The following is a 44382-nucleotide window of genomic DNA, read 5'->3' as shown; positions in this document are numbered from 1 at the left end:
AAAAAACCCCGGTCTTTCGACCAGGGTCTTTGCTATCGGATCAAAGTAGCCAGAGGCTTGCTTTGTGCTTCAAGGCGTTCAGTGGGCCTTGAGGCAGATATGGCGCAGCGGACGGGACTCGAACCCGCGACCCCCGGCGTGACAGGCCGGTATTCTAACCGACTGAACTACCGCTGCGTATCGCTTGACTGATTGAGTGAAAACCCTCAACCGTCTTTAAACATCTGATCGATCAACCATGGTTGTTCAATCTCAAGCCCGACGAATCAGACCTGGAAAATATGGCGCAGCGGACGGGACTCGAACCCGCGACCCCCGGCGTGACAGGCCGGTATTCTAACCGACTGAACTACCGCTGCGCGTCGGTGCAACCTTTAACGTTGCGTCTTGCCCTGGGGCAAAACTCTCAAGAAGTGGTGGGTGATGACGGGATCGAACCGCCGACCCTCTGCTTGTAAGGCAGATGCTCTCCCAGCTGAGCTAATCACCCTTTGCTTCGTTGAGGCCGCGAAATTTACGCAGGTAGCGGACCTAAGTCAATAGCCTGCTTGAAGTTTTTCTGAAAAAGACAAAATTGCTTCAAGACGGCTACCCGCCCTACTCGCTGTAAATCATCTTCTTGCTCATGCCACCGTCCACGACAAACTCTTGCCCGGTGACAAACCCTGCCTGGCGCGACAGCAGCCACGCCACCATCGCCGCCACGTCTTCTACAGTACCTACCCTGCCCGCCGGATGCTGCGCATGATCAGCATCACTCAACGGCTCGGCCCGACGCGCAGCCGGATCACGCGCATCGATCCAGCCAGGGCTGACTGCATTGACCCGTACTTCCGGCCCCAGGCTCATCGCCAAGGCATGCGTGAGGGCCAGCAGACCACCTTTGCTCGCCGCATAGGCTTCGGTGTCCGGTTCCGACTGGCGGGCGCGGGTCGAGGCCAAATTGACGATGGCACCGCCATGGGCACGCAGGTAAGGCGCACAGTGCTTGGCCAGCAACATCGGCCCACTGAGGTTCACAGCAAGCACCCGATTCCAGTACGCCAGGTCGAGGCTTTCCAGGGTGATATTGTGCGGGTCAGCCACCGCCGCATTGCAGACCAACGCGTCCAGGCGCCCAAACTGCCCCAATACCTCGGCAACACCTTGGGCCACTTGCTTCTCGTCGGCCACGTCCATGCTGATGAACCAGGCGTTTTCACCCAGCACCTTGGACACCTTGGAGCCGCGCTCGCGGTCCAGGTCAGTCAACACCACCTGCCAGCCTTCGCTGATCAGCCATGCGGCAATCCCGAGACCAATGCCTCGCGCCGCACCTGTGACCAGCGCAACGCGCCCGTTAGTGGCAGCCGCCGCTTCCATGGACCACTCGATCACAAGGCCGCCAGCCCGCGAGCCAGGTCAGCTTGCAAGTCAGCCACGTCTTCCAGGCCAACCGCAATGCGGATCAGGCTGTCACGGATACCCGCCGCTTCACGCTCCTGCGGCGCCAGGCGCCCGTGGGAAGTGGTACTCGGGTGGGTAATGGTGGTCTTGCTGTCACCCAGGTTGGCGGTGATGGAAATCAGGCGAGTCGCATCGATAAAGCGCCAGGCGCCCTCTTTGCCGCCCTTCACCTCAAAGCTCACCACAGCGCCGAAACCACGCTGCTGGCGCTGGGCCAATTCGTGTTGCGGGTGGCTCTTGAGGCCGGCGTAGTGCACCTTCTCGATACCGTCCTGCTGTTCCAGCCACTCAGCCAAAGCCTGGGCGTTGGCGCAGTGGGCCTTCATCCGCAGGTTAAGGGTCTCAAGCCCCTTGAGGAAGATCCAGGCGTTGAACGGGCTCAAGGTCGGGCCAGCCGTGCGCAGGAAGCCGACGATTTCTTTCATCTGCTCGCTGCGACCTGCAACCACACCGCCCATGCAACGGCCCTGGCCGTCGATGAACTTGGTCGCCGAGTGCACGACGATGTCCGCCCCCAGCTTCAACGGCTGTTGCAGCGCCGGGGTGCAGAAGCAGTTGTCCACTACCAGCATGGCACCTTTGGCATGCGCCACTTCAGACAACGCAGCGATGTCCACCAGCTCAGCCAATGGGTTGGACGGCGATTCGACGAACAGCAACTTGGTGTTGGCCTTGATCGCCGCATCCCAGCCGGAAAGATCCGCCAAGGGCACGTAGTCCACTTCGATACCGAAGCGCTTGAAATACTTCTCGAACAGGCTGATGGTCGAACCAAACACACTGCGCGACACCAACACATGGTCGCCAGCACTGCACAGGCTCATCACCACCGCCAGGATCGCCGCCATGCCAGTGGCCGTCGCTACTGCCTGCTCAGCACCTTCCAGTGCCGCAATACGCTCTTCGAACGCGCGTACTGTCGGGTTGGTATAACGCGAATACACGTTGCCCGGCACTTCGCCAGCAAAGCGCGCAGCGGCATCGGCGGCGGTGCGGAACACATAGCTGGAAGTGAAGAACATCGGGTCACCGTGCTCACCTTCCGGGGTGCGGTGCTGGCCGGCGCGCACAGCCAGGGTATCGAAAGCTACGCCATCGAGGTCGCTGTCCAACCGACCGGCATCCCATTCCTGACTCATGCTGCGACTCCTTACTCAATTCTTTATTTAAGATACAAAACCGGCCCCTCAGGGCCGGTTGTCACTCAGTTGTTGTACAGGTCAATGATCGCGCTGACCGCCTGGGTCTTGATCTTCGACGAGTCGTTACGCGCCTGCTCGATCTTGTTCAGGTAGGCCTCATCGACATCACCGGTCACATACTTGCCGTCAAACACGGCGCAGTCGAACTGGTCGATCTTGATCTTGCCACCACCGACCGCCTCGATCAGATCAGGCAGGTCCTGGTAGATCAGCCAATCAGCACCGATCAGGTCGGCCACGTCCTGGGTCGAACGGTTGTGAGCGATCAGCTCATGGGCGCTCGGCATGTCGATGCCGTAGACGTTCGGGTAACGCACCGCTGGGGCTGCAGAACAGAAGTACACGTTCTTCGCACCAGCTTCGCGGGCCATCTGGATGATCTGCTTGCAGGTAGTACCCCGCACGATGGAGTCATCCACCAGCATCACGTTCTTGCCGCGGAACTCCAACTCGATGGCGTTGAGCTTCTGGCGCACCGACTTCTTGCGCGCAGCCTGGCCCGGCATAATGAAGGTACGGCCGATGTAGCGGTTCTTCACAAAGCCTTCGCGGAACTTGACGCCCAAGTGGTTGGCCAACTCCAGCGCAGCGGTGCGGCTGGTGTCCGGGATCGGGATCACTACATCGATGTCGTGTTCAGGACGCTCGCGCAGGATCTTCTCGGCCAGCTTCTCGCCCATGCGCAGACGCGCCTTGTAAACCGAAACACCATCAATGATCGAATCCGGACGCGCCAGGTAGACGTGTTCGAAGATGCACGGGGTGAGTTTCGGCGCCACGGCGCACTGACGGGTGTGCAACTTGCCGTCTTCGGTGATGTACACCGCTTCGCCCGGCGCGAGGTCGCGAATCAGGGTGAAACCCAGCACGTCCAGGGACACGCTTTCGGAAGCGATCATGTATTCGACGCCTTCGTCAGTGTGACGTTGGCCGAACACGATCGGACGGATGCCATGCGGGTCACGGAAACCGACGATGCCATAACCGGTGACCATGGCCACAACGGCGTAACCACCGACGCAACGATTGTGCACGTCAGTGACGGCGGCGAACACGTCTTCTTCGGTCGGTTGCAGCTTGCCGCGCTGGGCCAGCTCGTGGGCGAACACATTGAGCAGCACTTCCGAGTCGGAACTGGTGTTGACGTGGCGCAGGTCAGATTCGTAAATCTCCTTGGCCAGCTGTTCAACGTTGGTCAGGTTACCGTTATGCGCCAGGGTGATGCCGTAAGGCGAGTTGACGTAAAACGGTTGAGCTTCAGCCGACGTCGAGCTACCGGCGGTCGGGTAACGCACATGGCCAATGCCCATGTGCCCGACCAGGCGCTGCATGTGACGCTGATGGAACACGTCACGCACCAGACCATTGTCCTTGCGCAGGAATAACCGGCCGTCGTGGCTGGTCACAATACCGGCAGCGTCCTGGCCGCGGTGCTGGAGGACGGTTAGCGCGTCATACAGCGCCTGATTGACGTTCGACTTACCGACGATACCGACGATGCCACACATGCGACGCAACCCCTACTTAATGAATCTTGACTGAACACAGCTTACTGAGGCGTTTTGGCCGGTAAGAGGTGTTCCTTGAACGGTATATCAGCGGGTACGCTGATTCCGCTGGCCAGCCACTGACTGCTCCACCCCAATATGAGGTTCTTGGACCAATCTGCAACCAATAGAAATTTTGGCACGAGCACAGACTCCTGCCACCACGAATCCTGCTGTACCGGCCCCAGGCTCAACAGCCCGACCGCCACGACCACCAGCAACGCGCCACGCGCGGCGCCGAAGGCCATGCCGAGGAATCGATCGGTACCGGAGAGGCCGGTGACACGTATCAACTCGCCAATAAGATAATTGACCATTGCTCCCACCAGCAGCGTGGCGATGAACATGATGGCGCAGCCCGCGATGACGCGAGCCGAAGGTGTCTCGATGTATCCGGCCAGGTAGACCGACAAAGAACCGCCGAACATCCAGGCTACGACTCCTGCGATGATCCAAGTCAGCAACGACAGTGCTTCTTTTACGAAGCCGCGGCTTAGACTGATCAAAGCGGAGATGGCGACGATTGCAACAATCGCCCAGTCAACCCAGGTAAATGGCACGTTTGAGCCTACGGACAGATAAGGCGGCGCATTTTAGCAGAGCGTCGGGCTATCGGTAAGCTGTGATTACGGCTGCTTTGCAAATCAATAGTTTGGGGCGAGCGAATCCGACTTCAAGCGCACCCCGGAACAACTGTGGGAGCTGGCTTGCCTGCGATGGGGCCGGCCCATTCAACATCACTGTTGACTGACCCACCACTGTCGCAGGCAAGCCAGCTCCCACATTTGGCTTGCATTCCAACCAGAGACTGGCGGTATTAGCCGCGCTCAGGCTGGAAACGGGTCACAAAACCCTTGAGGTTCTGCTGGCGATCCAACAAGTCCCGCAGGCGATCCGCTTCGGCGCGCTCGATCAGCGGCCCGATAAACACGCGGTTTTTGCCGTCGGCGCTGCGGATATACGCGTTATAGCCTTGGCTACGCAGCTTCTTCTGCAAAGCATCAGCGCCTTCGCGGTTGCCCAGACTGGCCACTTGAATCGACCAACTGATCGGCAGGCCATTCGGATCAATACGGCTCTGGCCCACATCCGGCTTGCCCGGTGCAGCAGGTTGCGGCGCTACCGGCTTCGGTGCGGGTGCAGGCGCGGCAGGCTTGGCCGCTACGGTCGGTGCAGGCGCAGGCTTGACCACCGGCACGCTCGGCTGAACCGGCATCGACGGCGCTTGCTGGGCCGCAACCTCAGCATCGCTCGGCACCGGCTCTTCTTCCGGCAAGGCCTGGGGCTCAGGCACCACCACCGGTTCAACCTGTACTTGCGGCACCGACGGCGCCTGCGGGGCAGCCGGCGCTTCGACGACTACTTGACGCTCCTCGTCCTGACGCGAAAACAACATCGGCAGGAAAATCACCGCCAACGCCACCAGAACCAGGGCTCCGACCATTCGCTGCTTGTATGCGCTATCCAGTAATGCCATGTGCAGCTTCCTCCGTGGAGCGCCGGGCCAACCACTCGAGCGCCTCGGCAACACAATAAAATGACCCGAACAACAGAATCTCATCATCGGGGGTGGCAAGGGCGCACTGTGCTTCAAGGGCAGCGGTCACGCTTGCATACGACGCCACCGGCGCACCAAGGTTCTGCAAGGCCACTTCCAGCTCGGCGGCCGGACGGCTGCGCGAGGTATCCAGTGGCGCTACGGCCCACGCCTGGACATTGCCCAGCAAGGGTGCAACCACACCGCCCAGGTCCTTATCGGCCAGCAAGCCAAAGACTGCAAGGCGACGACCGACCGGCGGCGTACGCGACAGGCGTTGTGCCAGGTACTCGGCCGCATGGGGGTTATGCCCCACGTCCAGCAACAGGTTCAGGCGCTTGCCTTGCCATTGGAACGCACGACGATCCAATCGCCCGACCACACGGGTCGATAGCAAGGTGGCGGCAATCTGCTCGGCATTCCACGGCAGGTCCAGCAACAGGTAGGCCTGCAGCGCGAGCGCGGCGTTTTCCATTGGCAGGTTCAGCAGCGGCAAGTCACGCAGCTCTACTGCCTGGCCGCGAGCATCGTGCCCACGCCATTGCCAGTGTTGCGCACCAATTTCGAGATTGAAGTCGCGACCGCGCAGGAAAAACGGGCAATCCAGCTCGCGCACCTTGTCGAGCAAGGTGTGCGGCGGATCCAGGTCGCCGCACAGCGCAGGCTTGCCCTGGCGGAAGATCCCGGCTTTTTCATAGGCCACGGATTCGCGGGTATTGCCCAGGTAGTCGGCGTGGTCCACACCAATACTGGTGACCAACGCCAGGTCGGCATCTACCACGTTGACCGTGTCCAGACGCCCGCCCAGGCCGACCTCCAGCACCACCACATCCAGTCGCGCACGCTCGAACAGCCAGAACGCCGCCAGGGTGCCCATCTCGAAGTAAGTCAGGGAAATCTCGCCCCGACCGGCATCGAGCGCAGCGAAGGCTTCGCAGAGTTGCTCATCGGTGGCTTCGACACCATTGAGCTGCACCCGCTCGTTGTAACGCAGCAGGTGCGGGGAATTGTAGACGCCAACTTTCAGCCCTTGGGCCTGCAGCAGCGCCGCGACAAAGGCACAGGTAGAGCCCTTGCCGTTGGTGCCGGTCACCGTGATCACGCGTGGTGCCGGCCGGCCCAACCCGAGGCGGGCCGCTACCTGTTGCGAGCGCTCCAGGCCCATGTCGATGGCGGACGGATGCAACTGCTCAAGGTAGGCGAGCCATTCGCCCAGGGTACGTTGGGTCATAGGTTTGCAGGCACCGGCGGCACGACAATCGGTTCAACTTTAGGCGCGACGTACACAGGCGTCGGCAGGCCCATCATTTGTGCCAGCAGGTTGCCCAGGCGTGGACGCAGTTCACCGCGCGGAATGATCAAGTCGATCGCACCGTGCTCCAGCAAGAATTCGCTACGCTGGAAACCTTCCGGCAGTTTTTCACGTACGGTCTGCTCGATCACACGCGGGCCGGCAAAGCCGATCAGGGCCTTTGGCTCGCCGACGATCACATCACCCAGCATTGCAAGGCTGGCGGAAACGCCGCCGTAGACCGGGTCGGTCAGCACGGAGATGAACGGGATGCCTTCTTCGCGCAGACGCGCCAGTACCGCAGAGGTCTTGGCCATTTGCATCAGGGAGATCAGGGCTTCCTGCATGCGCGCACCACCGGAGGCGGCGAAGCAGATCATCGGGCAACGGTTTTCCAGGGCGTAGTTGGCGGCGCGAACAAAGCGCTCACCGACGATGGCACCCATGGAGCCGCCCATGAAGGAGAACTCGAACGCCGACACCACGACAGGCATACCGAGCAGTTTGCCGCTGACGGAAATCAGCGCGTCCTTCTCGCCTGTCTGCTTCTGCGCGCCGACCAGACGGTCCTTGTACTTCTTGCTGTCGCGGAACTTGAGACGGTCAACCGGCTCCAGGTCTGCGCCCAGCTCGTTGCGGCCTTCGGCGTCCAGGAAGATGTCAATGCGGGCGCGAGCGCCGATACGCATGTGGTGGTTGCACTTGGGGCAAACGTCCAGGGTCTTTTCCAGCTCCGGACGGTACAGCACCGCGTCGCAGGATGGGCACTTGTGCCACAGACCTTCAGGAACCGAGCTTTTCTTCACCTCGGAACGCATGATCGAAGGGATCAGTTTGTCTACTAACCAGTTGCTCATGCTTTCTTTCTCCAGTACCGGTGGCTTGAACACAGCCCCGCGTATGCCCTTGAGCTAAATTCATATGTGGCGATGACACATGCTGGACGGGGTCAGACGTTCGACCGGCCTTTTCCCGCATGCCTCCTCAGCCTTCCAGACAACCTGCCAGCGCAGGGTTGCCACTTCGTTTCCAGGCCACCCTCAGGCGGCACCGGGCTGTTTTACACAGTGGTAGTTATGGACGGCGGCAGACTGCCAGCCGTCACATCCGGTCACTGCTGTTGCGCACGGCCTGCATGAATGCGCGAATCTTGCTGTGATCCTTGATGCCCTTGCCCTGCTCCACGCCGCCGCTGACATCCACGGCATAGGGTCGCACCTGCTCTATCGCCGACCCGACATTGCCGGGGTTGAGCCCGCCGGCCAGGATGATCGGCTTGCTCAAGCCAGCAGGAATCAGCGACCAATCAAACGCTTCACCGGTGCCGCCGGGCACGCCTTCGACATAGGTATCGAGCAGAATCCCACGCGCCCCAACATAGGCGGCACACGCTACCGCGATGTCATCCCCGGCCTTCACGCGCAACGCCTTGATGTACGGACGCTGGTAGCTCTCACATTCGTCCGGGGTTTCGTCGCCGTGGAACTGCAGCATATCCAGCGGTAAGGCATCCAGGGTTTCGTTGAGTTCGCAGCGACTGGCGTTGACGAACAACCCCACGGTGGTCACGAACGGCGGCAAGGCGGCGATGATCGCCCGCGCCTGCAACACATTCACCGCCCGCGGGCTCTTGGCATAGAACACAAAACCGATGGCATCCGCCCCCGCCTCGACCGCCGCCAGCGCGTCTTCTATGCGGGTAATCCCGCAAATCTTGCTGCGAACGGCTGACATGTCGTGGAAACCCCAGGGATTGGACCGAGAAAGTCCCGGATGGTAACAAAAGCTTTTCCGGGCGTCAGCCGCCAAGTTCGCTGAAACCTGTGAGGAAGTGCGGCCCGATGAAACGTTCCGGCAATTCGAACTCGTCGCGGTACTCCACATCCACCAGGTACAGGCCGAACGGATGCGCCGTGACCCCGCCCGTACGGCGGACACGGCTTTCCAGCACTTCCTTGGCCCACTCCACCGGGCGCTCGCCGGTGCCGATGGTCATCAGCACCCCGGCAATGTTTCGAACCATATGGTGCAGGAACGCACCGGCACGGATATCCAGCACGATCATCTTGCCGTGACGGGTCACCCGCAAATGATGGACCTCCTTGATCGGCGACTTGGCCTGGCACTGGCCGGCACGGAAGGCGCTGAAATCATGCACACCCACCAGATGCTGCGCGGCCTCGGCCATGCGCTCGGCGTCGAGCGGGCGGTGGTTCCAGGTGATTTCTTCGTTGAGGTGCGCAGGGCGGATCTGGTCGTTGTAGATCACATAGCGATAACGCCGGGCGATGGCCTTGAAGCGCGCATGAAAATGCGCCGGCATGAGCTTGGCCCAACTGACGCTAACGTCGTGGGGCAAATTGATATTAGCGCCCATCACCCAGGCCTTCATGGACCGCTCAGCCTGGGTGTCGAAGTGCACCACCTGGCCACAGGCGTGCACGCCTGCATCGGTGCGCCCGGCGCACATCAGCGACACTGGCGAATCAGCGACTTTCGACAGTGCTTTCTCCAGGGTTTCCTGCACCGTCAGTACGCCGGACGCCTGACGCTGCCAGCCGCGATAGCGCGAGCCTTTGTATTCCACGCCCAGGGCGATGCGGTAAAAGCCTGCGGCCGCCATTTCGGCGGCCGCGTTATCTATATTTGCCAAGAACTGAGAGCCTGATGAGTTGCGCAAAGACGGCCATTATGCCGATTTGTGCGGGTGCCCACAAAAGCAAAACGGCGACCCGAAGGTCGCCGCTGCGTTGACGATTGGCGGTCAGGCCAGTCGACCGAGCATTTCCTTGGCCTCGCCGCGCTGAGTCTCGTCGCCTTCAGTCAGCACTTCGGTGAGGATGTCCCGCGCACCGTCCGCATCGCCCATGTCGATATACGCCTGGGCCAGGTCGAGCTTGGTGGCCACCTCGTCTGTGCCGGAGAGGAAGTCGAATTCCGGCTCATCGTCGCCCTTCGCCGCATCTTCTGCGGTGAAGGAAGGCTCGATGGGCGGATGCTCCAGGCTCTGGGACAAACGGTCCAGCTCGGCGTTGACATCGTCCAATTCGGACGCAAATGCATCAGGCTTGGCCGTTACTTCCGGCTCATCGGCCAGGGACAGGTCGAAATCTTCCGGCAGGTCGAAGTCATCCAGCGCCGCCGGAGTCAGGGTGGGCGGCTCGACGGCCGGCACATCCTTCATCTGCTCTTCCAGGCCAGAGAGGAAGTCGTCATCGGATTGCGTCGACGCCGGAGCATCCAACTGCAGGTCCAGATCGAAGTCCGACAGGTCATCCGGCGCAGCCTGGGCTTCAGTCTGCTGCTGCAGGAGCGATTCGAAGGTCTGCTGGTCGTCCTTGACCACCGCTGGAGAGGCTTCTTCCAGATCGTCCAGGCTCAGGTCGAAATCGGTGTCGAACGCCTCGGGCTCCGAAGGCGCAGGCGCTGGCTTGTCTTCCAGCAAATCCTTGACGTATTGAGCGTCCAAGGCAGCTGCGGCCACTGCCGCACTGACACCCGCCGCCAGCACGGCCATGGCCGGGAAGCGACTCTTGAGCTGCTCGACCTGGGCATGGTTGTCACCATTGGCCACCAATTGGCGCTCCTGGGTCACGAAGCCGTCCTTGTCGTTTTGCAGACCGTAGACTTCCATCAGCTTCAAACGCAGGTCGCTGCGTTTGGGCTCCTGCTTGATCGCCTGCTCCAGCACGTCGGCAGCCTGGTTCAGGTGACCACGGTCGACGAGAGACTGGGCTTGGGCCAGCGCATCGCTGGAGTTCGCCGGGGCCACGGCAACCGCCAGAGGCGCCAGCACGGAAGCGACGGTCGGCACGGCAACTGCTGGCTCAACCGCAGGGGCTGGCACCGGGGCGGCGGCCAGCTTGACGTTTGGCGGCGGCACTTCCAGGCCTTCGAAGCTGTCTGGCGGCAAGTCCTGGTCGATGTTCGAGGTGAATACTGGCTCTTCCGCCAGGGCCCGCGCCATGCGCAGGTGTTTTTCCTCTTCGCGACGGGCGTTGCGATGGCGTATCCCCAGCAGCAGGAGCAAAAACGCCAACAACGCTGCAGCGCCGCCGATCACCCAGAGAACGATAGGGTTGGTCAGCAGGTCGTTGAATTTGCCCTCGTTGGCGGCAGGCGTTGCATCCGCCTTGACCGGCTCAGGCACTGGCGCGGCCGGTGCAGGGATCGCTGCGGCTACGTCGGGCGCTGCCGCTGCGGCCGCAGGCTCACCCGCCAACTGCGCAGGCATTGCCGCCGTGGCCGGAGCTGTCGGGGCGCCCTTCTCAGCCTGCAGACGCGCGAGCTGATCGTTTTTCAGTTGAATCAGTTTCTGCAACTTGTCCAACTGGCTTTGCAGGTCTGCTGCGCGGCTTTTGAGTTCTTCGTTGTCGCGACGGGTGGTGTCCAGTTGCTCCTGGGTCATCGCCAGTTTGTCGCTCAACCCCGCACTATCGCCCGCCTTGCCCTTGGCCCCCTTCTTGGCCGCTTCGGCAGAAACCAGGCTCAAGTTGTCCTTGGCGTTAGTGCTCGCCGGGGCATTGCCGGCCTGGGTGCGCTTGGTCGCGTCCAGTTGCTGCTTGCCCGCCGTCGGGTTGGTGGCGGCGCGTCGGCCTTGGCGCCAGGCGGCATTCTGCGCACTGACTTCGGCGATCGCCTGGGGTTGCGGCAGCGCGGTGCTTTGTACGGGATCAGGCAGGCGCAGGACCTGGCCGGTCTTCAAACGGTTGATGTTGCCGTCGATAAACGCGTCAGGATTCAGCGCCTGGATCGCCAGCATGGTCTGCTGTACCGAGCCGCCATTGCGGTTCTTCGCGGCAATTTCCCACAAGGTGTCGCGGGAGGTGGTGGTGTGCTGCGCCGGCTTGCTCGCGGCCGGCGCGCTGCTGGCCGGTGCCGCCAGGCGCGGGGCTGGCGCGGCGGTCGTCGGAGCAGGCTGGTCGAATTTGGCCGGGTCGAGCAACACGCTGTAGTCGCGCATCAAACGGCCATTGGGCCATTGCACTTGCAGCAGGAAACGTACGTAGGAATCGGGCAACGGCTTGCTGGAGGTGACACGCACCACACTGCGGCCATTAGGATTGATCACCGGGGTAAACGTCAGGTCATCGAGGAACGCCTGGCGATCAACGCCGGCATCCACAAAGGCTTGGGACGAAGCGAGGCTCGGCGTGATCTCGGAAGCCGTGAGGCCACCGACATCGAGCAATTCGATTTCCACCGCCAACGGCTGGTTCAACTTCGACTTGAGGGTCATCTCCCCCAGCTGCAGCGCCTGCGCCATACCGGAGGACAGCGCCGAGGCGGCCGCTATTGCTAACACCAGTTTGCGAACTTGAACCATAGCCTCATCCTTTGTTTGAACACTCCCCGGCCTGCGAGAAGGTTGGTAACCGCTGCCATAAGGCATGGCGAGCCGATAGGTCACCGACGCGCAACTTTTCCTGCCTGGGGCCAAGCATAGCGCTTGGATAGAATCAATCTACAAATTGCCGCCAAGTATCTTTTACGCAAGGCCTTTTATCAACAACTGCGCCAGCTGCACGGCGTTCAGTGCGGCGCCTTTGCGTACGTTATCTGACGTCAGCCACAGATTTAGTTCCGCCGGGTCATCCACACCTGCGCGAACCCGTCCTACATAGATCACGTCCTGGCCTACCGCGTCGCCCACCGCCGTTGGGTAGTCCCCCTCCTCCACAAGCTCTATTCCTGTCGCTGCGTCGAGCAGGCGGTTCACGGCGGCGAGGTCGACCGGTGCGCCCAGTTGCAGAGACACAGTCAGGCTATCGCCAAAAAACACAGGGGCTTGAACACAGGTTGCGGAAATCTTTAGCAATGGAGTTTCCAGCACTGCACGCAATTCGTGTATCAGCCTTTTCTCCAGATCAGTATGACCTTGGGCGTCCGGCTTGCCGACTTGTGCCAAAAGATTGAAAGCAACCTGCCGATCAAAGAACGTGGGCTCCAGCGGGCGCATATTCAGCAACTCGGCGGTTTGCCGGGCCAGTTCGCTGACGGCTTCACGCCCCTGGGACGACATCGCCAGGTTGGCGGTAACGCTCACGCGCTGGATATCCAACAGACTGCGCAATGGCGCCAGGACTACCGCCAAATGGGTCGCCGACGGGCTTGGGCTGCCGAGCCGGAAGGGTTTTTCCAAGCCGTCGAGCACATGGGCATTGGCTTCCGGCACCACGCGCGGTGCCTGTTCGGCCGACAACGCGCCGGACAAGTCGATCACCGAGCAGCCCGCCGCCGTGGCACGCGGCGCGAAACTCAAGGTCACCGCCGGCCCCGCTGCAAAGAACGCCAGCTGTGCTTTGCCGAAGTCAAACTCATCGACTTCCCTCACCCGCACGTTCTTGCCACGAAACGGCACCGACGCGCCGGCGGAATTACTGCCCGCCAGCAGATGCAGGGTACCCACCGGGAAGTCCAGTTCTTCGAGGATCTGCACCAGGGTTTCACCCACGGTGCCGGTGGCGCCAATTACGGCGATATCAAAGGTCTGGGTCATGGAGGCTGCCTCGGGCATTGCGGGGGGAGCGGCACTTTACCGGGTGGCTGGGGGTGAGGCCAATAAAAAACCCGCGCCTGTCACCAGAGCGCGGGTTTCTTCAACACATCAAAGCGATCAACGCTCCAGCAAGATCCGCAGCATCCGGCGCAGCGGTTCGGCCGCGCCCCACAGCAGTTGGTCGCCTACGGTGAACGCACCGAGGAACTGGCTGCCCATGTTCAGCTTGCGCAGGCGGCCCACCGGTACATTCAGGGTGCCGGTGACCTTGGTCGGGCTCAGCTCCTGCATGCTGATGTCGCGGTTGTTCGGCACCAGCTTGACCCAAGGGTTGTGCTGGCTGATCAAGGCTTCGATATCACTGATCGGTACGTCTTTGTTCAGCTTGATGGTCAGCGCCTGGCTGTGGCAGCGCATCGCGCCGATACGCACACAGATGCCATCCACCGGGATCGGGCTCTTGAAGCGACCGAGGATCTTGTTGGTCTCGGCCTGGGCCTTCCACTCTTCACGGCTCTGGCCGTTCGGCAGCTCTTTGTCGATCCACGGGATCAGGCTGCCAGCCAATGGCACGCCGAAGTTCTCGGTCGGGTAGGCGTCGCTGCGCATAGCTTCGGCCACACGGCGGTCGATGTCGAGGATCGCGCTGGCCGGGTCGGCCAGTTGATCGGCGACAGCGGCGTGGGTTGCGCCCATCTGTTTGATCAGCTCACGCATGTTCTGCGCGCCGGCACCGGAGGCCGCCTGATAGGTCATGGCGCTCATCCACTCGACCAGGCCGGCTTCGAACAGGCCACCCAGGCCCATCAGCATCAGGCTGACGGTGCAGTTGCCGCCGACGTAGTTCTTGGTGCCCGCGTCCAACTGCTGGTCGATGACCTTGCGGTTCACCGGGTCGAGGATGATCACGGCATCGTCCTGCATACGCAGGCTCGACGCGGCGTCGATCCAGTAACCCTGCCAGCCGGCTTCACGCAGCTTCGGGAAGACTTCGCTGGTGTAGTCGCCACCCTGACAGGTCAGAATCACGTCGAGGGTTTTCAGCTCTTCAATGTTGTAGGCGTCCTTGAGCGGGGCAATATCCTTACCCACGGACGGCCCTTGGCCACCAACGTTCGAAGTGGTGAAAAACACCGGCTCAATAAGATCGAAATCCTGCTCTTCCAGCATCCGCTGCATGAGCACGGAACCGACCATACCGCGCCAACCGATCAGACCTACACGTTTCATCGCAACTACACCTTGTTAAAAAGTGGGCCGCCTTGCAGCAACAACTGCAAGCGGGCCCGAGAGATTACAGATTCCGCAGCGCGGCGACTACTGCGTCGCCCATTTCTTGCGTACCGACCTTGGTGCAACCCTGCGACCAGATGTCGCCGGTGCGCAAGCCCTGGTCCAGAACCAGGCTCACGGCCTTCTCGATCGCGTCCGCCGCGTCCGCCAGGTTGAAGCTGTAACGCAGCATCATCGAGACCGACAAAATCGTCGCCAACGGGTTGGCAATGCCCTGGCCCGCGATGTCCGGCGCCGAACCATGGCAAGGCTCGTACATGCCCTTGTTGTTGGTGTCCAGGGACGCCGACGGCAGCATGCCGATGGAACCCGTGAGCATCGACGCCTGGTCGGACAGGATGTCGCCGAACAGGTTGTCGGTGACGATCACGTCAAACTGCTTGGGTGCACGCACCAGTTGCATGGCCGCGTTATCGACGTACATGTGGCTCAATTCGACGTCCGGGTAGTCCTTGGCCACTTCTTCGACGATTTCACGCCACAGCTGGCTGGAAGCCAAGACGTTGGCCTTGTCCACCGAGCAGACCTTCTTGCCACGCACACGGGCCATGTCGAAGCCGACACGGGCGATACGGCGGATTTCGCTCTCGCTGTACGGCAGGGTGTCGTAGGCCTGGCGCTCGCCATTTTCCAGCTCACGCACGCCACGTGGCGAGCCGAAGTAGATACCACCGGTCAGCTCGCGCACGATGAGGATATCCAGGCCCGCTACTACTTCCGGCTTGAGGCTCGACGCATCGGCCAGTTGCGGGTAGAGGATCGCCGGGCGCAGGTTGCCGAACAGGCCCAGTTGGGCACGGATTTTCAGCAGGCCGCGCTCAGGGCGGATGTCACGTTCGATCTTGTCCCACTTCGGGCCGCCCACGGCGCCGAGCAGTACGGCGTCGGCCGCACGCGCACGGTCCAGGGTCTCATCGGCCAGCGGTACGCCATGCTTATCGATGGCGGCGCCGCCGATCACGTCGTGGCTCAGCTCGAAACCCAGGCTGTACTTGCTGTTGGCGAGTTCCAGCACCTTGACCGCTTCGGCCATGATTTCCGGACCAATACCGTCGCCAGGGAGAATCAGAATCTGCTTGCTCATGCGTTCCTCATTTCATCAAGCGACCCGCCCGTGGGCAGGTCGGGAAAAATCAATCAGCGTTCAGCGAAGACCACCAGCACGTCGGTGCTGAAGGTGCCGTCGGCCTGAATTTCGTAATAATCGCGCACTTCCTGGCCCATCGCCTTTTGCAGCTCAAGGATGGCAGCGCGCAGTACTTCTGGCGTGCGCATGCGCTCGACCCACGAGGTGTATTCCAGGCGCAGACGCTGGCGACTGCTGGTGCGCACATGCAAGCCGGATTCGCTGAGCTGCTGCATCCATTCGGCGGCGGCGTAATCGCGCACGTGGCTGGTGTCGCGCAGCACTTCGACGGTTTGCAGGTAAGTGTCCAACAGCGGGCTGCCCGGTGACAAGACGTCGACGAACGCGGCCACACCACCCGGTTTGAGCACGCGGCGCACTTCACGCAGGGCCAGGCCGAGGTCGCTCCAATGATGGGCCGAGTAACGGCTGAACACGAAGTCGAACTCGCCATCGGCGAACGGCAGGCGCTCAGCGGCGCCGTGGACGGTGCGGATGTTACCCAGACCCCGATCTGTCGCCGCAGCGGCGACTACGTCGAGCATCTGCTGCGACAGGTCGTAGGCGACGACTTCTTTGACCAGTGGCGCCACATGGAAACTGACATGACCGGCGCCGCAGCCCAGATCCAGCAGTCGTGCAGCGCCCTGCCCGGCCAGTTCGGCCTGGAGCAGCGCGAATTCGGTGCCTTGGGCGTGCACGGCACTGCTCAGGTAGGCGGAGGCTTGCTCGCCGAATTGTTTTTGCACGACTTGGGTGTGGGCGGTGGTGGTCATGGTGGTTTCCTTGGGTTTTGGGGTGGCTGTACGGGCGCTATCGCAGGCAAGCCAGCTCCCACAGTTGGACTGCAGTCCAATGTGGGAGTCGGGCTTGCCCGCGCTGGGGCCCGCACGGTTACCGCCAATCAGGCATCGCGAAACAACCAAGGCTGGCTCGCCCGGTGCTTGGCTTCAAACGCGGCAATCGCATCGCCGTCCTGCAAGGTCAGGCCGATGTCGTCCAGGCCGTTGATCAGGCAGTGCTTACGGAACGCATCCACTTCAAAGTGATACACCTTGCCGTCTGGACGGGTCACGGTTTGCGCGGCCAGGTCGACGGTCAGCTGGTAGCCCTCTTCGGCTTCCACCTGCTTGAACAGCTCGTCGACTTCCTCGTCGGTCAAGATGATCGGCAACAGGCCGTTCTTGAAGCTGTTGTTGAAGAAGATGTCGGCGTAGCTCGGCGCGATGATGCTGCGAAAACCATATTCTTCCAGGGCCCACGGCGCGTGTTCACGGCTGGAACCGCAACCGAAGTTCTCGCGAGCCAGCAATACGCTCGCGCCTTGGTAACGGTCGGCGTTGAGCACGAAGTCCTTGTTCAGCGGGCGCTTGGAGTTGTCCTGGTAGGCGTAGCCCACGTCCAGGTAGCGCCACTCGTCGAACAGGTTCGGGCCGAAGCCGGTGCGCTTGATCGACTTCAAGAACTGCTTGGGGATGATCTGGTCGGTGTCGACGTTGGCGCGATCCAAAGGGGCGACAAGGCCGGTGTGTTGAGTAAAAGCACGCATCGGGTATTCCTCAGATCAATTCGCGAACGTCGATGAAACGACCGTTGACGGCCGCCGCAGCGGCCATGGCCGGGCTGACCAAGTGGGTACGCCCACCCGCGCCCTGACGCCCTTCGAAGTTACGGTTGGAGGTGGACGCGCAATGCTCGCCCGATTCCAAACGGTCCGGGTTCATCGCCAGGCACATCGAGCAGCCTGGCTCACGCCATTCAAAACCGGCTTCAAGGAAGATCTTGTCGAGGCCTTCGGCTTCGGCTTGCGCTTTGACCAGGCCAGAACCCGGCACCACGATGGCTTGCTTGATGGTCGACGCCACTTTGCGGCCCTTGGCGATCACCGCCGCAGCACGCAGGTCTTCGATCCGCGAGTTGGTGCAGGAACCAATGAACACGCGATCCAACTGGATATCGGTGATCGCCTGGTTGGCCTGCAAACCCATGTACTTCAAGGCGCGCTCGATGGAACCACGCTTGACCAGGTCGGCCTCTTTGGCCGGGTCCGGCACGTTCTGGTCAACGGCCAGGACCATTTCCGGCGAAGTGCCCCAGCTGACTTGTGGCTTGATCTGAGCAGCGTCGAGTTCGACCACGGTGTCGAACACCGCATCGGCGTCGGAGACCAGGTCTTTCCAGGCTTCTACCGCAGCGTCCCAATCCGCGCCTGCCGGAGCGAAAGGACGACCCTTGACGTATTCAACGGTCTTTTCGTCCGCCGCCACCATGCCGACGCGGGCACCGGCTTCGATGGACATGTTGCAGATGGTCATGCGGCCTTCGATGGACAGGTCGCGAATGGCGCTGCCGGCGAACTCGATGGCATGGCCGTTACCGCCGGCGGTGCCGATCTTGCCGATCACGGCGAGGACGATGTCTTTAGCGGTCACACCGAACGGCAATTTGCCCTCAACGCGAACCAGCATGTTCTTCATCTTCTTGGCGACCAGGCACTGGGTGGCGAACACATGTTCCACCTCGGACGTGCCGATGCCATGGGCCAAGGCGCCAAAGGCACCGTGGGTGGAGGTGTGCGAATCACCGCAGACCACGGTCATGCCCGGCAAGGTGGCGCCCTGCTCCGGGCCGATCACGTGCACGATGCCTTGACGTACGTCATTCATCTTGAACTCGGTAATGCCATATTCGTCGCAGTAGTCGTCGAGGGTCTGTACCTGCAAACGCGACACCTGGTCGGCAATGGCTTCGATGCCGCCCTTGCGCTCAGGGGTGGTGGGCACGTTGTGGTCAGGAGTGGCGATGATGGAGTCGACGCGCCAGGGCTTGCGCCCGGCCAGACGCAGGCCTTCGAACGCTTGGGGCGAGGTCACTTCATGGATGATGTGACGGTCGATATAGATCAGCGACGAGCCATCGTCGCGCCGTTTCACTTCATGGGAATCCCAAAGCTTGTCGTAAAGCGTTTTGCCGGCCATCAGTCGGTCCTCATCAGCGGTGTTCTCTATGCCGGGCTTTTCAATAACCCTTTGGCTTGTGAGGCTGATGGTATGGCGCTACATTAAATAACTCAAATTCATATTTTTTATGCTTTGGATTACCAACTGGAATACCACAATGGACTTGGCCAACCTCAACGCCTTTATTGCCATCGCCGAGACCGGCAGCTTCTCCGGCGCCGGTGAACGCCTGCACCTGACCCAACCGGCCATCAGCAAGCGTATTGCCGGCCTGGAGCAACAATTGAAGGTGCGCTTGTTCGATCGCCTGGGTCGGGAAGTCGGTCTGACCGAGGCTGGACGGGCCTTGCTGCCACGCGCTTATCAGATTCTCAACGTGCTGGACGACACGCGTCGCGCCCTGACCAACCTGACCGGCGAAGTCAGCGGCCGCCTGACCCTGGCCACCAGCCACCACATCGGCCTGCATCGCTTGCCGCCGGTGCTGCGCACTTTTACCCGGGAATACCCGAATGTGGCGCTGGATATTCAGTTCCTCGATTCGGAAGTGGCCTACGAAGAAATCCTCCATGGCCGCGCCGAAGTGGCGGTGATCACGCTGGCGCCCGATCCTCACAACCTGGTGCGCGCCACCCCAGTCTGGGACGACCCGCTGGATTTCGTGGTGGCGCCGGAGCACAGCCTGATCAGCAACGGACGCATCAGCCTGGCCGATATTGCCGGCCACCCGGCGGTTTTCCCCGGTGGCAACACCTTTACCCACCATATCGTCAGCCGGTTGTTCGAGGCCCAGGGCCTCACGCCGAACATCGCGATGAGCACTAACTACCTGGAAACCATCAAGATGATGGTGTCCATCGGCCTGGCCTGGAGCGTGTTGCCACGCACCATGCTCGATGATCAGGTGGCAAGTATCTCTTTGCCGGGCATACAGCTCAGTCGCCAGCTAGGCTATATCGTGCACACCGAAAGGACGCTGTCGAATGCTGCGCGGGCTTTCATGAGCCTATTGGATGCACAAGTCGATCTGCCAGGGACCCCGGCATGAAACTGTGCGGCCTCAAGGTCTGAACTGAACCGCGCCTTACGCCCATTGAGCCAAGGCCCTTTGATAATGCGCAACCCCGTCGATTCCGTGCCACCCTTGCCCCGCATCTACGCCCTTGACCCTCAAGCGGCGGAACAAAGCTGGGACAACGCTCCGCAATTGCTGGCAGCGCTCAATGCTGCCCGGCTGGGTGCGTGGAGTTGGGAGATCGACACCGGCAGAATAAGCTGGTCGCGCGGCACCCAGGCACTGTTCGGTTTTGATCCGCGCCAGCCGCTGCCCAAGGATCTGGATTACCTCGACCTGCTCGCGCCAGAGGATCGCGCCCGTGTGGTGCGGGCCTTTCATGCCGTACTGGCGGGCGAGCCGTTCGAACAGGCCATGCATCACCACATCCAGTGGCCGGACGGCACTCACCACTGGCTGGAGATCAATGGCAGCCTGGCACCCGACAAAGCCGGCCGGCGCCGCATGATCGGAGTGATCCGCGAGACCACCCGCCAGCGCGAACGGGAGTACGCCCTCAGTCACTCCGAAAAACGCTTCGCCACGTTGTTCCACCTGTGCCCGAACATGGTCCTGCTGACCCGCCAGGCCGACGGGCTGATCAGCGAGGCCAACCAATACTTCGAAATGCTGTTCGGCTGGCCGCTCGCCGACGCCATCGGCCGCACCACCCTGGACCTGGGTCTGTGGCGTCACCCGGAGCAACGTGCGCAGTTGGTGAAGGCTACGCAGCGCATGGGCGAGCCCATCACCATGGAGGTGCAGTTTTGCGCCAGCAACGGCCAGATCCACGACGGCACCCTCAGCGCGCAAAAGGTCGAGCTGGAGGGCGAGGCCTACCTGATCAGCACGTTTCTGGACACCACCGAGCGCAAAAACGCCGAGCAAGCCCTCAAGGACAGCCAGGAACGCCTCGACCTGGCGTTGGACTCGGCGCAACTGGGCACCTGGGACTGGCACATCCCCACCGGCATGCTCTATGGCTCGGCCCGCGCCGCCCAATTGCACGGCCTGCCGCCGGAACCCTTCCATGAATCCTTCGACGCTTTCTTCGAAGGCATGCCCGATGACGAGCGCGAAAGCATGCGCAACGCCTACCGCACTCTGCGTGAGGGCCCGGCCGGCAACTACCAACTGACTTACCGCGTGCCCATGGAAGACGGCAGCTCACGCTACCTCGAAAGCCGCGCGCGCCTGTACCGCGATGAACACGGCGCGCCGCTGCGCATGGCCGGCACCTTGCTCGACATCACCGACCAGGTCGAACGCGAACAACGCCTGACCGCCTCCGAAGAGAAATTCGCCAGCCTGTTCCAGGCCAGCCCCGATCCGATCTGCGTCACCAGCCTGGACAGCGGCGCGTTTATCGAGATCAACCCCGCGTTTACCCAGACTTTTGGCTGGACGGCCGCCGAAGTGATCGACAAGAGCGCCGAGCAGATCGGCCTGTGGGACGAATCCAGCAAGCGCCTGCAGCGAATCGAGCGGGTGATCCGCGAGCAGGCGCTGAGCAATGTGGCGATCGTGGTGCATCACAAGAATGGTCAGGCACTGACCTGCGTGATTTCCAGCAGGCTGATCAAAGTGGGGGACCAGCCGTGTATCGTCACCACCTTGCGCGACATCACTCAGCAACAACGCTCGGAAGCCGCGCTCAAGGCCAGCGAAGAGAAATTCGCCAAGGCCTTCCATTCCAGCCCTGACGCGATCTCCATCACCGAGCGCGACACTGGCCGCTATGTGGAGGTCAACGACGGCTTCTGCCGCCTGACCGGTTATCGCGCCGAGGAAGCCATCGGCCTGACCCTTTACCAGATCGGCATCTGGGCCGACGAGAACCAGCGTGCCGCGCTACTGGCCGAATTGCAGATCAAGGGCCGCATCCATCACCTTGAAATGCTCTGGCACAACAAACGCGGTGAGTTGCTGGCGGTGGAAGTCTCGGTCGAGCCCATCACCCTCAACGAAACCCCGTGCCTGCTGCTGACCGCACGGGACGTGAGCCTGCTGAAAAACGCCCAGGCGCAGATCCGTCACCTGGCCTACCACGACCCACTGACCAACCTGCCCAACCGCGCCTTGTTGATGGACCGCCTGAGCCAGCAGATCGCCCTGCTCAAGCGGCATAACCTGCGCGGCGCGCTGCTGTTCCTCGACCTCGACCACTTCAAGCATATCAACGACTCCCTCGGCCATCCGGTCGGCGACACGGTGCTGAAGATCGTCACCGCACGCCTGGAAGCCAGCGTACGCATGGAAGACACGGTGGCGCGCCTGGGTGGCGATGAGTTCGTGGTGCTGCTCAGCGGCCTGGATGGCACCCGCCTGGAAGTCAGCAATCAGGTACAGGAACTGGCTGACACCTTGCGCGAGCTGCTTTCGGAACCGATGTTCTTGGATGGCCATCGCCTGCAGGTGACGCCCAGTATTGGCGTGGCGCTGATTCCCGACCACGGCACCACGCCGGCGGACTTGCTCAAGCGGGCCGATATCGCCCTGTACCGCGCCAAGGATTCCGGGCGCAACACCACGCAGATGTTCCACAACAGCATGCAGAAAACCGCCAGCGAACGCCTGCGCATGGAGACCGACCTGCGCCTGGCCCTGTCGCGTGGCGAGTTCAGTGTGCATTACCAACCGCAGGTGGATGCACGCGGCAACCGCATCGTCGGCGCCGAGGCCCTGGTGCGCTGGCAGCATCCGCAACTGGGGGCGCAGTCGCCTTCCGAATTCATCAAGGTGCTGGAGGACAGCGGCCTGATCCTTGAAGTCGGCACTTGGATCTTGGATGAAGCCTGTGCGGCCTTCCAACAGTTGATCGGGGAAGGCCTGGTCGACCCGCTGAATTTCAGCCTGTGCGTGAACATCAGCCCTCGGCAGTTCCGCCAGAACGACTTCGTGGAGCGGGTGGAGCGCAGCCTCAAGCAGCACGAATTGCCATTCAGCCTGTTGAAACTGGAAATCACCGAGGGCATCGTGATCCAGAACCTGGACGACACCATCAGCAAAATGCGCCGCCTGAAAAAACTCGGCGTGAGCTTTGCGATGGATGACTTCGGCACCGGCTATTCATCGCTCACCTACCTCAAACGTCTGCCGGTGGATGCGCTGAAGATTGATCAATCCTTCGTGCGTGACGCCACCCATGATCCCAACGATGCCGAGATCATCCGCGCCATTGTCGCCATGGCCCGCAGCCTGAACCTGGAGGTGATTGCCGAAGGCGTGGAAACCCAGGACCAACTCGCGTTCCTGCAGGGCCTGGGTTGCCATTTGTACCAAGGGTATTTGCACAGCCGGCCACTGCCTATGATCGGATTCCGGGAGCGTTTGCTCGCAGGAGATGGCCGGGGTTAAACCAGTTTCAAGGCGTTACAGTCCTGTTGCATCCAGTGCGAACCAGACAACTCGCGCTTGATGCCATATTCATCAACGACCCCCTCCACCACTACCACCGAATGCCCGAAGTTCGCCAAGGTGCCTGGCACGCCTGATGCCAGTTCCTGCACGCTACTGGAGCGGATAAAGGCGTACAGGCCGAGGCGGCGTAACGCATCACCCGGAACCTCACCGTCGTTCAGCGTTTTCAGGGCGGCGTCGAAACCGGCGCCCGCGCGAAATTCGTGATTTTCCAGCTGGGCACGCTTGGCACTCGCCGCGTAGAGGAAGACAGCATCGTCAACCAGGCCTTTATCCTCGCCATGAAAGTTGGCGGCCGCTCGCGCCCTTTCCAACTCGGCGTGAGTGAGACTCACCGTGCAACCATCACGCATGGTGAGGGTGAAACCCTCGGGCGTTTCGGTGACACGCTTGAAGATCCCCAGAGGGTGTTGCCCGTACTTCATCATCGCTGCCTTGATGGCCGACACCGTGACGCAGTTACCCTCAACACCTTGATAGAAACCGCTCCAGATATTGTCGGGCTTGACGCCGACAGGTGCAGCCGGGAACTGCGCAGGCCTAGCGCTGTGGTTGACAGGCAAGTCCGCAGCCAGCTGGTAGCCGTAGCTTTTACCGACGGACTCCTTCTTGTTACCGCTATGTTTGATGCCATTCACTACCAATGCACCTGCATAGCTATGGGTATCGGTGACGCCGACGCTGTAAGGTTCGAGCAGTTTGTCGGGTGACACCATCCGCAAAAAGCCGATCACCCCCATCCCCTTCAAGAGGCCGTAAACGTGTGCTCCCTGCAAGGAGCTCGATAACGCCGTATCAAACGGGACATTACTATTAACTTGTTTGCGCTTGACATAGGCTGCCAGCATGAAATTGGCATCGGCGACCATTTGCGCGTCAGGGCCGGTAAACCGGGAGGCTTCGGCAGTGCGCCGCAACTCCTCCTTTGACAACTTCACTTCAAAACCATCTTTCATAGTGACGCTGTACCCATTCTCAACGACCTCGACCTTTTCAAACATGTCGGAGGGCGAACGACCGAACCTGAGCATCATCATCTTGATCACAGAGACATAGCTGCTCATCTCAGATACGTCACCGAAATTTCGCTCGGTCGCGGTGAAACCCTGCAATACCTCGGAAACTTCGGGGTGCACTTTTTTATCGGGGGGGGCTACGTCGGGGAGGACTGTCGGCAGCTCGGGAGCAGGGGCAATGCGGGGCTTTGGCGCACGGTCGCTCACCAACGTGTACATGTAACTTCGATCGGGAGAACGCTCCCGACCAAATTGATGCGCCTTGCCTGCGTGAATCAGCGATGACCCTGCGTCATAGCTATCCGCAACCCCCGATCGTCTTTGGGCAACAACTGTTGCAGTGGGCACGTACTGGAGATGGCCGGACAAGCCCATGCCTTTGAGCATGTTGTAGGTCGTCTCACCCTGCAGCGATTGATTCAAGGCAGCCTCGAAACTTGGCGGGGCAGCCGTATTGCCACTGCTCAGTTGTTTGCGCTTGATGAACGCAGCCAACGCGAAATGGGCACTGTTCAGTACATCATTTTCATTGCCGGAAAAACGCGATGCAGCAGCCGCCTGCTGCAACTCCTGCCCGGAAAGATGCAATCGATAGCCATCTTTCATGGTCACGTCATAACCCTCGCGGTTGCCCCTTACATCATTGAATAAATCAGTAGGATGCGGGCCAAACGTGAGCATCATCAACTTGATGACCGCGCTGTGCGAGCTCGCGTTGAAATGCTCGCCGAAACTCCGCTCCGGCGCGTCAAACGCCGGGATGCGAGAGGTGTCCAAGTTGTTCGACACCTGAGCTGCCGAGGGATTTGAGCGCGCGAAAGATCCAATTGCAAACGTATTCATACTGTTCACTCTTTTATTGAAAAGTTGGACGAATCCGCTAGAAATGCCTGATCAAACTTTGCGGTCAATCAAAGCAATGGCGTCCCCACCTGTGGGCCGGCCGCTTTTGCGCCCATAGAATTCTTCACGCCCATCCACGACAGCCACTGAGTGCCCGCGCCGGTTGACCATGCCAATCAAAGAGTTGTCAGCGGCAAAGTCACGCACCGATACGCGCTTCATATGATCCTTTAGCCCCAGACGTTTGAAGCCCTCTCCCGGCCCCCACTCATCCTCACCATCGTTGAGGCTTCTTATGGCGGCTTCAAAACTTCTACCTGCCCACCCGTCGTTATTCTCGTTTTGCGCTCGTTTGGCAGAACATGCAAATAGGAAGTGCGCATCCTTGAGCATTCCAGGATCACCCAATCCGACAAAGTTTGAACCGCGAATGGCACGCTCCAACTCCGCTTTGCTGAGTTTTACAGTCACGTCATCACGCATCACGACCTTAAATCCATTGGCGGTTTTCTCGACAGACTTGTAAATATCCTTAGGGCTTTGGCCAAACTTTTCCATCGCCGCCTTGATTGCGGAGATCGTTACGCAGTTACCATTCTTGCCCTGACGAAAACCGCTGAAGACATTAGTGGGCTTAGAACCTTTAGGTTTATTGGAAAGCTCGGGAATGGGTTCGCCTTGTTTATCGGTGGGTTTCGTATCGGGAGTGGGTTGCACACGTCGCGGCCGTACAGGTACATCATTATTTTTAGGCTCAACCGGACGCACGTCGCCACGCAGGAGGCTTTGCAATTGGGTGAAAAACTGCTTGAACAGTTCTCCCAGCATGTTGAATAAGGTGGAAGTGTCCGCGTTATCACTGAAACTATTGGACTTCACCTCTGAGTGAGGAACAGGTATTGCAGTCCGAATATTTTCTCTTGGTGCAGAATCAAGCGATGCACGAACTGAAAGGTCTGGTGCCCGGCAAGTTTCATTAGTTGGCGGTGCAACACGGTTATGGCTTATCGATATCATGGCTTAACTCTCATTGAGTGCCCCCCTGGCCGTCACGACCAGGGAGCCAGCGTTTATGTTTAACGCATCAAGATAACGGGCTCAAAAACGTGAGCGGAGGCTGGGCCTGTTAGCTCGATGGTTGTCGAAACGCGTTTGGGAGTGGCCGCTGAAATCATCAATCAAGTCATCAGGTGCGGGGCAAGTAAGGTCTGGAGTGGGTGGAGTGACCGGAGGCTGTGGCGACGGGTTCGTATCAAGCCCCGGCGTTACTGGCGGTTGTGGCGATGGCTGCTTATCAAGCGCCGGTATTAGTGGCGGTTGTGGCGATGGCTTCGTATCAAGCGCCGGCGTTATTGGCGGTTGTGGCGTAACTTTCTCACCTGTATGCGGGCAATGACAGTTCTGGACCTGCACCGTCACGTTCACATCAGACGACAGCTTGTTCTTATCATCCACTCGGATGAGAGAAGGCCTTGCCGGCTGGGCATCGAGCTTGCCGTCATGCGACGTGGTCATCTGGGTACGACCATCGGGCATGACCTTAACCTCCAGACCCGGCTTCACTAGTGTCTTGGTATCCGCTTCGGGAGCAACCTTGTGCTCCGCCTTCGCATCCGGAACGACCTTGGCATCGGTGCCTGGCAGCACGGTCGTCTTGGTATCCGTCCCCGGCGCAACTTTGTGCTCTGCCTTCGCATCCGGAACGACCTTGGCATCAGTACCAGGCAGCACGTTCGTCTTGGTATCCGTCCTCGGCGCAACTTTGTGTTCCGCCTTCGCATCCGGAACGACCTTGGCATCGGTGCCAGGCAGCACGGTCGTCTTGGTATCCAAACCAGGCTTCACTTGGGGCTGGGCATCAAGTTCACCGGGCTGGCGGGTCAACACCCCCATTCCCGCGAGCATGCTACGCATCGCATTGACCACGAACTCAAACATGGCAAACAACTTTTCCAGGGACTCCTTATTCATCGGCACACTGTTTGCTTTTGGTGCCGGACCACTGTCCTTAAGAAACTTATTCATACTGTCCATAGACGGAGACACTTCGAGCGACTTATCAGCTTGCACGGAAGACTGATTAAGCTGTGCATAATGTGTATTCATCGGCAGGATTTGTTTGTTCGAGACATTAGACATTTTTTTATTCCTAAAACTGCGCCCACCCCCGCACTGGCAGGAGAGAGACAATTATTGATATTAAGTGTGGAACAACAGTGAGCTCAACGAACTCGCAAGATTCGTGGGGCGTAACGGAGATGAGTTCCGAACAATCGAGACTTATATAAGGAAACCAAATAACCACCAGAGACTTTTGCCTATGGACGTCCGTAGGAAAATCCAGGCTGTACGCGCCTCACACCCCCCAAGAGTGGAAACGTAAAGAAACACCCCATGAACAAAGCAACTTAAAGAAAACAACAAAGCTATATAAAAAACAAAAAGCATGTTAATCAGCGCGCACGCAGGTACCTAACCATCCCCCCAAGAACATTAAAAATTAAAAATTAGTATCAACCGAGGCAAACATTCATACGTCCTTGCATATATCTCGCAACAACACGAATAAAACACCCAAAACAAATAAACACATCAGGCCGGCCCAGGCAGTGCGTGGTGATGCCAAACGCATTTTTCAGACAAAAAAAAGGCACCTTTCGGCGCCCCTTGCAACTACAGATGAAACACCTATATATGTAAACCTAATCTTGCAGTGCAGCCGGCTGTTCACGCTGTGCGGGCATGCCCAGCAAACGCCCGACCTGCTCCAGATCGGTTTCCCTACGCATCAGCGTAAACAACTCCACCGCCTCCGGATAATTGCGGGTGAGCATCGCCAGCCATTGCTTCAAACGCCCCGGCGCCTGACGCTCGGTCAATTGCGCCACCGATTGGGTCCAGAAATCCTGAAGCATGGGTTGCATGTCTGCCCAGGTCATCTCAACGACTTCCTCACCCGCCCGCGCCGCGGCGATCTGACGCGCCAGGTCTGGCCGCGCTACCAGGCCACGGCCCAGCATGATGTCTTCGGCGCCACTCACTTCGCGACAGCGCTTCCAGTCTTCAACGCTCCAAATATCACCATTGGCGAAGACTGGCACCTTGACCACATCCTGTACGCGCGGGATCCACTCCCAGTGGGCGGGCGGCTTGTAGCCATCGGTCTTGGTGCGCGCATGCACCACGATATGCGCCGCGCCACCCTCGGCCAGCGCCGTAGCACAGACCAGGGCGCCATCCGGACTGTCGAAGCCCAGGCGCATCTTGGCGGTGACCGGAATGTGGGCCGGCACGGCGCGGCGCACGTGTTCGACGATCTGGTTGAGCAGCTCGGGCTCCTTGAGCAGCACCGCACCGCCACGGGACTTATTGACGGTCTTGGCCGGGCAGCCGAAGTTCAGGTCGATGACCTGCGAGCCGAGTTCACAGGCCAATGCCGCATTTTCCGCCAGGCACACCGGGTCGGAGCCGAGCAATTGCACGCGCAGCGGCACGCCGGCAGCAGTGTGGGCGCCGTGCAGCAGTTCCGGGGCGAGCTTGTGGAAATACGCGGGGGTGAGCAGGCGGTCGTTGACGCGGATGAACTCGGTCACGCACCAGTCAATACCGCCGACACGGGTCAGCACGTCCCGCAGGATGTTGTCGACCAACCCCTCCATGGGCGCCAAAGCAATTTGCATGGAAAACACTCAACAAAAATCGTGGCGCAGTTTACTGGGTTTCCCACAGCAACCGTTAACCCCCTGTCAGGGCGGGGCCATAACCGTCGAGAAACTCAGCGGGCATACGCTTGGGCTTGCCGGTGGAGAGTTCGATGCAGACAAAGGTGGTTTGCGCACGCAGCAGGGTGGTGCCATCACGCGGGCGGACCAGCTGGAACCGCCGGGTCATCTTCAGGCGCTGGTCCCAGTCGACGATCCAGGTGGCCAGTTGCAGTTCATCGCCCTCGTAGCCGGCGGCCAGGTAGTCGATCTCATGGCGCACCACCGCCATGGCGCGGTCCAGGCGGCGGTATTCGGTCAGGTCCAGGCCCAAGCGCTGGGAATGGCGCCAGGCACAGCGCTCCAGCCAGGACACGTACACCGCGTTGTTGGCGTGCCCCAGGCCGTCGATGTCTTCAGGGGCGACCTGCAGATCGATGATAAACGGCGTTGCCAAATCCCAGCCCATGCCTTGCTCCCAGTCGATTAACTTAACCGGGCCAGTGTATCAGGCGGTTTGCCGCTCCTGTAGACGACGGCCGGCGAGCAACGCCAGCACAGCGTCGATTACGCGAGGGTCGGCCAGCACTTTCTGATGCCCACCCTGATCCAGGCGCAACAGGCGGCTGTCGAACCAGGCTTCGTGAATGGCCTGAGAGGCCTTGACCGGGACAAAAGTATCGTCTTCGGCATGCACGATCAGGCCAGGGAGATTCATCTGGTAGTGGGCCACATCCAAGTGCTTGAGCGGCATGCCGAACGTTTGCTCGACTTCCTGGATGAAGGCTGAGCGCGCCCGCGCCGGCAATCCGACCATCTTGGTGAAGCCGCGCAGCACATCCAGGAAGCGAGACGGCGCAGCGATGCTTACCAACGCCTCGGTCCGCAAACCCAACTGCACCGCCAGCATCGCACTGGCGCCGCCCATGGAATGGCCAATCACCGCGTGCAGTGGCGGCAACTCAGCCGCCGCTTCGAGCATGGCACGGGCGAACAGCAGCACATGGGCTTCACGCCCTGGCGAACGACCATGGGCGGGACCGTCCAGCGCAATCACTGAGTAACCGTTATCGACCAATGCCGTGATCAGGCTGGCAAATTGAGTGGGCCGCCCTTCCCAACCGTGCATCAGCAACACTGCCGGCCCTTGGCCCCAGCGCAAGGCGGACAAACCAAAACGCAAGGTGATGCGCTCCGATTGCGCCAGCAGCGGCAGCTCCCAATCACGCGGCGGCAGGTCGCGGGGCGTCATGAAGGCACGGCGCATCTTGTTGGCCACCGTTTGCGGCGCCAGATGCCCCAGGGTGCCATTGAAGCGACGAATCCAGGTTAACGTGCCCATCGTGACAGCCCTCTTCTAGCGCACGGCCGACTTGGCGGCGCGCAGCACACGGTCAGACAACTCACCCGGCCCCAAGGCTCGGGCCAAGGCCAGGCCACCGATCATCAGTGCCATGTCGGCCAGGGCTTTATCGGTGTCTTCAGGACTGGCGGCGAGTTGCGCGGCCATCAGCTCGCAGTGTTCGTTCAGCGCTTGGCGGAACTCATCCGGCAGGCGGCTCATCTCGCCGACAGTCGCCGGAATCGGGCAGGCCTGGGCGGTTGAGTCACGGTGCTTGCGCGACAGGTAGAACGCCGCCACCAGGCTTCTGCGCTCCTCTCCGGTCAACTGGGCGTCCATGTCATCAATCGACGCACGACGCTTGGCCAGCAACTGGGTGAAGGCCTCCAGCATCAGCGCGTCCTTGCTTTCGAAATGCGCATAGAAACCACCGACGGTCAGCCCCGCCGCGCCCATGACTTCACCCACACTCGGTTCGGCCGGACCGCGCTGGATCAACGCAGCGCTGGCGGCCTGCAGAATGCGTTCGCGGGTTTGCGCTTTTTTATCGCTCATCATTGCCTCCGATGTTCATGGGTTGAATATTATTACCATAATAATATTTCGCAAGCCACAGGCATGACCGCTGGTCAGAAGAGAAGAATGGGATGAAGGAAAGATTTGGCCAAACGCCAGACAAACAAAAGGGCCATTCAATAATTGAATGACCCTTAAAAATCCCGCAGAGCGGGTAATCGTGGCGTCCCCTAGGGGACTCGAACCCCTGTTACCGCCGTGAAAGGGCGGTGTCCTAGGCCACTAGACGAAGGGGACACAAACCTTCTGTACACTGATCAGGCTGAGACTGATCGATCCAAGGACGGTGTGGCCGGAACCTTGGAACTGTAAATTGGTGGAGCTAAACGGGATCGAACCGTTGACCTCTTGCATGCCATGCAAGCGCTCTCCCAGCTGAGCTATAGCCCCAAATTTTTCGTCTCTCGACGCAGCAGACCTTGCGAACTGCTTGTTGAAAATGGCGTCCCCTAGGGGACTCGAACCCCTGTTACCGCCGTGAAAGGGCGGTGTCCTAGGCCACTAGACGAAGGGGACAAAACCTTCTGTACAACTGATCAGCGCTGAGAACTGATCGATTCAAGGACGGTGTGGCCAGACCTTGAACCTGTAAATTGGTGGAGCTAAACGGGATCGAACCGTTGACCTCTTGCATGCCATGCAAGCGCTCTCCCAGCTGAGCTATAGCCCCTCATCGGTGAGGACGGGGCGAATCTTAATGGCGCTTTGGAAGTGTGTCAAATTTATTTTCAACATTTTCCAAAATTTTTTGCCGGGATAACAATCACTTACCGTCGAAACCCCGGAAAACCGGGGTTTCGCCGTTGCAACCGCGTGCTTAAGCGATAGCGCCCAGCAGCTTTTCCCACTCTTTGTTTTCTTTCTTCGACACACCACCAAGCAAATCAAGGGCTTGGCGCAGACGGAAACGCGTCAGGTCCGGACCGAGAATTTCCATCGCATCGAGCACCGACACCGAACTGGCCTGCCCGGTGATCGCGGCAAACATCAGTGGCATGGCATCGCGCAGTTTCAATTCCAGGGACTCCACCACCGCCTGGATCGTCGCGGTGATCGCATCCTTCTCCCACTGGCGCAGGCTTTCCAGCTTCCACAGGATCAACTGCATCAATTGGCGAACCTGGTCACCCGAGAGTTTCTTGGACTCGAACAGCTTAGGATCCGGATTCACGCCTCCGGCAAAGAAGAAGCTGGCCAACGGCGCGACCTGGCTGAACGTCTCCACCCTGCCCTGCACCAGCGGCGCGATCTTCATCATGTACTCAGGGTTCAACGCCCACTGCTGCACGCGGCTGGCGAATTCTTCCACCGGCAGGTCACGCAACCACTGGCCGTTGAGCCACGACAGCTTCTCGATGTCGAAGATCGGTCCGCCCAGGGACACGCGGGACAGGTCGAAGTTATCGACCATTTCCTGCAACGAGAACTTCTCGCGCTCGTCCGGCATCGACCAGCCCATACGACCCAGGTAGTTGAGCATCGCTTCCGGCATGAAGCCCATACGCTCGTAGAACGTCACCGAAGTCGGGTTCTTGCGCTTGGACAGCTTGCTCTTGTCCGGGTTACGCAGCAGCGGCATGTAGCACAGTTGCGGTTGCTCCCAGCCGAAGTATTCGTAGAGCAGGATCAATTTCGGCGCCGATGGCAGCCATTCTTCCCCGCGCAGCACGTGGGTGATGCCCATCAGGTGGTCATCCACCACGTTAGCCAGGAAGTACGTCGGCAGGCCGTCGGTCTTCATCAGCACCTGCATGTCCATGCGGTCCCACGGAATCTCGACGTCACCGCGCAGCATGTCCGGCACCACGCACACGCCTTCACTCGGCACCTTCATGCGGATCACGTGAGGCTCGCCAGCAGCCAGGCGCTGGGCCACTTCTTCTTTCGACAGCAGCAGCGCGCGGCCATCGTAGCGCGGGGTTTCGCCACGGGCCTGTTGTTCAGCACGCATCTGGTCCAGTTCTTCCGCGGTGCAGAAGCACGGGAACGCATGGCCCATGTCGACCAGTTGCTGGGTGTATTGCTTGTAAATGTCGCTGCGCTCGCTCTGGCGGTACGGGCCGTGCGGGCCGCCGACATCCGGGCCTTCGGCCCAGGTAATGCCCAACCAGCGCAGGGCATCGAAAATCTGCTGCTCCGACTCGCGGGTGGAACGCAGTTGATCGGTGTCTTCGATCCGCAGGATGAATTCACCGCCGTGCTGCTTGGCAAAGCAGTAGTTGAACAAGGCGATGTAAGCAGTGCCGACGTGGGGATCCCCAGTAGGCGATGGCGCGATGCGCGTGCGGACGGTGGTCATGGCAGGTCTCGAATGGGCGATAAAACTGAAAATTGAAACAAGGGGCGAATGGTAACAGCCTGGAGCACCCGGGCTCCAGCCTCACACCGCCAGCAACCGCTCCCGCAACTTGCCAATCTCGTCCCGCGTCTGCGCCGCCGCCTCGAACTCCAGGTCCCGCGCCAACTGGTACATCTTCTCTTCCAACTGGCGGATGCGCTTGGTGATCTCGCTCGGCGAGCGCAGTTCGTTCTCGTACTTGGCGCTTTCCTCGGCGGCCTTGGCCATGCCCTTACGCTTCTTGCTGCGCGAGCCCGGCACGGTGGCGCCTTCCATGATGTCGGCAACGTCCTTGAACACGCCCTTGGGCGTGATGCCATTTTCCAGGTTGAAGGCGATCTGCTTGTCGCGACGGCGCTGCGTCTCACCAATCGCCCGCTCCATGGAGCCGGTAATGCGGTCCGCATAAAGAATTGCCCGGCCATTGAGGTTGCGCGCCGCACGGCCAATGGTCTGGATCAGCGAGCGTTCGGAGCGCAGGAAGCCCTCCTTGTCCGCATCGAGAATCGCCACCAACGACACTTCCGGCATGTCCAGGCCTTCACGCAGCAGGTTGATCCCCACCAGCACATCAAAGGTGCCCAGGCGCAGGTCGCGGATGATCTCCACACGCTCCACGGTGTCGATGTCCGAGTGCAGGTAGCGCACGCGCACGCCGTGGTCGGCCAGGTAGTCGGTCAAGTCTTCGGACATGCGCTTGGTCAGCGTGGTGACCAAAACCCGCTCCTCCAGAGCCACACGCTTGGTGATTTCCGAGAGCAAGTCGTCGACCTGGGTCAGCGCCGGGCGGATTTCGATTTCCGGGTCGACCAGGCCGGTCGGCCGCACCAGCTGCTCGATCACGCGGCCGGCATGCTCGGCCTCATAGTTACCCGGCGTGGCGGACACAAAGATGGTCTGCGGGCTGATGGCTTCCCACTCATCAAAGCGCATCGGCCGGTTATCCAGGGCCGACGGCAGGCGGAAACCGTACTCCACCAGGGTTTCTTTACGCGAACGGTCGCCCTTATACATCGCGCCCACTTGCGGCACGCTGACGTGGGACTCGTCGATCACCAGCAGCGCATCAGGCGGCAGGTAATCATAAAGCGTCGGCGGCGGCGCACCGGATTCACGGCCCGACAAGTAGCGTGAGTAGTTTTCGATACCGTTGCAGTAACCCAGCTCAAGGATCATCTCCAGGTCGAAACGGGTACGTTGCTCCAGGCGCTGGGCTTCCACCAGTTTGTTGTTGGAGCGCAGGTACTCCAGACGCTCGGCCAACTCGACCTTGATGCCTTCGATGGCACCCATCAGGGTTTCACGCGGGGTCACGTAGTGGCTTTTCGGATAGAAGGTGAAGCGTGGCAGCTTGCGGATCACCTCGCCGGTCAATGGGTCGAAGGCCGACAGGCTCTCGACTTCATCGTCGAACAACTCGATACGGATCGCTTCCAGGTCGGATTCCGCCGGGTAAATGTCGATCACATCGCCGCGCACGCGGAACGTGGCGCGGGCAAAGTCCATGTCGTTGCGGGTGTATTGCAGGCTGGTCAAGCGACGCAGCAGTTCGCGCTGGTCGAGTTTGTCGCCGCGATCGACGTGCAGCACCATCTTCAGATAGGTTTCCGGGCTGCCCAGGCCGTAGATGCACGACACGGTAGTGACGATGATCGCGTCCTTACGCTCCAGCAAGGCCTTGGTCGCCGACAGCCGCATCTGCTCGATGTGGTCGTTGATCGACGCGTCCTTCTCGATAAAGGTATCGGAGGATGGCACGTAGGCTTCGGGCTGGTAGTAGTCGTAGTAGGAAACGAAGTACTCCACCGCGTTGTTCGGGAAGAACGCCTTGAACTCGCCGTACAGCTGCGCGGCCAGGGTCTTGTTCGGCGCCAATACCAGGGTCGGTCGGTTGATCTGCGCGATCACGTTGGCAATGCTGAAGGTCTTGCCCGAGCCGGTCACCCCGAGCAGCGTCTGGTGCGCCAGGCCGGCCTCAATGCCCTCGACCATCTGGCGAATGGCTTCCGGCTGATCGCCAGCGGGTTCAAAGCGGGTGACGAGTTGGAAATCCGACATAACGTACCTCGTGTAGTCACCCCCGGACTGTAAACCCGTCGAGGACGAAATAGACCGCCACCCGCGAAGAATCAGAGCGGATAGTAGGAAAAAACCATGATAGACATAGAAGTGGTGGCGAATGTGACGGGTTTCAAGGCAATCGCCCTACGCGCCCTGACCGATCAATGTTGCAATAAGACTAACGGTCAGCAAATAAACCGAAAAACTTGGCCGAAAAGCCGTTTCGGCTGTCGCCTCAGGCGGTGATGGTCTCTATACTAACTCCCCGTTTGTGCACCGCTCTAGTGCATTCGGCTGGAGCGCGACACGTCCCTCCTACCCCCCATAGAGCTGCCGCAAAAATGAGCCTGTTCTCCGCTGTCGAAATGGCACCACGCGATCCAATCCTGGGCCTCAACGAAGCATTCAACGCCGATACACGAACCACCAAGGTCAACCTTGGCGTGGGCGTTTACTGCAACGAGGAGGGGAAGATTCCACTCTTGCGTGCCGTTGCCGAAGCGGAAGCCATTCGCGTGGCGCAACACGCCGCCCGGGGCTACTTGCCAATCGACGGCATCGCGGCCTACGACAAGGCCGTGCAAACCCTGCTGTTCGGCGCAGAATCGCCGCTGCTGAACGCTGGTCGCGTTACCACCGTGCAAGCGGTAGGCGGCACTGGCGCGCTGAAACTGGGTGCTGACTTCCTCAAGCAGTTGCTGCCAAACGCCGTCGTGGCCATCAGCGACCCGAGCTGGGAAAACCACCGCGCCCTATTCGAAACCGCCGGTTTCCCGGTGCAGAACTACCGCTACTACGACGCCGCCACCCACGACGTGAATCGTGCCGGCCTGCTCGAAGACCTCAACGCCCTGCCACCCCAGTCCATCGTGGTGCTGCACGCCTGCTGCCACAACCCGACCGGCGTCGACCTGACCCCGACCGACTGGCAGAACGTGCTGGACGTGATCAAGGCCAAGAACCTGGTGCCATTCCTCGACATGGCCTATCAGGGTTTTGGCGATGGCATCCACGAAGACGCCGCCGCCGTGCGCCTGTTCGCTGAATCGGGCCTGACCTTCTTTGTGTCCAGCTCGTTCTCCAAGTCGTTCTCCCTGTACGGCGAGCGTGTGGGCGCATTGTCCATCGTCGGCGACTCCAAGGAAGAAAGCGCGCGCATCCTGTCCCAGGTCAAACGCGTGATCCGCACTAACTACTCCAACCCGCCGACCCACGGCGCGGCGATCGTTGCAGCGGTACTGAACAACCCTGAACTGCGCGCCCAGTGGGAAGCCGAACTGGCCGAAATGCGCCTGCGCATCCGTGGCATGCGCGAGCAGATGGTGGCCGAGCTGGCCAAGGCTGCTCCGGGCCACGACTTCAGCTTCGTCGGCCGCCAGCGTGGGATGTTCTCCTACTCCGGCCTGACTGTTGAGCAAGTCACCCGCTTGCGCAGCGAGTTTGGTATCTACGCACTGGATACCGGGCGTATCTGTGTGGCGGCGTTGAACCAGTCGAACATTGATGCAGTCACAAAGGCAATCGTTCAGGTGCTGTAAACCTGCAGCTGTTGCACCATAAGGGGAAGCCGATGGCTTCCCCTTTTTCGTCTCCAGCCCCTAGACTGAACCTTGACCGCCCCTTTGCTGTGAGAATGCTATGAGAAACGACGACCTGGACCTGCGCGCCGACCGCGACGAACTGCATGACTACGCCCCACGCGCACCGCAACCCAAGCGCCAGAAGAGCCTGGTGCTGCAAGTGGCACTGGGTGTGTTCCTCGGCGGCCTGGCACTGTGGCTGGTGCAATTGGGTGCGACCGCACTGATGGCGAAGCTGGCGATGGGCACCCTGCAATTTGGCGGCTGAAAACGATCAAAATGTGGGAGCTGGCTTGCCTGCGATAGCATCAACCAGTTTTGCCTCATACACCGAGGTGCCAGCATCGCAGGCAAGCCAGCTCCCACATTTGAATTACTGCGCTACTAGATTGCGTTCCTCCAACAACCTCACAAAACTATTCAAACTCTGCGACACCGTCCCCCGCCGCCAAATCAGCCATGTGTGCAGGATCCGGAAGTTGTCCGTCAGCGGCCACACGCTCACCGCCGCCGACCCCGGCATGCTGTCGAGCATGCTGCGCGGCATCAGCGCCAGGCCCGCGCCGGCGCTGACGCAGGCGAGCATGCCGTGGTAGGACTCGATTTCGAAGATCTTGCCCGGCACCGCGCCGTCCTGTGAAAACCAGCGCTCCAGGTGATGCCGGTACGAGCAGTTGGAGCGAAAGGTGTAGATGCTCTCGCCATTCACATCTTGCCCACGGGTGATCGGCGCGTGATGCAGCGGCGCAATCACCACCATCTCTTCCTCAAACACCGCCACGCCTTCCAGGGTCGCGTGCAACAGCGGGCCGTCGACGAACGCAGCTGTAAGCCGCCCCGATAACACGCCTTCGATCATGGTGCCTGAAGGCCCGGTACTCAGATCCAGCTCGACCTTGGTGTGTTTCTGGTTGTACGCCGCCAGCAGAGCCGGGATACGCACCGCTGCCGTGCTCTCCAGCGAACCCAAGGCAAACGCGCCCTGGGGCTCCTCGCCCGCCACGGTTGCGCGGGCTTCCTGCACCAGGTCGAGAATGCGCCGCGCATAACCGAGGAAATTCCACCCGGCCGGGGACAGGCGCAGGCGGCTTTTCTCGCGAATGAACAGCTCCACACCGAGATCCTGCTCCAGTTGCTTGATGCGCGTGGTCAGGTTCGACGGCACACGATGAATCAACTGCGCGGCGGCGCTGATGCTGCCTTGCTCGGCAACGGCCTTGAAGATTTCCAGCTGCACCAGGTCCAAATCATTCTCCAATCGTGAACGTATTGCTTAATATTATTCAGTTTCCAGAAAAGAGATAGCCCCGTACGCTGAACCCCACTTAATTCACTCAGCAGGACGGTGCCATGAACGCGACTACCCACGCCCTCTCGATCAACCCGGCCAACGGCGAAACGGTCGGCAGCTATCCGTATGAAACCGCGCAGCAACTGGACGCCGCCCTCGACCGCTCCACCCTCGCCTTCCGCGCCTGGCGCCGCCAACCAGTGAGCCAGCGCGCCGAGTTGCTGCTGAGCCTGGCCAGCGCGCTGCGTGAACAAGCCGAAGACATGGCGCAGATGATCACCCTGGAAATGGGCAAACCCATCGCCCAGGCCCGTGCCGAAATCGAAAAATGCGCGCAACTCAGCGAATGGTACGCCGCCCACGGCCCGGCTATGCTCGCCCCTGAGCCGACCCTGGTAGACAATGGCAGCGCGCAGATCGAATACCGCCCGCTGGGCCCGATCTTCGCCGTGATGCCGTGGAACTTCCCGGTGTGGCAAGTGCTGCGCGGCGCCGTACCGACGATGCTGGCCGGCAACACCTACGTGCTCAAACATGCGCCGAACGTGATGGGCAGCGCCTATCTGATCCAGTTGGCGTTCCAGAAGGCCGGTTTCGCCGATGGCCTGTTTGAAGTGGTCAACGTGACCAACGAGGGCGTGTCCAAAGCCATTGCCGACCCGCGCATCGCCGCCGTCACCCTCACCGGCAGCGTGCGTGCCGGCGTCGCCATCGGCTCTCAGGCCGGTGCCGCGCTGAAAAAATGCGTGCTGGAGCTGGGCGGTTCCGACCCCTTCATCGTGCTCAACGACGCCGACCTCGACGCCGCCGTGCAAGCCGCGCTGATCGGTCGTTTCCAGAACAGCGGCCAAGTCTGCGCCGCAGCCAAGCGCCTGATCATCGAGGAAGGCGTAGTGGAAGCCTTCACCGCCAAATTCCTGGAAGCCAGCCGTGCCTTGGTGATGGGCGACCCGACGTCAGCCACCACCTACATCGGCCCGATGGCACGCTTCGACCTGCGTGACGAGTTGCATGGCCAGGTCCAGGCCACCCTGGAAGAAGGCGCGACCCTGCTGCTGGGTGGCAATAAAGTACCCGGCGCCGGTAATTACTACGAGCCGACCGTACTGGGTAACGTCACCGACCAGATGACTTCGTTCAAACAGGAACTCTTCGGCCCGGTCGCTTCGATCATCACCGCCCGCGACGCCGACCACGCCGTGGCGCTGGCGAATGACAGCGAGTTCGGCCTCACCGCGAGCATCTTCACCACCGACCCGGCCAAGGCGCGCGATATCGCCAATCAGTTGGAAACCGGCGGCATCTTCGTCAACGCCTTCAGCGTTTCCGACCCTCGGGTGGCGTTTGGTGGCGTGAAAAAGAGTGGTTTCGGCCGCGAGCTGTCGCACTTTGGCGTGCGGGAGTTCTGCAACGCGCAGACGGTGTGGCTGGACCGCAAGTAACACACGTGGGTGGCGCGGGCACGGGTCGTGGCTATCGCCCTCCCAGCCCCGCCACCAACGCTTCCAGCACAACACTGACCTTGGGCAACGCCTGGCGATTCCTTACCCAGGCCAGCCTGATCGCAGCCCCCTCGGTGGCAAGCTGCGGCAGCACCTCAACCAGCTTGCCTTCCTCCAGCGATGGCCGGACCACCCACGACGGCAGTTGCACGATCCCACAACCGGTCAACGCAGCCTGCATCAAGCCATCGCCATTGCCGATCACCAGGTGCGGCGCCATCTGCCAACGCCGTGCAGTGCCCTGTTCACCGGCGAAGTTCCAGGGGCTGACGCGTCCGTCCACCCAGCCGTAGGCGAGGCACTGATGCCGTTCAAGCTCACGCTCGCACGTCGGGGTGCCATGGTTCGCCAAGTAATCCGGCGAGGCACACAACGTATGCCATTCGTGCGCGAGCACACGCTGTTCGATCGTGTCTGGCCAGCCCTGCGCCCCACCGACACGCACCACCAGATCCACACCCTCCTTGAACGGGTCCACTAACCCGTCGCTGAAGGAAATGTGCGGCACCAAGGACGGAAAAGCCTTCAGCAAAGGCAGCAGCACCGGCAACACCCGGACGCGCCCAAACACATTGGGCAGATCAATGCGCACACGTCCACGCGGCTCGCTTTGCTCGGCGCGCAGCGACAGCTCGGCCTCCTCCAGGTCAGCCAACACCCCCGTACAGGTACGGTAAAACGCCACACCGGCCTCGGTGAGGGACAAGCGCCGCGTTGTGCGCAGGAACAGTCGAGCGCCCAGGCGCGTTTCGAGCCGCGCGATGCTTTTGCTGATGGCCGAGGCAGTCAGGCTCATTTTCTCGGCAGCGGCGGTAAAACTGCCGTAGTCCGCGACACACACAAACACATCAATACCTTTCAAGCGTTCGGAAGAAAACATGCACGCCCCGCATTTGTGAATTCAGGTCAGCCAAACTGGTAATTAACATCCTAAATCAGAATTCAACTCAACAGTAAGCTATGGCCGATGAACCTGGCACTGAGGCTCGGATGCTGACCACGCTGAAAAACTACCCCTTGAACGTCAACCTGCTTCTGAGTGCGTCACTGGTGTTGACCCTCGCCAGGGCCATCACCTTGCCCTATCTGGTGATCTACCTGTCGAGCCAGTTCCAATTGGGCGTCGCCGACATCGGCCTGGTGATCGGCAGTTCACTGATCGTCGGCTCATTATTGAGCCTGTACGGCGGTTTCCTGGTGGACAGCCAGCCAGGTTACCGCTTGATCCTGGGCTGTTGCGCGGTGTTCACCTGCGGGTTTCTGGGAGCGTTTGCCGCGCGGGACCTGTGGGTGCTCTACGCCTGCCTGGTCGCGATCAACCTGGCGTACGCCGTCATTGATATCGCAGTCAAATCAGGATTTGGCCGGCTACTGCCCGTCGATGCGCGCAGCGAAGCGTTTTCGATCAAATACACCCTGACCAACATCGGCTACGCCGTCGGCCCTTTTCTCGGTGCAGGACTGGCCGCGCTCGCCATCAGCCTGCCCTTCCTGGCGTCGGCGATGCTGGGCGCCGGTTTTTTTATCGTTTACGCCGTGTGGGGTGACAAGCACTCAATGCCCGTGGACACAAGCCAGCCCGGCGCGCCATTCCTGGCGGTCGGCAAAGTGCTGCTCAGTGATTACCGGCTGGTGTGTTTTACCCTGGGCGGTGCACTCAGTGCCGTGGTCTTCGGCCAATTCACCGCTTACCTCTCGCAATATCTGATCGTCACCACGACACCCGAAATGGCCTACCGGATAATCAGCAGCGTGGTGGCCACCAACGCGCTGATGGTGATCAGCCTGCAGTACGTGATCGGCAAGCGAATCACCCATCAGCACTTGAATCTGTGGCTCGCAGGTGGGTTGGGCATGTTCATCGTCGGCCTGGCGGGGTTCGGCTTGTCCACCTCGCTGATGTTCTGGGTGTTAGCCATGGCGGTCTTCACGCTGGGAGAGATCATCGTGTTCCCTGCCGAGTACATGTTCATCGACATCATCGCCCCCGATCATCTGCGGGGCATGTACTACGCTGCGCAAAACCTGGGCAACGTTGGCGCAGCCTTGGGCCCGGTGCTGTGCGGGATGGTGTTGGCGACACACCCCGCCCACACCATGTTCTATATGCTCGCGCTGTTCGTTATCGCCGGCGGGTTGCTCTACAGCCTCGGTGCGGCGCTGGCAGGCAAGGTGAACGCTCCCACCTGAACCTCAGCAACGGACATGCCGACGCACGCACTGCACCAACCCGTCCAGCGCCTGCGATTTGACCGGCGCGAGTACGCAAACGGTGTGCTCGCGCTCGTCTTCCTTCACCGTCAGGGTGTAATGCACCTGGCCCGGATTACCGGGCGCAGGTGCATGGCTTTGCGGCAATTGAAAGAAATCGCAAGCCTCGACAAGCCGCCGCAGTTCCTGCTGGTCCTGCTCCGGCAGCGCATCGAGTTGCACCGTCTGAGGCTTGGCCAAGCCCGGAAAATAACCGGGGCCGCCGTTTTCCTTGATCGAAATTTGCATGGCTGTTCCTCACGTCAGACAGAAATGCCGACCGCCTTCCAACCTTCCTTGACCGCCTTCTGTTCATCCTTGTTCGCGCCGTAGAGTCGGCCTGCAACATCGTAAGTGATGCGCGCAAAGCGCAGGAACCCCGAGTTGGGCCGCAGCCGCGCATCGCGCAGCGCGTCGTACCAGATACGCCCGGCGCGCTCCCAGGCGAACCCGCCGAGCTTGGTCGCCACCTGATAGAACGCATGGTTGGGAATACCGGAATTGATATGCACCCCGCCATTGTCCTCGTAGGTCTGCACAAAATCATCCATGTGCCCCGGCTGAGGGTCCTTGCCCAGCAGTTTGTCGTCAAACGCGGTGCCGGGGGCTTTCATCGAGCGCAGGGCGGTGCCTTTGATCTTTTTAGTGAACAGTCCTTTGCCGATCAGCCAATCAGCGTCTTCCGCGCTTTGCTTCAAGGCATATTGCTTGATGAGCGAGCCGAACACATCCGACAGCGACTCGTTCAACGCTCCGGACTGATTGAAATACATCAGCTTGGCCTCGTCCTCGGTGACGCCATGGGCCAACTCATGGCCAATTACGTCAAGGGCCACCGTGAAGCGGTTGAACAACTGCGCATCCCCATCGCCAAACACCATCTGGGTCGAGTTCCAGAACGCATTGTTGTAGTTCTGGCCAAAATGCACCGTGGCATCCAACGCCATACCGGCGTCGTCGATGGAGTTGCGATCAAAGACCTGGTCGAAAAAATCGAAGGTGGCGCCCAAGCCCTCGTAGGCTTCGTCCACCGCGGCATCCCCGCTGGCGGGTTGCCCCTCACCACGCACCAGCTTGCCCGGCAGGCTGTCGATGCCCTCGGCGCTGTAGATCGAGCGGCGCTTATCGGCCCCCATGGCCAGGGCCATGTGCGCCGGTCCTTTGGCAGGTTCGGCGACCATGCGCAACGAGCGGAACGTCGTGTCCTTGGCGCGGGTGCGCAAGGCGACCTCCCGTTGCGCTTTATCACCGTTGCGCGCGATCTGGTCGAGCATATAGGGCGGGATCAGGCAGAAAATCGGATTGCGATGCGGCTGACGAACACACATTGGCTGGCTCCATTTGGCAGGTGACAACGTCCGGGTCATCGATTCAGGATAGCTCCCAGGGGTTAACGCGTGTCATCAATTGTCATTAACCTATGTTGCAGTCGTGTTTATCCAAGGAGGACTGACTGATGCCCGCACGTAAAACCAAAATCGACCTTTCATACCGCCCCAGGCTCGCTGACCTGCGCCCGTTGATCGCACTGAGCCCCACGTTGCTGGAGGCACGGGCGGCGACGCCCCGCGTCACCCCAGCCAGAGACTTGAAGGACCGACGCGGCTACGCCGAGGACTTTCTCGGCAGCTTCGGGGTGCCCTGGCCCACGGTTGAAGAGGCCTTGGCGGGGGATGCACAGAAGCGCCTGGACTACACGCACTTCTCGATCACGATGTCACGCGCCAAGCGGCTTGCGCTGTATGTGGGCGTCAACATCGATGGTGGTCAGCACGTCGACATCATTCGCAGCAACGACACCTGGGCGTATGACGGCCGCCTGCCCATCGATGCGCAGGTGGGCGAAGCGCTGTATGCCAGCAATGGCCTGGATCGCGGCCACCTGGTCCGCCGACAAGACCCCAACTGGGGCGACGAGGCGCAAACCGCCAACCTCGACACCTTCCATTTCACCAACTGCTCGCCGCAGATGAGCGGGTTCAACCAGAAGACCTGGCTGGAACTCGAAGACTACATCCTCGATAACACCCAACGCTGGAAAGCCCGCGCCACGGTGTTTACCGGCCCGGTGTTCGCCGACGACGACCGAGTGTACCGAGGCGTGCAAATCCCCAAGGCGTTCTGGAAAGTGGTCGCCTACCTCAGCGACAACGGCAAGCCTAGCGCGAGTGCCTACATGATTGACCAGAGCCGCGAACTGGGCCAACTCGACCTGGTGTTCGGCCAGCTCAGGACCTACCAGCGCAGCGTGATCCAGATAGAGCGCCTGACCGGCCTGCGCTTCGGCAACCTGGCCGACTACGACGGCTTCAGCAACGAAGAGCGCGCCACCGGCACGCGGATTGAAGCGCTGATACAGGGTCCTGAAGACATTCGTCTCTGACCGACGCCTCACATGTTGAACTGCGTCACACCCAACGCCAACCACGATGCGAAGCGAGCCGCTCTTGCTCTTGATCTGGCTGTTGATCTCAGGCGCCCCGTCAAACACGCTGGCCGCCCCCCCG

At 60.6% G+C, this 44382-nt stretch carries 36 protein-coding genes and 7 tRNA genes; 7 read left to right on the top strand and 36 right to left on the bottom strand.

Going from position 1 to position 44382, the window contains the following annotated elements; genetic code table 11:
* Positions 1–100: 100 nt before the first annotated feature.
* The 19 genes from WH299_RS26325 to leuC form a co-directional block, all read right to left on the bottom strand.
* Positions 101–177 (bottom strand) — tRNA-Asp (locus WH299_RS26325).
* Between the two features lie 105 nt (positions 178–282).
* Positions 283–359, bottom strand: a tRNA-Asp gene (locus WH299_RS26320).
* Positions 360–414: 55 nt separating this feature from the next.
* Positions 415–490 (bottom strand) — tRNA-Val (locus WH299_RS26315).
* A gap of 107 nt (positions 491–597) precedes the next feature.
* Positions 598–1362 carry an SDR family oxidoreductase gene (locus WH299_RS26310; RefSeq protein ID WP_123474324.1) on the bottom strand — a complete coding sequence of 255 codons (765 nt, stop codon included), beginning with the start codon at positions 1360–1362 and terminating at the stop codon, positions 598–600.
* An 11-nt stretch (positions 1363–1373) separates the two neighbouring features.
* A complete protein-coding gene (locus WH299_RS26305) occupies positions 1374–2585 on the bottom strand; it encodes an O-succinylhomoserine sulfhydrylase (RefSeq protein ID WP_122726008.1) in 1212 nt (403 codons plus the stop codon).
* Between the two features lie 65 nt (positions 2586–2650).
* Positions 2651–4156 carry an amidophosphoribosyltransferase gene (gene purF / locus WH299_RS26300; RefSeq protein WP_015884965.1) on the bottom strand — a complete coding sequence of 502 codons (1506 nt, stop codon included), beginning with the start codon at positions 4154–4156 and terminating at the stop codon, positions 2651–2653.
* A 41-nt stretch (positions 4157–4197) separates the two neighbouring features.
* Positions 4198–4755 (bottom strand): CvpA family protein, encoded by a 558-nt coding sequence (locus WH299_RS26295; protein ID WP_028617112.1) that lies wholly within the window; start codon positions 4753–4755, stop codon positions 4198–4200.
* A gap of 257 nt (positions 4756–5012) precedes the next feature.
* Complete coding sequence (locus tag WH299_RS26290) at positions 5013–5672, bottom strand: SPOR domain-containing protein (protein ID WP_028617113.1); 660 nt, start codon at positions 5670–5672, stop codon at positions 5013–5015.
* Entirely contained in the window at positions 5656–6963 is a 1308-nt protein-coding gene (gene folC / locus WH299_RS26285) for a bifunctional tetrahydrofolate synthase/dihydrofolate synthase (protein WP_339551737.1), read from the bottom strand. Before folC ends, WH299_RS26290 begins: the two co-directional genes overlap by 17 nt.
* Positions 6960–7880, bottom strand: coding sequence for an acetyl-CoA carboxylase, carboxyltransferase subunit beta (gene accD / locus WH299_RS26280; protein ID WP_016976632.1), 921 nt, complete (start codon positions 7878–7880; stop codon positions 6960–6962). The genes folC and accD overlap by 4 nt, the downstream gene beginning before the upstream one ends.
* Before the next feature lie 244 nt (positions 7881–8124).
* Positions 8125–8757: a phosphoribosylanthranilate isomerase gene (locus WH299_RS26275; protein WP_122726002.1), complete on the bottom strand. Its 633-nt coding sequence runs from the start codon at positions 8755–8757 to the stop codon at positions 8125–8127.
* Between the two features lie 64 nt (positions 8758–8821).
* Positions 8822–9646: a tRNA pseudouridine(38-40) synthase TruA gene (gene truA, locus WH299_RS26270; RefSeq protein ID WP_339551739.1), complete on the bottom strand. Its 825-nt coding sequence runs from the start codon at positions 9644–9646 to the stop codon at positions 8822–8824.
* A 141-nt stretch (positions 9647–9787) separates the two neighbouring features.
* Positions 9788–12349 carry a FimV/HubP family polar landmark protein gene (locus WH299_RS26265; RefSeq protein ID WP_339551736.1) on the bottom strand — a complete coding sequence of 854 codons (2562 nt, stop codon included), beginning with the start codon at positions 12347–12349 and terminating at the stop codon, positions 9788–9790.
* 162 nt (positions 12350–12511) lie between these two features.
* The gene (locus tag WH299_RS26260; protein ID WP_028617118.1) at positions 12512–13522 is read right to left on the bottom strand and encodes an aspartate-semialdehyde dehydrogenase; all 1011 of its coding nucleotides are present in this window, start codon (positions 13520–13522) and stop codon (positions 12512–12514) included.
* A 117-nt stretch (positions 13523–13639) separates the two neighbouring features.
* Entirely contained in the window at positions 13640–14752 is a 1113-nt protein-coding gene (gene asd / locus WH299_RS26255) for an aspartate-semialdehyde dehydrogenase (RefSeq protein ID WP_016976627.1), read from the bottom strand.
* Between the two features lie 64 nt (positions 14753–14816).
* The gene (gene leuB, locus WH299_RS26250) at positions 14817–15899 is read right to left on the bottom strand and encodes a 3-isopropylmalate dehydrogenase (RefSeq protein ID WP_033901802.1); all 1083 of its coding nucleotides are present in this window, start codon (positions 15897–15899) and stop codon (positions 14817–14819) included.
* 53 nt (positions 15900–15952) lie between these two features.
* Complete coding sequence (locus tag WH299_RS26245) at positions 15953–16717, bottom strand: class I SAM-dependent methyltransferase (protein WP_122725996.1); 765 nt, start codon at positions 16715–16717, stop codon at positions 15953–15955.
* Positions 16718–16845: 128 nt separating this feature from the next.
* Positions 16846–17490 carry a 3-isopropylmalate dehydratase small subunit gene (gene leuD, locus WH299_RS26240; protein ID WP_017256547.1) on the bottom strand — a complete coding sequence of 215 codons (645 nt, stop codon included), beginning with the start codon at positions 17488–17490 and terminating at the stop codon, positions 16846–16848.
* A 10-nt stretch (positions 17491–17500) separates the two neighbouring features.
* Positions 17501–18919 (bottom strand): 3-isopropylmalate dehydratase large subunit, encoded by a 1419-nt coding sequence (gene leuC / locus WH299_RS26235; RefSeq protein WP_028617121.1) that lies wholly within the window; start codon positions 18917–18919, stop codon positions 17501–17503.
* A gap of 139 nt (positions 18920–19058) precedes the next feature.
* On the opposite strand from leuC, the gene WH299_RS26230 reads away from it, so the two are divergent.
* Both WH299_RS26230 and WH299_RS26225 read left to right on the top strand, forming a co-directional pair.
* Entirely contained in the window at positions 19059–19949 is an 891-nt protein-coding gene (locus tag WH299_RS26230; protein ID WP_339551734.1) for a LysR family transcriptional regulator, read from the top strand.
* 66 nt (positions 19950–20015) lie between these two features.
* Positions 20016–23312, top strand: coding sequence for an EAL domain-containing protein (locus WH299_RS26225; RefSeq protein ID WP_122725994.1), 3297 nt, complete (start codon positions 20016–20018; stop codon positions 23310–23312).
* Here the strand turns inward: WH299_RS26225 and WH299_RS26220 are convergent.
* The 13 genes from WH299_RS26220 to uvrB all read right to left on the bottom strand — a co-directional run bounded on the left by WH299_RS26220 (position 23309) and on the right by uvrB (position 35249).
* The gene (locus WH299_RS26220; protein WP_339551732.1) at positions 23309–25234 is read right to left on the bottom strand and encodes a hypothetical protein; all 1926 of its coding nucleotides are present in this window, start codon (positions 25232–25234) and stop codon (positions 23309–23311) included. The genes WH299_RS26225 and WH299_RS26220 overlap by 4 nt on opposite strands.
* A gap of 51 nt (positions 25235–25285) precedes the next feature.
* The gene (locus WH299_RS26215; protein ID WP_126571005.1) at positions 25286–26062 is read right to left on the bottom strand and encodes a hypothetical protein; all 777 of its coding nucleotides are present in this window, start codon (positions 26060–26062) and stop codon (positions 25286–25288) included.
* A gap of 270 nt (positions 26063–26332) precedes the next feature.
* Positions 26333–27373: a hypothetical protein gene (locus WH299_RS26210; RefSeq protein WP_339551730.1), complete on the bottom strand. Its 1041-nt coding sequence runs from the start codon at positions 27371–27373 to the stop codon at positions 26333–26335.
* A 563-nt stretch (positions 27374–27936) separates the two neighbouring features.
* Positions 27937–28914: a tRNA dihydrouridine synthase gene (locus WH299_RS26205; RefSeq protein WP_028617127.1), complete on the bottom strand. Its 978-nt coding sequence runs from the start codon at positions 28912–28914 to the stop codon at positions 27937–27939.
* Between the two features lie 55 nt (positions 28915–28969).
* The gene (locus WH299_RS26200) at positions 28970–29404 is read right to left on the bottom strand and encodes an acyl-CoA thioesterase (RefSeq protein ID WP_028617128.1); all 435 of its coding nucleotides are present in this window, start codon (positions 29402–29404) and stop codon (positions 28970–28972) included.
* 39 nt (positions 29405–29443) lie between these two features.
* Positions 29444–30277, bottom strand: coding sequence for an alpha/beta hydrolase (locus WH299_RS26195; RefSeq protein WP_122725988.1), 834 nt, complete (start codon positions 30275–30277; stop codon positions 29444–29446).
* 15 nt (positions 30278–30292) lie between these two features.
* Positions 30293–30832 (bottom strand): TetR/AcrR family transcriptional regulator, encoded by a 540-nt coding sequence (locus WH299_RS26190; RefSeq protein WP_010209050.1) that lies wholly within the window; start codon positions 30830–30832, stop codon positions 30293–30295.
* A 182-nt stretch (positions 30833–31014) separates the two neighbouring features.
* A tRNA-Glu gene (locus WH299_RS26185) sits at positions 31015–31090 on the bottom strand.
* Between the two features lie 77 nt (positions 31091–31167).
* A tRNA-Ala gene (locus tag WH299_RS26180) sits at positions 31168–31243 on the bottom strand.
* A 50-nt stretch (positions 31244–31293) separates the two neighbouring features.
* Positions 31294–31369 (bottom strand) — tRNA-Glu (locus tag WH299_RS26175).
* 78 nt (positions 31370–31447) lie between these two features.
* Positions 31448–31523: transfer RNA gene (locus tag WH299_RS26170), tRNA-Ala, on the bottom strand.
* A gap of 147 nt (positions 31524–31670) precedes the next feature.
* Positions 31671–33152 (bottom strand): glutamate--tRNA ligase, encoded by a 1482-nt coding sequence (gene gltX, locus WH299_RS26165; RefSeq protein WP_015884987.1) that lies wholly within the window; start codon positions 33150–33152, stop codon positions 31671–31673.
* 81 nt (positions 33153–33233) lie between these two features.
* Positions 33234–35249 (bottom strand): excinuclease ABC subunit UvrB, encoded by a 2016-nt coding sequence (gene uvrB / locus WH299_RS26160; RefSeq protein WP_010209048.1) that lies wholly within the window; start codon positions 35247–35249, stop codon positions 33234–33236.
* A gap of 344 nt (positions 35250–35593) precedes the next feature.
* On the opposite strand from uvrB, the gene WH299_RS26155 reads away from it, so the two are divergent.
* Together WH299_RS26155 and WH299_RS26150 are read left to right on the top strand one after the other, a co-directional pair.
* The gene (locus WH299_RS26155) at positions 35594–36790 is read left to right on the top strand and encodes an amino acid aminotransferase (RefSeq protein ID WP_028617132.1); all 1197 of its coding nucleotides are present in this window, start codon (positions 35594–35596) and stop codon (positions 36788–36790) included.
* Between the two features lie 100 nt (positions 36791–36890).
* Positions 36891–37100, top strand: a complete 210-nt coding sequence (locus WH299_RS26150; protein WP_028617133.1) for a hypothetical protein — start codon at positions 36891–36893, stop codon at positions 37098–37100.
* A gap of 105 nt (positions 37101–37205) precedes the next feature.
* On the opposite strand, the gene ptrR is transcribed toward WH299_RS26150, so the two are convergent.
* Entirely contained in the window at positions 37206–38078 is an 873-nt protein-coding gene (gene ptrR, locus WH299_RS26145) for a putrescine utilization regulator PtrR (RefSeq protein WP_122725986.1), read from the bottom strand.
* A 104-nt stretch (positions 38079–38182) separates the two neighbouring features.
* On the opposite strand from ptrR, the gene WH299_RS26140 reads away from it, so the two are divergent.
* Entirely contained in the window at positions 38183–39565 is a 1383-nt protein-coding gene (locus tag WH299_RS26140; protein ID WP_028617135.1) for an aldehyde dehydrogenase family protein, read from the top strand.
* A gap of 31 nt (positions 39566–39596) precedes the next feature.
* Here WH299_RS26140 and WH299_RS26135 read toward each other — a convergent pair whose 3' ends face one another.
* A complete protein-coding gene (locus tag WH299_RS26135) occupies positions 39597–40505 on the bottom strand; it encodes a LysR family transcriptional regulator (protein ID WP_339551727.1) in 909 nt (302 codons plus the stop codon).
* 110 nt (positions 40506–40615) lie between these two features.
* Between WH299_RS26135 and WH299_RS26130 the strand changes: the two genes are divergently transcribed.
* Positions 40616–41815: an MFS transporter gene (locus tag WH299_RS26130; protein ID WP_339551725.1), complete on the top strand. Its 1200-nt coding sequence runs from the start codon at positions 40616–40618 to the stop codon at positions 41813–41815.
* A 3-nt stretch (positions 41816–41818) separates the two neighbouring features.
* Here WH299_RS26130 and WH299_RS26125 read toward each other — a convergent pair whose 3' ends face one another.
* Both WH299_RS26125 and WH299_RS26120 read right to left on the bottom strand, forming a co-directional pair.
* Positions 41819–42124 carry a protealysin inhibitor emfourin gene (locus WH299_RS26125; protein WP_122725978.1) on the bottom strand — a complete coding sequence of 102 codons (306 nt, stop codon included), beginning with the start codon at positions 42122–42124 and terminating at the stop codon, positions 41819–41821.
* A 14-nt stretch (positions 42125–42138) separates the two neighbouring features.
* A complete protein-coding gene (locus WH299_RS26120; RefSeq protein WP_122725976.1) occupies positions 42139–43203 on the bottom strand; it encodes a M4 family metallopeptidase in 1065 nt (354 codons plus the stop codon).
* Between the two features lie 128 nt (positions 43204–43331).
* Between WH299_RS26120 and WH299_RS26115 the strand changes: the two genes are divergently transcribed.
* Entirely contained in the window at positions 43332–44258 is a 927-nt protein-coding gene (locus WH299_RS26115; RefSeq protein ID WP_068932738.1) for a DNA/RNA non-specific endonuclease, read from the top strand.
* Positions 44259–44382 lie beyond the last annotated feature (124 nt).

The sequence above is a fragment of the Pseudomonas sp. MYb541 genome (assembly GCF_037479595.1).
Classification (GTDB): Bacteria; Pseudomonadota; Gammaproteobacteria; order Pseudomonadales; family Pseudomonadaceae; genus Aquipseudomonas; species Aquipseudomonas canadensis.
The sequence above is the reverse complement of the archived record's forward strand: the minus strand, read 5'-3'. Positions and strand labels throughout refer to the sequence as shown.

Bases quoted from the DNA above. Each gene is read 5' to 3' on its own strand.
- WH299_RS26310 (WP_123474324.1), bottom strand. From the start codon at position 1,362: ATGGAAGCGGCGGCTGCCACTAACGGGCGCGTTGCGCTGGTCACAGGT.
- WH299_RS26305 (WP_122726008.1), bottom strand. From the start codon at position 2,585: ATGAGTCAGGAATGGGATGCCGGTCGGTTGGACAGCGACCTCGATGGC.
- purF (WP_015884965.1), bottom strand. From the start codon at position 4,156: ATGTGTGGCATCGTCGGTATCGTCGGTAAGTCGAACGTCAATCAGGCG.
- WH299_RS26290 (WP_028617113.1), bottom strand. From the start codon at position 5,672: ATGGCATTACTGGATAGCGCATACAAGCAGCGAATGGTCGGAGCCCTG.
- folC (WP_339551737.1), bottom strand. From the start codon at position 6,963: ATGACCCAACGTACCCTGGGCGAATGGCTCGCCTACCTTGAGCAGTTG.
- accD (WP_016976632.1), bottom strand. From the start codon at position 7,880: ATGAGCAACTGGTTAGTAGACAAACTGATCCCTTCGATCATGCGTTCC.
- WH299_RS26275 (WP_122726002.1), bottom strand. From the start codon at position 8,757: ATGTCAGCCGTTCGCAGCAAGATTTGCGGGATTACCCGCATAGAAGAC.
- truA (WP_339551739.1), bottom strand. From the start codon at position 9,646: ATGGCGGCCGCAGGCTTTTACCGCATCGCCCTGGGCGTGGAATACAAA.
- WH299_RS26265 (WP_339551736.1), bottom strand. From the start codon at position 12,349: ATGGTTCAAGTTCGCAAACTGGTGTTAGCAATAGCGGCCGCCTCGGCG.
- WH299_RS26260 (WP_028617118.1), bottom strand. From the start codon at position 13,522: ATGACCCAGACCTTTGATATCGCCGTAATTGGCGCCACCGGCACCGTG.
- asd (WP_016976627.1), bottom strand. From the start codon at position 14,752: ATGAAACGTGTAGGTCTGATCGGTTGGCGCGGTATGGTCGGTTCCGTG.
- leuB (WP_033901802.1), bottom strand. From the start codon at position 15,899: ATGAGCAAGCAGATTCTGATTCTCCCTGGCGACGGTATTGGTCCGGAA.
- WH299_RS26245 (WP_122725996.1), bottom strand. From the start codon at position 16,717: ATGACCACCACCGCCCACACCCAAGTCGTGCAAAAACAATTCGGCGAG.
- leuD (WP_017256547.1), bottom strand. From the start codon at position 17,490: ATGCGTGCTTTTACTCAACACACCGGCCTTGTCGCCCCTTTGGATCGC.
- leuC (WP_028617121.1), bottom strand. From the start codon at position 18,919: ATGGCCGGCAAAACGCTTTACGACAAGCTTTGGGATTCCCATGAAGTG.
- WH299_RS26230 (WP_339551734.1), top strand. From the start codon at position 19,059: ATGGACTTGGCCAACCTCAACGCCTTTATTGCCATCGCCGAGACCGGC.
- WH299_RS26225 (WP_122725994.1), top strand. From the start codon at position 20,016: ATGCGCAACCCCGTCGATTCCGTGCCACCCTTGCCCCGCATCTACGCC.
- WH299_RS26220 (WP_339551732.1), bottom strand. From the start codon at position 25,234: ATGAATACGTTTGCAATTGGATCTTTCGCGCGCTCAAATCCCTCGGCA.
- WH299_RS26215 (WP_126571005.1), bottom strand. From the start codon at position 26,062: ATGCTGGGAGAACTGTTCAAGCAGTTTTTCACCCAATTGCAAAGCCTC.
- WH299_RS26210 (WP_339551730.1), bottom strand. From the start codon at position 27,373: ATGTCTAATGTCTCGAACAAACAAATCCTGCCGATGAATACACATTAT.
- WH299_RS26205 (WP_028617127.1), bottom strand. From the start codon at position 28,914: ATGCAAATTGCTTTGGCGCCCATGGAGGGGTTGGTCGACAACATCCTG.
- WH299_RS26200 (WP_028617128.1), bottom strand. From the start codon at position 29,404: ATGGGCTGGGATTTGGCAACGCCGTTTATCATCGATCTGCAGGTCGCC.
- WH299_RS26195 (WP_122725988.1), bottom strand. From the start codon at position 30,277: ATGGGCACGTTAACCTGGATTCGTCGCTTCAATGGCACCCTGGGGCAT.
- WH299_RS26190 (WP_010209050.1), bottom strand. From the start codon at position 30,832: ATGAGCGATAAAAAAGCGCAAACCCGCGAACGCATTCTGCAGGCCGCC.
- gltX (WP_015884987.1), bottom strand. From the start codon at position 33,152: ATGACCACCGTCCGCACGCGCATCGCGCCATCGCCTACTGGGGATCCC.
- uvrB (WP_010209048.1), bottom strand. From the start codon at position 35,249: ATGTCGGATTTCCAACTCGTCACCCGCTTTGAACCCGCTGGCGATCAG.
- WH299_RS26155 (WP_028617132.1), top strand. From the start codon at position 35,594: ATGAGCCTGTTCTCCGCTGTCGAAATGGCACCACGCGATCCAATCCTG.
- WH299_RS26150 (WP_028617133.1), top strand. From the start codon at position 36,891: ATGAGAAACGACGACCTGGACCTGCGCGCCGACCGCGACGAACTGCAT.
- WH299_RS26140 (WP_028617135.1), top strand. From the start codon at position 38,183: ATGAACGCGACTACCCACGCCCTCTCGATCAACCCGGCCAACGGCGAA.
- WH299_RS26135 (WP_339551727.1), bottom strand. From the start codon at position 40,505: ATGTTTTCTTCCGAACGCTTGAAAGGTATTGATGTGTTTGTGTGTGTC.
- WH299_RS26130 (WP_339551725.1), top strand. From the start codon at position 40,616: ATGCTGACCACGCTGAAAAACTACCCCTTGAACGTCAACCTGCTTCTG.
- WH299_RS26125 (WP_122725978.1), bottom strand. From the start codon at position 42,124: ATGCAAATTTCGATCAAGGAAAACGGCGGCCCCGGTTATTTTCCGGGC.
- WH299_RS26120 (WP_122725976.1), bottom strand. From the start codon at position 43,203: ATGTGTGTTCGTCAGCCGCATCGCAATCCGATTTTCTGCCTGATCCCG.
- WH299_RS26115 (WP_068932738.1), top strand. From the start codon at position 43,332: ATGCCCGCACGTAAAACCAAAATCGACCTTTCATACCGCCCCAGGCTC.